Source organism: Paenibacillus mesotrionivorans (assembly GCF_046098205.1).
Classification (GTDB): Bacteria; Bacillota; Bacilli; order Paenibacillales; family NBRC-103111; genus Paenibacillus_AR; species Paenibacillus_AR mesotrionivorans.
In genome coordinates this window covers 1-57,671 of the sequence record NZ_JBJURJ010000007.1, presented here as the reverse complement: position 1 = coordinate 57,671, position 57,671 = coordinate 1, and the positions used below count along the sequence as shown (strand labels likewise).

Sequence of the window (57,671 nt, the reverse complement as noted above, 5' to 3'; positions counted from 1 at the left end):
TCCTCGATGGGGCGGATGGCACTCTGATCCAGCACCCTGCCGTCCTTGGCCCGGTAGACATAGATGGAATCGATGAGCCCATACCGGACGATGATGGTGGTTAAGAGATTGGACACATCATATTCCAGCTCCCGGTCAGAGGGCGCCTCGAAATACCGGCGGAGCCTGTCGTCGGTTTCCGTCAATTTTTGCGTATCCATCAAGATACCCTTCAGCGTGCTGTCCACCGTGTTCACGATAAAAGCTGCCGTCACACGGTTGGCCTGCATGGCATTGCGGCCATAAATACCGTTAATGATGGACATGAAGATAAAGATCAGCATGCTGACGGTCACAAACAGGATGGGGAGATAAGAAAGCAGCATGCGCTTGATGTAGCTGGACCCACGTGGTGCCTTCATCTCCCCACTCCTTTTTCGTTACTTTTTCATTTCCTTATACGCGGCTCTGCGCTCATCGATAACCGCCTGCCCGCCCAGCTTGAGGTATTCCTGGGACATGGTGTCGAAGGTTTTGCTGAACTCCTCCGGCTTCGCCAGAATGCTCTTGACGAGAATCTCCTGCAGCTTGTCGCTTAAGGTTTTGTTATATTTCAGCTCTGCGTCAATCGGCCGTTCGAAACGCGGGTTCGTAAAACCGTCCTTCAGCCCGTTTAACATGGTTTGTTTGGCCAGATCCTTATAGGCGGGGAAGGAGAGCGCCACCGCTTCAAGGTTTTTGTCCAGGGACCCGAAATCCTTACCGTTAATGACAATGGCGATATCGCTGTTATTATAAAAGGTCTTTTTGGCCTCGTCCGTGGTGATGGCCTTAGGCAAGCCGTTTTCCAGAGTGTAGTGCTGCCCTTCCATCCCATTGGTCAGGGTGAACAAGACATCCGGCTTCGACATCCAGTCCAGGTATTTAACGGCTTCCACCGCATGTTTGCTGTTCTTCGGCACCATCATAAACACCCCGGTCGGATCATAAATCGCCTTGGGATGTTTGCCGTCTGCATCCGTGAAGGGGTCCATGGCCACATACTCGGCGCCCGGAGCATTCTTTTTCATGGTGTCGAAAACATTGCCGGTTCCCATCAGGTTTACATGGGCAGCCAAGGCGGTAAAGGAGCCCACCAGTCCGTTGGCGATGTCCCGCTCGAAGCTTTTGCCGTCCTTATCCAAGGCGAAGTCCGGATTGATTAAGCCCTCCGCATTCATCTTGTTGACAAACTGGAGCCCTTCCTTATAACCGGGCTTCATAATTTCCGGCATATTGGTGGCAGATAAAGCGTAACGGTCCTCTTCGGACATTTTCTTCACGAAGGAGTTGATCAGCACGGACGGGGTGGTGATGACGGTGCCGTTTAATGCCGCGAAATCATAAGGAATAACCTTGCCGCCGGTTTGGCCCGGGTCCTTCTCCTTAAACGCTTTCATCGCATTGTAAAATTGCTCGGTGGTGGTGGGCACGGGCAGCCCCAGCTTATCCAGCCAATCCTTGCGGATATAGGAGGATTGGGTGAACTGGAGCGTTCTCTTCGCGGGGATGGTATACTGCTTGCCGCTGAAAATCCCGTATTTCAACACGTCATCACCAAGGAATTTCTTCAGGTTCGGTCCATGCTCATCGATGAGCTTGCCCAGATCGGTCAAACCGCCGCTTTTTACATAATTATTGATGGTGTTGAGATCGTACGTAAACACAATATCGGGAGCATCGTTGGTGGACATCAGCACATTCAGCTTATCCACCTCCTGATTCCGGGGAACCGGCACAAATTGCAGCTTGATGTTATTCGGATCTCCGAAATTCTTCTGGATCCACTGGGTCCAGAAATTATTGTCCACGGGACCGGCGCCGGCCGGAGCATTCCCCCGGTCGAACACCTCCACCTTCAGGGTGACGGGATCCTTGCTTGCCGTTGATCCGCTGCCGGGACTGGCTGTTGCGGGCGATGCGGAATCATCCTTGCCGGAGCAGGCAGACAGCAAACCGGCCAACAAGAGAACTGAGGTGGAAATCCCAAACCATTTTTTGTGCTTCAGTTGCATTGGTGAACTCCCCTTTACTTATAATTTCAACGCGTTGGTTATTTTACCTCCAGGAAACGGAGGGGCAACCCTGTTGAACAAGCTTCCACGACCGTTATCCCTTCACGGCGCCGATCATAATCCCGGACACAAAGTACCGCTGAAGCCACGGATATACCAAAAGAATCGGCACCGTAGCGAACATGATGCTGGCGGCCTTGATGCCTTCGGGCACTACCTCCACCTGCGAGGCCCCCTCCTGTGCCGTCAGATCCGTCACCATGCTGTTCATGACCACCTGGTACAGCTTCAATTGGATGGGATACAAATCGGCTTTGGTGATATAGAACAGCGCATCCATAAAGCCGTTCCACCGGGACACCGCATAGAACAGGCTTAAGGTGGCCAGCACCGGCAGGGAGAGCGGCAGCACGATGCGGAGCAGGGTGCCGATATGGGAGCTGCCGTCGATATAGGCGGATTCCTCCAAGCTGGCGGGAATGGACAGGAAGAAGGTCCTCAGAATAATCAGGTTGAAGGCGCTGATCATTCCGGGAAAAATCAGCGCATTCAGGCTGTCTAGCAGCCCCAGCTGCTTCACCAGCAGATATTCGGGAATCATCCCGCCGCTGAAGAACATGGTGAACACAATCAGCATCATAAAAAAGGTTCTGCCCTTCAGCCGGTCCTTGGTGAGCGGATAGGCAGCGGCAATGCTCATCACCATGCTGATCACGGTATAGGCTACGGTCAGTACAATGGTCAGCCCCATGGACCACAGCATTCTTGCATCAGTGAAGACGATCTGGTAGGGATGCAGGTCCAGCCCCCGCGGGAAAAAGGTCACCTTGTTGGACAGGATATACTGCTTTTCGCTTAAGGAGATGGCGATGATATGCAGGAACGGCAGGAGGCACAGCAGAATAGCCAGGCCGATGACCAGCATGATAACCCCATCGGAGAGCCGGAAGCGCGGTTGTTTCTTTAGCACAGTGGTTGACATGGATCTTCCTCCTTACCAGATGCCTTGTTCGCCAAAGCGCTTGGCGATTGTATTGGCCATAATGACGAACACCAGTCCCACCAGCGCCTGGAACAAACCCATAGCCGTAGCCAGAGAGAACTGCGCCGATTGCAGGCCCGCTTTGTACACGAAGGTGCTGATAACCTCGGCATAATCCATCACCAGGGTATTGCCCATGACGAAGGGGCGTTCGAAGCCGATGGTCATGATTTTGCCCAACTGCATAATCAGCATCACCACCACCGTGGAGCGGATGCCCGGCAGGGTAATATGCCAGATTTTCTTTAACCGGCCTGCGCCGTCCACATCCGCCGCCTCATACAGCTCCTTGTTGATGCCGGTTAACGCCGCCAGATAGATGATGGTTCCCCACCCGGCGCTCTGCCAGATGCCCGTCCCCAGATAAACCAGCAGCCAAGCCTGTTTATTGGTGAGGAACGGAACGGCGTCGAAGCCCATTGCGGTAATCATATTGTTGACCAAACCGCCGTTGTTGGAGAACATCTGATACACAAGACCGCCGATAATGATCCATGAAATAAAGTGAGGCAGGTATAGAATGGTCTGAGCGATTTTCTTGTACCAGGCCACACTTAGCTCATTCAGGAGAATAGCCAGCAGGATCGGTGCGGGGAAGGAAAACACCAGGTCCAGGAAATTCAGAATCAATGTGTTCCGGACCACAATATAGAACTGGCTCATGGCAAAAAGCTGCCGGAAATTCTCGAAGCCGATCCATTCACTTCCGGTTACCCCCTGGAAGATGTTGTAGTCCTGGAAGGCAATGGCTGCTCCGTACATGGGAATGTACTTGAATAGAACAAAGTAGATAATTGGCAGCGTAAGCAGCAGGTATAGCTGGTAATCCCGTACAAACGACCATCCGCGGCGGCGTTTGAGGGCGGTTCCGGTTAGGGCCGGGTTCCTTTGGGCAGTTCCTCTGTCCATCTGGTTTCCTTCTTTCTGCAACGTGATCTTAGCCGTGGCCGATGCACCTTCATACTAAAGGGGCCGGTACGGCCGCGACAATAGACTCCTTTCTGTCGATCAGCAGAATTCAGAAACTCTTGATATGACTGGTTTTTTGGGGAGCTGCCCCCGGAGCATTGACCATTTTCCGCTGATGCACCGATTTCTGCAGCAACAAAAAAAACCAACCGGCCGTGTTTTCGGCAGGTTGGTTATCGGGAGTTTATTCTGGTCAAATGCGAAAAAAAGCTTCCCTATTCAGGAAGCTTGGTTGGTGTTGGTTGATGCATCGGAAAATCAACCGCCTGTTATTGATTCTCCAGCTCTTCCTTGCTGACCAGAGTGACAAGCGCATTAACAGCTTGCTCGGCATCTGTTCCCTCCGCACTGATGTGAACCTCAGTGCCAGTGCTGATGGCAAGGCTCATAATGCCCATGATGCTTTTTGCATTCACCTTTTTATCATCCTTCTCCACGAAAATCTCGGAAGAAAATTTATTAGCTTCTTGCACGAACAAGGCGGCGGGCCTAGCATGAAGACCTGTTTTCAACTTAACGACGACGGGACGCCTCGACATGAACCAATACCCCCTAAAAAATGACTTATTCCATCTATTATATGAGTTGAAGCGCTTGCGCCTCATAAGAGGAAATCCGTGTTGGAAAACGCAAAAAACCTCTGTCACATTATGGAAATTAAAATGAGACAACAGAAAAGAACACGATTTTCTACCATTATAGCATCATTTCCGGAAGTAAACTAGAGAAAGAACCGATTTTCAGCGGTATGTTCCTGATTGCTTCCGTCATGGGCCGATTTGGGCTGCTTTTGGACCCGGCATTTACGATTGGCGAAGCTTCTCCGCCATTTCATCTATTTTGCGAAGGCGGTGGTTGACGCCGGATTTGCTCACATTGCCCTTCAAATAGTCGCCGATTTCATTCAGGTTCACGTCGGGATACTGCAGCCGGATTTCCGCCACCTCCCGCAGCTTTTCCGGCAGGCTCTCCAGCCCCACCTCCCGCTGCAGGAACTTGATGTTCTCAATCTGCCGCAGCGCCGCGCCGATGGTTTTGTTTAAATTGGCCGTTTCGCAATTGACGATGCGGTTAACCGAGTTGCGCATATCCTTCATGATCCGGATATCCTCAAACCGCAGGAGTGCCTGATGGGCGCCGATGAGGCTTAAGAATTCAATGATCTTCTGGCCTTCCTTGATGTAGAACACAAACCCCTTCTTGCGTTCGATGCAGCGTGCATTCAGGTGAAACCGGTTCGCCAGGTCAACCAGGGCCTGGCAATGCTCCTCGTACATGGACGAAATCTCCAGATGATACGACGACCCTTCTGGGTTATTGACGGAACCTCCCGCCAAAAAAGCCCCACGCAGGTAGGAACGCTTGCAGCAGTTGCCTTTGATGATGCTTTTGTCGATGCCTGTTGTAAATTGGAACCCTTCGGAGACGATCCTCAGATCGGACAGAATGCCCTGCACCCCGGCCGGGATGCGGACGATGTAGACGTTGTTTTTCTTCAGGCGCATTTTTTTGCGGACCAGAAGCTCAATGTGGATATGGTACGTCTTCTTCAGCAGGGAATAAATCCGCCGGGCAATAGCCGCATTCTCTGTGGAAATATCCAGAACCACCTTCTGGCTGGATACTTGGACTGCGCCGTTCATCCGGATCATGCTGGATAATTCCGCCTTCTCGCAGCAGGCCTCTGTCTCCATTAGCGTAAGCTCCTTCTTCGTCTGCGCCGCGAAGGACATGGCCTCTCACCTCTTCTTTGACATCCAGCTCTCCACCAGCTGATAAATATGGTGGCTCAACCGTTCGGCGTCATGCCGCAGGTAGGTCCGGAACAATACAAGCCTGTCGGCAATCACCTGATAGCCTCTGCGCTTGACCTCGTCCAGATCCAGCTCTACGGCGCTTGCGCCCTGTTCGGCGTATTTCGACTCCACTTGGGGAGGAATATCGCCATTATTCACTATAACATAATCAAACAGATGATGCCCAACATGATCATGAATCGCCTGCAGATGATCGCTGACGGAATAGCCGTCGGTTTCCCCCGGCTGGGTCATGACGTTGCAGATGAAGATCTTGATGGCATCGGATTCCACCAGGGCATCGGCCACCCCAGGAACAATCAGATTCGGCAAAATACTGGTGTACAAGCTGCCCGGTCCGACCAGAATCGCATCCGTCTCACGGATGGCCTCCAGCACCTCCGGCAAGGGCTCCACATTATCCGGCTCCAGGAATACCCGCTTGATGCGGCCGCCTGCAAGTGGAATCTTGGACTCCCCTTCCACAATGGTGCCGTCCTGCATCTCCGCCTTCAGGACAATCGCCTGATTAGCGGTTGGCAGCACCCGGCCGCGTACGGCAAGCACCCGGGACAACGCCTTGATGCCGGATACGAAATCCCCCGTAATGTCATGCATCGCCGCCAAAATTAGGTTACCCAAGCTGTGGCCTGCCAATCCATTCCCGGCCGTAAACCGGTACTCCAGCATGCGGGAGAGCATCGGCTCCACATCCGCAAGCGCATTCAAAACATTCCGGATATCGCCCGGCGGCGGCATCTGCAGCTCGGACCGGAGGATGCCGGAGCTTCCTCCGTCATCGGCAACAGTAACAATGGCGGTGATATCCAGAGGCTTTTCTTTAAGTCCACGCAGCATTACGGATAATCCCGTTCCTCCGCCGATCACCACGATCCGCGGCAGCCGCCCATTGCGCTGTTGCATATAGCCCACCCCAATCTGAATAACATGGTCCATGCCAAATGTCCATAACGCGATCCCTGCCGAAGGCTGGATGCGTTATCGGACTCTTCGAATTTGTCAAAGACAAATTGAAGGCAGAAAGGCCGGATATGTTATGTAAGCCTCGAATTTGTCAAAGACAAATTGAGGGTAAATCCTTTGAACCCCTACACCTTGCGGTCCCGGTCGGCATCCCGGTGGCGGACCCGGACATCCTCCGTTTCGCTCTCCCCAAGAACCTTGCCCAGATATTCGGCAATGGCCACCGAACGGTGTTTGCCGCCGGTACACCCGATGCCGATGACCACCTGGCTTTTGCCTTCCTTGCGGTATTGGGGAATCAGGAAGTGCAGCATATCCAGAAGCTTCACCAGGAATTCCTGGGTTTCGCTCCACTTCATCACGTATTCATAGACTTCCGAATCCATCCCGGTATTGGGGCGCAATGCCTCCACATAATGGGGATTCGGCAAAAACCGCACATCAAAAATCAGATCCGCATCAATGGGAACGCCATATTTAAAGCCGAAGGAAATCACATTTAAGGACAGCTTGCTTTCCTCGACATTGGTAAACCGGGCCGCTATCCGCTCCTTCAGCTGGGCCGGCTTCAAATTGGAGGTATCGATGACCTGGTTGGCCAGGCCCTTCAGCTCCTCCAACAGCTTGCGCTCCTGGCTGATTCCCTCCAACGGGGCATCGCCTGGGGCAAGGGGGTGTCTGCGCCGGGTTTCCTTATAACGCTGCACCAGCACCGTATCCGTCGCATCCAGAAACAGAATCTCGGAACGCAGGGTGTAATTGTCCTTCACGTCCTGCAGAGATTGGGACAGGGCCTTAAAGAACTCTCTGCCCCGGAGATCGATTACAAGGGCCACACGGCCGATTTTGCCGTTGGATTGCTGGATCAGCTCGGCAAATTTGGGTATCAGGACAGGAGGCAGGTTATCTACGCAAAAGAAACCCAGGTCCTCCATGCTTTGCACGGCAATGGTTTTGCCGGCGCCTGACATGCCGGTAATGATGACAAGCATCGCCTGCTCCATCCGGTCCTCCATGGCGGGCTTCCTCCTCTTTCCTAACATTGTATGCTACGCGGACCAATGTATAACTAGTCTATTCCAGCATCAAACCGGCTGCACCTACTACACCGGCATCATTGCCCAAAGTGGCAGGAACAATGTCCACGCCGGTCTGCGCATGCTCGGGTGTATACTTCCGGAAGGTTTCGCGGATAGGCTCAAACAGGATGTCCCCAGCCTTAGAGACGCCGCCGCCAACAATAAACCGTTGGGGATTCACAATAACGGCCATGCCGGCCATAGCGCGGCCCAGGTAATAGGCAGCCCGGTTAATTATCCGCAGCGCAACCTCATCGCCGGCCTTACCGGCATCGAATACATCCTTGGCAGTAATAGGGTTCACCAGCGCCAACGCCGTGCGGTCACCACGCTCAACAGCATCCTTGGCCATCCGCACAATACCAGTAGCCGACGACACGGTTTCCAAGCAGCCCTTTTGACCGCAGGTGCAGGCTACCGCCTCCAGATCGGAAACAATGGACACATGGCCCAGCTCTCCGGCCATCCCGCCGAAGCCCTCGTAAATTTTACCATTAATTATAATGCCGCCGCCGACGCCTGTCCCCAGGGTGTAGCACACACAATTGTCGATGCCCCGTCCTGCTCCGCCCCAAGCTTCGCCCAGAGCTGCCACATTGGCATCATTGTTGATCTTAACCGGTACACCCAGCTTCTCCTCTAGAATCTGCTTGGCCGGCACATTGCGCCAGTTCAGATTGTTGGAGAACTTGATAAACCCGTTGGGGATATCCAAAAAACCGGCCATACCTGCGCCTACCCCTGCTACCTGCTCCCACTCATACGCGGATTCGGCCACTGCCGTACGTACATACTCGGCGATGCGCTCCATACCCGCTTCTGCGCCTTCCTCCGCTTTGGTCGGTGCTTCATAGGTATGCACCAGCTTGCCTTCCGAGTCACATACGCCTACCTTAATGGTGGTTCCGCCCAAATCCACACCCACATAAATCTTCTCCGACATCGAGACCGTCACCTCAAACGAATAATAGTTTTGCATCTGTTCCCACTATAAGCCAAGGCCTCCGGCAGGTCAAGAAGCGATCCTGTGCCATTTCTACGGTATTTTAACATAGCAAAAAAGCCGCCCGAAGGCGGCTCCTGCAGATGGAACCAGCAGCGGAATGCCGGTTTATCCATGCCTCCGGCCTCCGTTCAGCTGCGGGAACGCTAAAATTCCTGCTCCGGATACGGCGGGAGCACCGCCTTACGATTATTGGCCCAATGGTCAAATCCGTTGTAGCCGTACTCGTGGCTGCGGGTGTACCGGCGGAACGGTTCATCCGGACGGGGATCCCAATCCGCCAAACCGCCGGGTGCTGTGCTGCGGGGCGGGGAAGCGGCGCCTTCACCGTTGCCGTTGCAGGCGGCAGCACAATATTCAAACACGCGCGCGTCACTTACAACGGCATCGTTATAGGCAGGCTGTTCCCCTTCATAAATGAGGGCAAAGCTGCCCCCGTCTTGCTCACGGCGGTATAAGCGGTAGCCCGTTGCCCCCAGCTGCCAGCCCCATGTCAAACGGAACCCCTGCTCCGTCCGCATCACCCGAAGCCCGTCCGCCCGCTCCGGCGGCTCCCCGGTGAAGTAGACGGGATAATCCCCGCTCCAGGGCCCCTTCCGGTCACGGTTGACTGCCCGGAGCCGTATATGGCATTTGGTGCCATTGGTTCCGTTAAGCCGCCACCGTAAGGGAAACGTCGTGCTGCCCGCAATAACTGCTGCCGCCTCCGTCCAGTCCGCACCGCCGTTATGGCTTACTGCGATTTCATAACCGTCCGCTCCGGCGGCAGGCTCCCAAAGCAGCTCGGCTGAGCCGGACACAACCCGGTAGCCTGCTACCTGCACCGCTGCCGGGACCGGCAGCCGGTCCGTCCATCCCCACCGGCCGCATCCTTCCGGCAGGCGGAATGTAATACACCTGCCGCTGATGCCCGACAGCTCCACAGCAGCGCCGTCCACATACAGCCGGTACGCTCCCCTGCACAACAGGTCCGGCAGCGTGAGCTTCACAGTGGCCCCGCCGCAACCGGCATACCCGCCTGTGAGCGCTGCGCCATTGCGGGCGAAGGAGAAGCCGGCAAAGGGCAGCTCCCCGTCCACGTCGCCATCTGAACCGGTGCGAAGAACCTCCAGCACAACGCCAGCGGCGCCGATCCGTGAGCCGGCGAACAGCGCCGCCTCCGCCTTCTCCTCGCTGTATAGACGAACAATACCGGCATGGCCGGTGAAGGATATCCCGCCCTCATCAAAAACAACGGCGGCTTCATCCCGGAATACATAGTCCCGCCGGTCATTCAGTGTCACCAAAGCGCCGTACGCTGTCGCTTCTACACCCACCAAATACCCGTAATCTCCCTTGCCGTGGGGGGAAACCAACGTCAGGAAGTGCCCATTACCGTCGTAATATTTCCCCTTGGATTCATCGTTGGTATTGCGGTAAGCACCCGGACCAAGCTCGGCGGGAATACCCGGCGAAACATCGTAGCCCGGCACCCCCGGCTTCAGCTGGCAAATAGTCGGGAACGGGTCGCGCTCCTGCACGAACCAGGAAAACCGGCCCCTGACCCGCATATCACCCACTTGATCGTAGATGATGATGTAATCGCTCCCGGACATCAGCACACTCCGGGAATGGTAAGCAGGCCTGGAGTACGGGCCTGCCAGCACACGGGCAAACTGGGCGAAGCCAAGATCCAACAGGGGATCGGTCAAGTCTCGGCGGCCTATACTGCGGAACTCATGCCCGTACAGAACGCCGAAATTGCAGCAGGCCTGCACATCCCCCAGGTTATCGTCGCCCACATCCTCCTTGCGGTTGAAGCTGAGACGCTTTCCGCCTGCATAGTAGGTAATGACACCGCAGCCCCCTTGCCCTGCACGCCCCCACCGGTAATTCGGCCCTTCGTCAATCTGCTGCAGGTGAACGGAGGCTTCCGCAGCCCTGCCCACCTCAGCCCGCAGGACAAAGCCATGCCCGGTATACTTGGCTGACTGCAAGGGTGGCCGCGTCCCTGTATTGCTGTCGAAGGGCGCCTCATAGGCCGCCCGCCAAATATCCGTATCCGGCTGCCGTTCGGCAAAGCTCCGGGCATCGGCCGGACTCACATGAAGCAGATGCTCGGCCAGCAGCGGGTCAATGGCGCGCAGGCCAAACCCCGCTATGCGCAGCTCCAACGGCGCGGCGTAGTCGTCCACGTGCCCGCCTGCATGGGCGCCTTGAGTCGGAACATGGCGGCGGCCCGCCACCGGGGCGGTCAGTGCATTCAGGAGCCAGGACAGCCATTTGTTGTAATGGGGATATGCAACCGGATGCTCCCCCCACACCTTCTGGAGTGCCATAACCGGACTCAGCATCGCTCTCAGGTTATACAGGGTGTAACAAGCCAGATTTTCCGTGTGTCTGCCTCCCCGGGCACCCCAAGCAGGCACATCGGGCCGGACATGGTACTTCATATTGCGCGCCATGGCCCGCTCAAAATCCTCTTTCCAGCGGCGTGCATGGGGATGATCCGGAAACAGCGCCGCCGCCAAGGCAGGCACACTCCTCACATCCACGAGAAAATTGGGATGGCCGGCCAGCATGTTCTCCACCGGCATAAAGCACTCCTCATTATGGGCATATGCCATAAAGGCAAAAGCGGCCTTCAGCCTGCGGAACAGATCCGGCTCCATGTCCGGGGCAGCCAGATCGAAGGTAGCCGCCCAGGTATAAAACTCCCGGGCCGCAACAGGACTGAGCTCTCCGGGCTGATGCAGGCAAAACGACAACCGGTCCACAATCGCCTCCATATCCTCGGGCACCGGCTTGTGTGTCCTGTAGCCAAACCAGGTATGCATTCGCTCCGGCAGCCGATTTCCGGAGAACAGCCGCGGATATTCCGTCTGCCGTTCGTCCCAGTCCAACGTCCAATCCTTCACTTTATCCAGGGAAAGAAACTCATGCCACAGCCACAGCTCATCCGCATAGGAGCCGCCGGTCAAGGCAAGGTCCCGGTCCGCCGGGTACAACGCCACAGCCGTACACCGGCTTCCCACTGCCAGCGGATACTCCCAGAAGAGCCGCCCGCTGCGCCGGGACCAGCGGAAACGGACCGCCATCGTTTCCGGCGTGCCCCATAAGGCATAACCGCTGTCGTCCCAGCTCCCGCTGTCCTTCACGAATACAGCAGCCGTCACCCCGCCCCCGGAGAAAGCCGCCGCCTTGGCCTGCTGCCAGCAGACAGCATTATCGTAGGGCTTCAGCCGGAACGGCAAACCACCGGTTTCGTCCAGATAACGGTCAATGGGCTCTTCCCCCCGCGGCTTGGTGTACCGCCGCACCGGTGCAAACCCGTGCCACTCCACCCGCAGCACTGCATCTTCACCGGCGGCAAACCCGGACATCTCCTCCCGCAGCCCGATATACTCCATTCCGGCCGCAACCGTTATGGTGGCAAAGTACTCTGCGCCTCCCTCGAACCGGCAGATGATTTCGCACTCGGCAAAAACAGGTCCCTCCGCCGTTACCTTGCCCTCTGCGGCAAGCAGTCTGCGGCCGCCCCCGTCTATGCGGGCAACTCCCACTGCCCCAGTGTCCGCCAGACGCAGTGAGAACAGCTCACCGCCCACCAGCCGCCCCTCCGTGAGCATTACCTGCAGCTTTCCGTTATCCGCCCTCACACCTCCGTGCTCCCGTACGACAGACACCTGGCTATACTTCGCTCCTGCAGCCGGAGCCGGACCATCGAACCATTCAAACCGTCTCCGTGCGCCGGCAGGCAGGTCGGCAACCAGACAAACCTGCACTCCCGATTCTGTCCTTCTCCATTGGAAGGGCACCGTTTCCCCTTCACCGTCCGCCAGCCAGAGAGACGACGGCGCCTCTTCCCCGGACCAGGGAAAGCGGAGCAGCGTAGACGGCCATGCGTATCCGGTTATTTGGAGCCGGTCCTCCATCACAATAGACTTGCCTTTCATCCTCCCCATCCCCTTCCCCGGCAAAGCCGGAAATGGCGGCGCACCGCGATGCGCCGCCATTTCCGCCATTGTTTATTTGCTGCCCTGCACAGATTTATACAGCTCATTGGCTTCCTTCTCCAGCTGCGCACCGCCCATGTCATTCCATTGTTTGACGAATTCATCGAAGTAGGATACCGGCTTGTCGCCTCTCACAATCTGAACATAAGCATCCAGCTTCAGCTTGGTGAGATCGCCCCAATATTTGCCGGAGGATGGCAGCACATCCGACTTGCCGAAGATATCCGAAACCGGTATGTTGTACTTCTTTAAGAGCTCCACACTGCTTTTGCCCAGCGCATTCTCAAAAATAACGGGGGCCGGACCTCCGGCAAAAAGGGTATCGAAATTGTTCCGAAGCCCTTCTGTGGCAAGCTTGGCCGTGTCGTCATAAGGCGGAATAAATTTAATGCCGCTCTGCGGATCAGAAAGGGTCGTGTAATCCCAATGTTTGCCCTTCACCCCAACGGCGGAGTCAAGGAATACCTGCTCATCGTTGCGGATGGCCTCCATGATCTCAAGTACCTTCTTCACCTTCTCCGGCTGCTGCTCCATGTGCTTGCCGAAGGCAAAGGTGCTGCCCGCCGTGCCCCATGCCCAGCCCCCTTGTTGGCCACGAGGCCCCTTGGGCAGCGGCGCCACCTGGAAATCCGCCTCGGGGTTGGCTTTTTTCATGGAGCTGAAGACCGATTGCGGGTTATTCAGGTCAAATGAGGACACCGCTGTACTGTGTGTATATGCAACCTTGCCCTCCACCAGCTTCTTATCCAGATCCTTGCCGGTCACGAACTCCGGATCGATATAGCCTTTTTTGTACCAGTCCGCCAGCAGCGTCAGCGCCTCCTTGGCCTCCGGCACAACCGCTCCGTTGACCACCTTGCCGTCCTTCAGCATCCATTGGGTCGGCATTACGCCGTAGGCGCCGAAGATGGACCAGAACTGGAAGTAATACGAGTTCCCGTTGGTGGTCATGCCGTACACGCCGTTTTGCTTCAGCTTGGCGAAGGCGGCCGTCATGTCGTCGATGGTTTCCGGAATTTTTTCCACTCCCGCCTTCTTCAGCAGATCCATGCGCCAGCCTTGCTTGGCATTAAATTGTCCGGTGAAATAGGTGGTGGGCAGCCCGTAGTTTTTACCGTTCAGATTAGTGTAAAACCAGCCCTGCTTGGCAAAGCTGTCCAGCACCGCTTTGGTCTTGGGGGCACTCTGCTCAATGGTTTTCACCGGCAGCTCGGCCAGCAGCCCCTGACTGGCATATTTAAACAGCTGGTTGGGATCATATATGAACATCACATCCGGCACATCCCCCGAGGTGAGCAAAATCTGCTGCTTTTGGACATAATCGGCCTGGGGAATGGAATAATAGTTGATTTTGACATTAAACTTCTCCTGCAAATACTGGATAACATGGGAATTGGCGTTTAAATCGGCCGTAGGCACCATCCACTTGATCTCCATCGGCTTGACCTGTGCTGCAGTGGCTCCCGGCGAAGCCGACGGCCCTGCGGCCTCCCCTCCACCATTGGAGCATCCAACAAGCGCCAGCGAGCAGGCAGCCGCCAGCGGCAGCCATCCTTTAACCCCCATTTTTGTAAACATCGCATTACCCCCTGTGTGGAAATGGTTTTATTCGAGCAAACCGGTTGCGGACCGCCAAGCTGCGGTCGTACGTTAGCCCTTAACTGAGCCGAGCATGATGCCTTTGACAAAATACCGCTGGATAAACGGGTACAAAAACAGAATCGGCAGCGTCACCGCCACAATGGTAGCCGCCTTCAGCGACTCCGGGGTATACTCCTCCCGGATCCGGTTGATGTCCTCACCGGGCGTCAGCGACACCGTGGCATCCACAACCGTCCGGCGCAGAAACAGCTGCAGCACCTGCCAGCGGTTATCCTGGGTATAGATCATGGCGTCAAACCAGTGGTTCCAGTGGGCCACCCCCACCCAAAGAGCCATCACCGCCATAACAGGCACGGACAGCGGCAGTACAATCCGAAGGAGCACCCGCATCTCCGATGCACCGTCCATACGCGCCGACTCGATAATCTCCCCGGGAATACTTTCGAAGAAATTCCGCATCACAATCATATTAAAGGCCGACACCGCCCCCGGCAGAACAAGCGCCCACAAGGTATTTAGCATGCCGAGATTTTTCACCAGCAAAAACATCGGTATGGTGCCTCCGCTGAACAGCATGCTGAACACAAACAGCTTCATAATAAACCCCCGGTGCGGGAAGGTGCGCCTGGACAACGGATAGGCCACCATTGCCGTCATGGTCAATGAAATGGCAATCCCCATTCCGGTGCGGATGATGGTATTGCTATAAGCCGCCAACAGATCAGGATGCGCCAATACCTTCTGGTAGGACATCAGCGTAGGATGCAGCGGGAACCAATAGAACTTCATAGCCAGCGCATCCGCCGGTGTGCTGAGCGACAAGGTGATGATATACAACAGCGGGTAAAGCGTGGTAAGCCCAAATAGCGTCAATACTGCGGCATTCAGCACATCGAAGGTCTTTTCGCCCCAGGTTGCTTTCATCGTATCCGCCTCCCTTCCTTTACCATAGTCCCCGCTCCTTGTCGTACAGCTTCACCAGGGTATTGGCGATCAGCACCAGCACCAGCCCCACTGTGGAATTAAACAATCCGGCGGCTGTGCCCAGCTCATAATCCATGGTCAGCAGCCGGCGCAGCACGTAGGTATCGAGAATCTCCCCCACCCCCGAGGTAGGCGGCGTCACCAGGTTATAGATCTGGTCGAAACCCACTGACAGGAAGTGGCCGATATTCAGCAGGTACATAATAATGACGGTAGGCGCAATGGACGGCAGGCTGATATGCCAGATCCGCCGCCAGCGGCTTGCCCCGTCGGCAATAGCCGCCTCATAGAGGCTTGGGTCGATGGAGGCCAGCGCCGCAAAGTAGACAATGGACCCCCAGCCTGCGGATTGCCAGATGTTCGTCAGGGCCACCATGCCGTAGAAGTAGTCCGGCTCCAGCAGCCACAATTGCTGTGAGATGCCGAACATGCCCAACAGCTTGTTGAAGCCGCCTTCATTGCCCAGAAACGGGAACAGGATGCCGGCCAGCACCACCCATGAGAAAAAATGGGGCAAATACGTCACCGTTTGGATGGTCCGCCGGAACCAGGTGACCCGCAGCTCGTTGAGCAGCAGCGCCAGTATAATCGGGGCGGGAAAAACCAGCACCATTTTCAAAAAAGCGATGACCACCGAGTTCCGCAGGGCGTTCATAAAGCCATTCCCCTGGAACAGGCGCTGGAAGTTCTCCCACCCGGCCCACGGGCTGCCGAGTATACCCTCCGTAATTTGAAAATTCTTGAATGCGATGACTACGCCGTACATCGGCACGTAGCTGAACAGCAGGAATAACGCCAGCCCGGGCAGCAGCATGATGATCAGCGCACGATGCTGCTTGTATATGCGCCATTGCCGCTGCCACCGGGCTGCGGCACCCGGATGTTGGGATTCTGGCACTGCGCGCGGGATTTCCAGCCTGTTCGCTCCTCCTTTTTGCATGACCTCGCTCCTTCCTTGTGCAGCCTCTCCCGGGTTTTGGGATACACCGGGAACAACCGGCTGCCGATGACCACAGCTTACGGTGCCCCGGATATCATCACAATCATCACTTTTTCGTGGAGGCCGGAATGAAAAACGCCGTAGCTTTGAGGGGCTGCGGCGTGCTGCTGCACAGTTTAAGAGCGGTTCTGCTGGCGGTATTCTCCCGGCGTCACACCCTCCGATTTTTTGAATACCCGAATGAGATGGGTGGCATTGCCATATCCGATCTCGGAGGCTATGTCGGCGATGTTCAGCTCGGTTTTGAGCAGCAGGCTTTTCGCTTTATCCACCCGGTAACGGGTGACATATTGAATGAAGGTTTCCCCCCAATGCTGCTTGATCAGCTCGCTTAAGTAGGAAGGGCTGATGCCCAACTGCTCGGCAGCCAGCTGCAGGGACAAGTCCTGCCGGTACCGCTCCTCAATCAGTTTTTTGGTACGGTCCATAATGGTCTCCATGCGCAGTCGCTTCAGTCCGTTTAGGAAGTTGATTCCCGGCTCTACAACGGTTTCGCCAAACCAGCTGCACATGGGAGGTGAAGCATTCAATTGGGCAAATTCGGCGTACAGGCTTCGGCCGGGGAAGGTCAGAGCCAGGTCCGGATCATACTCCTGAAGCAGCCTGATAATGGAAACAAGCAGCTGCATGGCATAGGTTTTGATCAGTGCAAAAGGAAGGCGGCTGCCGTTCAGCCCGTCGAAGAAGGTTTCCAGCTCCTGAGCAGCCTGCGGTCGGTCGCCCTCGCGGATGGCCGCCAGCAGCGCCGCTTCGCATTCGGCGGGGTACGGCACAAACATGGGAGCCTTCGGTGCCTGCCCTCCGCGGATAACCTCGTTCCCGGCCTTGGGCCAATGCTCCTGAAGAGCATGCAGCGCATCCTGATACGAAACCGACAGCTCGCGGAAATCGCCAACAATCCGGCCTACGGCAATGGTCACCGTTTGCTTCAGATACGAGGATACTGCATAACGGAGCTTCTCCGCAGCCCGGACCGTCTCCCGGTCGGCCTCCGTCTCCGGCATATTCAGGATGATGGCCACATGCTGCCGGGAGAGGACCGTTTCGGTGGCGAACTTATCCCGCAGCAGCTCCTGGCTGATATTCCCCACGGCGAAAAGGAACAGCCAGGCATCCTCTCCGCTGCGGAAGCGGGCGCTTTCGCCGGTGGCATCCATCTCCGCCACCAGCACACAGAAGACCGGATCCGGGAACAGCGCCGGCTCCGCCGTTTTGTGGCGCAGCCACGGATCCATCCCGGCATGGTTGCCAAGCAGGGCGGACAGCAGGAAGTGGTCCCGCAGCACCGGCAGCTGGCTCTTCCATTGGGAGCGAACCTCACCCATCTCCTTCAACAGCGCGGCGATTCTATTCTCAATGCGGGCGAACCCCCCGGCGTAGTCGGCGTCGAAGGGTTCTTGCTCCGTCTCCCCGCCTGCTTCCTCCTTACCGCGCAGGGTCAGGAAAATCCGGCGCAGACCGGCTTGGAACTGGCGGACGTTGAAATAAGCGACAAATACGGATAACAGGGATAAGACCACAGTGGCCACTACCATCCACAGCTTGAGCAGCTGGGCGTTGCGGGATGCGGCATCTACGGGGATCAGCATAGCGTAGAGAAAGCCGTAGGCCTCCGAACGTTCGGTGGTCACGTACATGGCGCCGGCCTCCGTATCCAGCTTGACCGGACGGCTGTCAGCCGCAGCTGCTTTCCCACCCAGCATAGCGCCGATGTTGTCCGGCTCTCCCAGCCGCAGCTGGCCCGCTTGCACAATCGTCTGCCCCGCCGGAGAAAATACAAGCAGCCCGCCTCTGCTGTCAAAGGGGAAGGAACGAATCATATCGGCAATAACACCGGCCTTGACGTTAACAATAAGCGCCGCCTCGGGCTCGTCATAGAAATAAGGCAGCGGCAGCATATACGTGAGGACCTGGGAGCCTGGAGCCGCTTCAGAGCCTGTATCACGGGGAGTAATCCACAGCTTGGATTTGCGCTCCGCCGCTGCATGCTGCAAGGCTGGCAGCCAGGAGGTATCGGAAAAGCTCTCCATGTCCAGCAGGGCATTGGAGGTCAGCACCAGCTGCTGCTTCCGGTGATAAAGATACACCGAATCCACCGCATGGATGGAGGTGGAGAAATTGGACAGGTCGCGTCTAATATCATTGGCTGCCTGCAGCGTGCCCAAGAGCGGGGTTTCCTGGATCTTAACAAGCTGGAGCATCCCCGCCTGGAGCGAGAGCTGCCCCGTTACCTCCTCCGTCTGCCGGAGCAGCTGGTCCACCTGCTCCTTCATCTGGGCGATGGCCACCTCGGAGGTCCGTTTTACCTCCGCCTCGATCAGCCGGAGGCTCATGGAATAGCTGAACGTTCCAAACCCCAGCACAGGCACAATGGAAAGAAGCAAAAGCAAGGCGAGGGACCTCTGCCTAACCAGCTTGCGGACAAGTTTCATAGATGTCTCCCCTTCTTTCACATCGGGTTTTTGCCGCTTCATTATATCAAAAAAACGCTTTCATCCAAATCGTCTTCTTTTCGGAACTGCTGATACGCCGCTTTGCAGCATGCCTGCGCCATCATACGGCATGGCTAAGAGCCCGGAATATTCCAGGCTCTTGGTTGGTTTACGGTCATATATGGAGGTTTTCATATTTCAGCTGCTTTTTATTTTGCAGCCTCATGGCCGTTCTCAGCCATCATCGCCGACAGCAGCATTAGAAGCAACCCCTGCCCGTACCCCTCCGCCCGGTGCTGGGCAATAACGTGATATTCACCGGGATGCTTTTGCACTCCCGTGCCGGCGGATACGCCGCGGAGCACTCCCTCCCAATCCACGTGGGACAATGCGGCGCGCGCGGCCCGGTCAGCCATCTCCGCATACGCCTCATACTCATGGCCGAAGTGCAGCGCCCGTTTAACCGCATACGCAATGCCCGCGGCGGCGGAGGTTTCCACATAGGTTTCCGGCACGTCCATTACGGTTGTCCATAAGCCGGAAATATCCTGGTAACGCAGTAAACCCGCCAGCTGCCGGGACAGGGCAGCGCTGATCCGCTCCCGTGCCGGCTCCGTCTCCGGAAGCAGCGCCAGCAGCTCCGCCGACACAATGGCTGCCCAGGCGTTGCCCCGTGCCCACAAACACCCGATGGGGCCATTCTTCTTTTCATCCCAGCCATGGACATACAAGCCATTTTCCTGCTGCAGCTGGCGCACATGCAGGAAATATTGGGTTAGCCCTTCCTCGACCGCCTCCCGGTCCCCCAGCAAAAGCCCCGCTTTGACCAGAAACAATCCGGCCATAAACAGCGTGTCCACCCACATCTGCCCGCCGAAGCTGGTTTCCACCAGCGTGTGTTCAAACGCGCCGTTCTCCAGCCGTTCCGCCCGGCGGAGCAGAAATTCCACCCTCGATTTAATAATAGCCGCGTAACGGGGTTCCCCGGAAGCTGTATACAGCTCAATCAGCGAAAAGCAGGGCGCTGTCGCATTGACCGTTTCAAACACCTGCCCCCGGGCCAATTGACCGTCCACCCATGTCTTCAAATATTGTAGGAGCGCATCGTCTCCCGTGGTTTTCCACAACGAAACCAGCCCGTACAGCGCCACTCCCTCGCTCCAGTTCCATTCCGCCATCGGCATCCGTTTTGTTGCCTGTGAGACTTGCCCGGCTATTGCAGATAAGCTGCGTGACATCCCGGTTCCTCCTTCAGTTTCATGTACGGCTCCACCGTAAGCAAAAGCGGGTTTCGTTTCAATAGTCATTTTTTTGGAGCGATGGATGGCAATGCCCCCGGACCGGAAAGTCGGGGGCACTATGTGCCGCGGCCCGGTGTTCCGCAAATATATCATCAAAAAGTGTAAAAAACCGGCTTTTCCATACGTTATGAAAAAAAATGACGTTGGAAAAGCCGGTTTTTATTAAAGAGTTCTAAAGGTTACAATGGATGTCCAATCACTAACACCTCCGGAATTCTTGGAACGAACCCTGACTTGGTGGTAGGTTTTGGTCAACAAGCCCGACTTCGTGTAGGATGTACCTGAAACAGAAATAACAGTTCCATCAACTTCAAGATCATAGCCGGTTGCTCCAGCTACTGCACCCCAGGAGATTTGCAAACTTGTGGTAGTAGCAACTGCAGTGGGTGAATTCGGTTTTGCCGGAGCCATAAATCTAGTTACAGGTGAAGACCAATCACTTGAGTTAGTGGAGGACACAGCCTGTACCTGATAAGTATGAGAGCTTCCAGGCGAACCCGAGATAAAGAATGAATTTGAATTGGTAAAAACGGTATACGACTGATAAGAAGAACTCGATAATTTCACATTGTATCCTGTTGCCCCTGACACATTGGGCCAGGTTAGAGAAATGGAATTGCTTGTTGATGTTCCAGTAGCTACAGGAACGACCAATTTTGTTGCTATGTTGGATAACGTCTCGCTCCATTCACTTACCCCGCTACTGTTTTTAGACCTAACACGCAGAACCAGACTCGTATTGGGCTGCAATCCCGTTTTAGTCAAGCTTGTTCCCGAGACTGAACTAATCGTTCCGTTGAGCTCCACATCATAGCCTGAAGCTCCCGGCGATGATGTCCAGTTCAAGGTAAATGAATTAATCTGCACGTTAACTCCAATGATGGCCGGTATTGCTGGAGCTGTAGTTTTATTCATTACAGATGTCCAAGTACTAGTCGTATTTGCATTATAGGCATATATTTGAACCGTATGAGCCGTGTTTGGCGACAATCCTATTATCGTATATGACAGAGCATTGGTCTCATAAATATAACCGTCGTCCAGTTTGATGCGGTATCCCGTCGCCCCGGACACCTGATTCCACGCAAGCGTTATTGAACTACTATTGACTGTTACGCTGCTTATTACCGGAACATTCAATAGAGTATATGCGGTTACCGAAGGACTCCAAGAACTGCTTCCGTTATTATTTTTGGACCGAACACGAATGGTCAATCCGGTGTTCTGGGAAAGACCTGACTTTTTGTAGGAGGGGGATGAGACTGTAGCCACCACTACTCCATTAACCTCCACATCGTAGCTGCTAGCTCCAGACACTGCCATCCAAGTAACAGATAAATCCGTTAGTGTTGCAGAAGCAGTGGGTGCAGTCGGTGTAGGGGGGGAAGTATACTTTTGTGCGGTTATGCTCCATTTACTGGAATTAGTCCCCGTAATAGCCTGCACACTATAGCTATGACTAGTATTTGGGTATAATCCGGGGTGAATATAAGAGCAACTGTCTCCGTTACTAACAACAACTCCATCAGCAGAAACCAAGTAAGCGGATGCTCCCAAAACAGGTGACCAGCTTAGGATAATACTGTTATCGAGAGAGCTTGCTGTAACTATTGGAGTAGTCAGCAATGTTGCCACAACGGTTGCTTCACTCCAGTCATAAACTTGCTCAGCTGTTTTCCAGCGAACACGAATGGTATAGACAGTATTCGGAGACAATCCAGACTTGGTGTAGATATTCTGTTGGGTCTTAATGACTTCTCCATTAATTTCAAGTTCGTACCCAATAGCTCCCGAGACTTCGTTCCATGATATGGAAATAGAAGTGTCAGCCGGGACGACAACCGGCTTGTCTGTGCTCATAATCAAGGTAGAGGTAGTACATTCTTCACTCCATTCACTGGAATTGTTTGTAGATAAGGCCTTAATCTGATATCGATGTTGAGTATTGGGAACTAGCCCCTCATGTATATAGACAGTTGCATTTTCAACATCCTTCTCCAAGCCATCTATCAATAACCTGTAGCCCTGTGCATCAGGAACGGCTAACCATTCCAGCGTGATAGAAGAACTGGTGGAAGAAGTGCTGTCAATAGTAACCGATGCCAGCCTGGTCAAAGCTTGAATCGGAGTTCCCCAATCTCCAGTTCCGATGTCGTTTCTGGCACGTATACGAATCGTATGGCTGGAATTAGGAGAAAGCTCTTCCTTCTTGTAGCTTTCCCCGGATACTGATTCCACCGTTCCGTCAAACTCGACATCATATCCGACTGCACCAACAACAGGCGGCCACTTAACCTCAATGAATGAGCTTCCAGAGATTGAACTAGCATTGGGGCGGCCAGGCGCTGTTGACGTGCTCATCATCTCGCTCCAGTCGCTCCAATTCGTAGGCAACACAGCTTGCACCTGATAGGAATGAGGGGAGTTGGGCTCCAGGCTGCTATCCGTAAACGATGTCACACCGCCAAGCTCAATTACCCGATCATCCGCTTTAATGTTATACCCAGTCGCCCCAGAAGTCGCAGTCCAACTCAAGGTAATAGATGAAGCGTTCGAGATATCCCTTTTGAGCACTGGAGTTACAAGCCTTGTTTGCACCTTCAACGGAATGCTCCAATCACTATAACCGCTCTTGCCAATAGAACGGACCCGAATTTCATAGAGGCTGTTTGGCAGAAGCCCTGTTTGAAGGAAGCTGTTTCCACTTGCCGCGCCAACAATGCCATTCACCTCAACCTCGTAACTGTCGGCTCCAACAATTGAGGCCCAGTTAAGCTGAATGGACGAACTGGTAGAACTGCTATCGATCAAACGGGGAACATCTGGCAATGTGAAGAAGGGTACTTTTGTCCAAGCACTGGCATTGTCAGCTGATACCGCCTGGACTTGGAATATATGCTCTACGCCTGCAGAAAGGCCTCTTGCGTAATATGAAGTCCCGGAAATCCTCTCCACCGCTCCATTATCCACTTGGATGAAATAGTGAGTTGCACCAGGGACTCCATCCCAAGATAATATTGCTTCAATTTCACGAACAGTTAAACGAGCTACAGGCATGGGTAAAGGAGTATGCGCCACTTTGGTAAATAGAGAGAGCTTCTGCGTTCCATCTCCCAAACTACCATACAAGTTTAACCCTGAACCATATAGGTCGTCATCATTTCGATAAGCAATAAGGTGATTTTCACTGCCTATCGCCAATGTTTTAAATCCTTCCATGGAATTAATAACTTGGGGAGTTGCTTTAGACATCAAAGTCGGATAAGGATTGTCTGATCCCTGTGTTTCAAGCCCATAAAGCCGACCCCAGTTCCATATTACACCCAACTGGTCAATTGCTTTACTGGAATTTTCTTTAGCAAATATCTTGCGTATAGGTGGAATCCCTTCAACAAGGACAGGTGTATCATGATAGTTTGACCCCTCTTTGATTCCAATACCCAATTGCCCATCCTGATTCTTTCCCCAGGCCCATACAGTACCATCATGCTTAAGTGCCAGATAGTGATCTGCTCCGACGGCAATATCGATAACATCCTGGAGCACAAGTTTAGAGTATGAGATCTGCCCCGAATTTTTAGTAAAGAATACATCACCCGAATCCGTCAAAATTGCTTTGTCGTAAACAGCTGATGAGTATTCAGTTTTTATCAATGGCCAATCATACTTAACATCTCCAGTTTGGTTAATGGCAACAATTCTGGAATAAACACCTCCATAACCAAACCCTTCCGTATTTTCTTGCCCTAATAATTGAGGAATAGTTTCAGAATTTCCCCATCCCCAGAGAGTTCCATCTTGTTTTATTGCCATACTGTATCCATTGCCGGCACGAATATGGATAACCTTATCAAAACCCTCCACTTGAACAGGGGTGGAACGATTCATCGTTGTCCTATCACCAAGCTCCCCATTTTCATTTCTTCCCCAGGCCCATACAGTCCCATCCTCCTTCAACAACAGACTATGCGAACCGGATCCGGCAACCTCGCCCGAAACAGCAGCAGGCTCAACCCGAAGCCACCCTGCTTCCGACCAATCTGACCAGTAATCATCAGAATCCTTAACCCGCACCCTATACTGCATGATCTGATTCTCAGGCAAATCCTCTGTATGAATGCGGTAGCTCCAGGCAGAGGAGGAAGACACTCGGTTTTGAATACCGGTGTCAAAAACAATTTGTTCTCCACGTTCATCTAGGACTTGAAGCTGGTAAGCTGTAAAAACGGTCTGGACTGCATCCTCAAGGTGCCAATATACCCTGCCGTCCGCTATTGTCACTTCATAAGGAGCATTTAAAGTACCCTTGGTTGCGGAAATAAAAGCGGTTAAGGGTTTTGTGTTATATAGCATTTTCGTAGATCCATAGTATGTTTCTGTTGTCCCGTTTCCGTGCTCCCCCCTATAGTTTCTGCCATAGGTCCAAATTGCCTGCTTATCACCCTCCTTTGCAATTACATAGCTGTAGCGGTTTCCTGAAAGAGAGGAGGCTTGCCCAATCTTCTCTTTCCTTGGCACATCAATATAGAGTTGATTTTCTGACAAAGCTCCGTCTCCAGCCCTGTATACATATTCAGTGTGCAAACCCCAAATCCAAACCTCCCCCTGGTCTGATAAAGCAAAGTTAGTTTTTTCCACGAATCTCTCCTCATCAGTAGCAATTGCAATAATTTTTACGTTTTCAGGAAATGTGACCTTGGACACTTGATATTGATTGTTGTTTATTTCCGGCTCCCAAACAGTGCCATCCTCCTTTAAGAATAAGGTTGAGGAGCTACCAGCTACTACAGAAATGTTATCGATTCCGGAAATCTGATTGAATCTATAATAAAGGTCCTCTGTCCAGGCAGTTCCGTCTCGTTTCAGTACAATTCCATTATAAACTCCAATAGCGTCAGTAATATTCAATTGCTCAAGCGTTCTTTCAAAACCCCACTTCCATACAGTTCCATCTGCTTTAACAGCGTATATGCTGCTACCGTTCGCATCAATGGCATTAACAGAATCCAGTCCCGGAATTTGTACGGGCAACGAGTTGATAACCGGAACAGGAACAATATATCCGTATCCCTTTTGATTGCCCCAAACCCAAACTGTCCCGTCCCGTTTTAACGCAACACTATAATTAATGTCTTCGCCATATTCGTCGTAGGCTCCTGCAGACACAGCAACCACTGAATCCAGTCCTTTCACCTTTCCAGCAGTGGTTTTCACGCTGGCCATTGTTCCATCACCGGCTTGACCATTTCGGTTATTTCCCCATGCCCAAACAGTACCATCCATATGCAACAGCAACGTAGAGCCGTTACGATGAGAAATCGGATTATTAGTCAGAACCTCTATAGGGGCAGACAATGCGGAAAGGTTGCCCGCTTCATCTCTCGCCCTCACTTGAATATGGTGATAGGTGTTCGTTCTAAGTGAATGCAATCCAACCACTGTTTTGGACTCATCCCTTGTCCAAGTATCATTGACATGTATTTCATAGGTAATTTCACTTAAATTATCTGCGGCAGCCTGAAATTCAAAATAGGCGCTTGTTTCATTCTTTCCGGTAAGTTCCAATTCTGTAGGTGTGGAAGGAGGCGTCCTATCAATTTTGACATTGATAGACACGAGTTGGCTGATATTCCCGGCTACATCCAGGGTCCTGGCATTTACGGAATGTACACCCTCTTCATGAATGAGGATAGGGTTCACATAGTCCTTCCAAGTATCCTGTTCCCCAATTCGATACTGACTTTTGAGAACACCGCTTAATACATCAGTACCTGCAGTCAGCGTAACGGCAACATCCTGGTTGGTCCATCCGCTTTGAGATGGTGCCAGTGCTGGAACTGATGGGGCAGTCTTGTCAATCCTCACCGTTGTCCAAGCTTCTGTACTGATATTGCCTGCATGGTCCAGCGACCTTGCAAAAATGTCATACTCGCCATCAGCTTCCAAAGATACTTTTACTGAATAATCCATCCAATTTCCGGCTGAACCAATTTTATATTGAGTCTTCTTAATCCCGCTTCGGTCATCCGTCCCCTGAATCACTTCCATAACCACGGTTTGGTTCGTCCACTCTTTAGTGGAAACTTCAATTCGAGGTGAAGTCGGAGCAACTTTATCAATCTTTACCGAAATGGCAGATTCCCTGCTCAAATTTCCGGCAATATCCACTGCGCGCGCCTGAATTTCAGTTAGGCCTTCCGCTGTTATCACCATAGGTCCGCTGTAGGTGGCCCAATTTTCAGTAGGACCCAGCTTGTATTGAAGCTCCTTTAGACCGCTTCCGAAGTCCAGACCACCAGTAAGCTCCACTGTCACATCCTGAAAGGTCCAATCGGTTGTAGTGGCCTCAATCGTAGGTACGTTAGGAGCTACTTTATCGATAAGAACAGTAACATTTACTTCTTCACTGACATTTCCCGCCCAGTCGAGAGTCCGCGCAAAGATAGTATTTGCCCCATCATCTGATACTGTAAATGGTTCCGTGTAATCGTGCCATTGGCCTTCAGCTCCGATTTTGTATTGGCTTTTGTGGGCACCGCTTCCCATATCCTCCCCATGGATAATGGTCAGTAGAACATCTTGATTGGTCCAATCAGTAGTGGTTGGGACAATCAAAGGTTTTCCAGGCGCAGTCATATCAATTTGAACAATCTGAGTACGACGTTCTTCAATATTCCCAGAATAGTCCATAGCAAAATAAGTTATTTCATGTCCTCCTGCACCTTCAACCGTGAAAGGTGCCTTATACTCCGTTTCGGGTCCCCCATCAAGTTGATAATAGATGCCTGAAACCCCGCTGGCTGCATCTGTTGCCGACAATGAAATGACCGCACCTCCCCCGGTCCAGTTGTTGTGTAAAGCGGGTTCAATCAAAAGGATAGAAACAGGAGGAACCTCATCATTCATTAGTTGATCAAACGGAATTTGTTGACCAGGGTGAAGCACCGTAGTTTGCCCATCGCCGCGGAAGTCATAGAGAATATTAACGTCCTTGTTATCTTCGATTAACGCATTAAACGAAAAGGAAAGCTTCGTTCCGTTTATAATCCTCACATCAATAATTGTGTTGGCAGTAATCGGCTTGTCTTTTTCATAGTCGATGAAATCTATATCCATCGTTCCAGTGTCATAGCCATTAATATTAATATCAAGATTAACTCCCTCAGGAACAAATAGTGTTTTTGTTTCTCCGATAATGTCATAACTTAATTCCGATATATTGTTTACCAGAGATCCATTTTCATCAAGGCCAGCATAATTTCCATTGGCATCGTGAACAGATACATTTACTGGGCAGTTAATAGTCAGGCTGGTTCCGCCTACTATTGGGATTTGATCAGGATCAGTAATAAATTGTTGGGTAGTTGCTCCCGTTAAAACTATTTCTTTGATAGCAGAATTAACCTTACCGTCTCCAACAATAGAAGTATGCATCCTTCCAACATAATATACATTAGTATCGCGTTCAAAACGGAAAGAAGCGCTCTTCAGCGGCACCACTCCATCTCCAACCCCATGATAAAAGGTGTCTTTATAAGGGATGGGGAAGTTAATTGGGGCATTTTCATAACCGTATCTATACTTATAGCTCCTACTCATACCTATAATATCGGCCCCTGGATCGGCTTTTTCCCATAAATCTGGATTGGAACTTTCAAAATTTCTTTTATAACCCGCAAATACAAACTTTTTGATTTCCGGCTTAACATAATGTCCGCTATCCTCAATAAAACTTCTGAATGTTCGGCCCCTTTCAATTAATTTAGAATTGAAACTTTCATTATTATCCATATATATAAGCAGTTCGGAATAATTCTGTACACTTTTATTATCTGTATAGAACGCTTGTTGCCCTAACTTATCTTGATAAATAGTGTTGTACAGTTCTCCTGGCATTAATTGATACACAGATGCCATATTATGAAGGAAAGGCTTGATAACCCCACTGTTTATGGCATCAGTAAAAAATCCATTTGAGTTAATAATACCAAGGTCATCACCCATCTCAATTCCTTTGAATCCATAGAAAGTTCCTAAAGATGGGGGAGCAATATTAATCAAAGAATCAATGTTCATTCCTTGTTCATATTGATGATCCAATAAGAATTTTCTTACAGGCAATGCCCCCATACTATAAGTAACTATCGATATAGGTTGGCCATGTGTTTTTTGTAACGCTCTCTCCACAGTTGAAGCTATAGCATTTTGTACCTCATTGCTTGTAACATCTAATCTCCAGTCATAGGCTACTTCTGCTACATTTATTCCTTCGCGTCGTAAATTATAAAGTAACGTTCCAACATCCTTGGCAGGTCCATCTTGAATAATACCGAAAGTGGATACATCATTGTAGGAATTGCCGTTATTATCCATTAATAATATGGAGGTTAGTTTACTGACAATGGTGGATAGATTCATCTCAGTAACAACTCGATTAAATTTTTTCATTTCACCATAACTGTCTAAAAGTTCATCAGGTATCCAAGCAGTTTGTCCACCACTTTTTAACCTCGTATTTAAAAATCCTGGTACAAAAACAACCGTTGGAGTAGCTATATAGATATCTGTAAAAGAGTGCGGAGTTATCATTTCTTCTGTCTTATTTCCATTTCCATCTACAGCAACAATACTAATTCGATGCCATCCCGAAGTATAAGCAAGCCATGAAAACGTACCATACCCACCAATTAACTTGTCGGTAACAGAACTATTCAATTTGCATTCAATATTGTTATTATTTAAATCAAACTGACTTTCTGGATCATTTGCTTGGTAGATACGAAGATACATCTCACTAATTCCGCCATCATCAAAAGCAGAAAAAGAAATGGGAATTTCATAATTGCTCATTAATCGGGCGCTCTGATCATAACTAAGCCCTACTCTGGGTGGTGTTATATCTGGATTTACATAGAATTTTTGGCCAGTGCTGTACCAAGAACTGTTCCCCGCTTCGTCATACGCTACTACCTTAAACCTGTAATAGCCTCCATTCTGAGTAGGAGTCCAGTCTATAGAACTTGTCATGTTAGTTGAAACGGGGGAATTGGGAGTTTCCCCAATATAATAATCCGATCCCCATTCTCCATTACTCAATTCAATGCTGTACCAAAAAGTCATTTTTTTGACACCGCGATTATCACTTGCTGAGGCACGAAGTGTAATCGGTTTATAAAGTTCAAAGTATGTTTGATCGGGCTTAAGTGATTGAATGTTAGGCTTTTCTGTATCGGGTCCTACGGGAGGCTCCAAAATTACATCCCACTTTATAGCCGAATCTTTCGGGCAGCCGTATATACCACCAGAAGTATCAAAGCAAGGCGATATTTTAACTGTATATGTCCCAACAGGCGTTGAAGCATTCGTAATGAAATCATGAAAAAGCAATGAACCAGCTGGCAGCAGACCCGTACCGGAAGAAACATACTTTTCTTGTATTTTTACATTTTCCGAATTAAATACACCTGTATAATAATCTACAATATCATCCTCCGAAGTTACAGAAAAGCGTGTGATTTGTCCCTGTTTCATAGTATAAGGATCTTGGGGTGTTTTATTTAAATAAGACAACTTAGTAAAGAAATTTCCATAAACAGCCCCACTTACTGTCCCTTCGAAATCAACAGTAACGTCCCTTGGAAATTGACCTTTTACTGCACCTAAAGGATTTACCAAGCCGTATCCAAACATATTTTGTTCGCCAATGGCAGTTGACGAATTGAGCAGAGCAGTTCTTACCATTTCAGCATTCCAATCAGGATGATAGGACCACAGAGCTGCTGCTGAAGCTGTAACCTGTGCCGCTGCATATGAAGTCCCTGATACTAATCGGTATGAAGAATTTAATGTTGTTGTGTAAATATTTGAACCGAATGAAACCAATTCAAGCTTATCGCCATAGTTAGAGAATGGTGCCAGAGTTAAATCATTGTTCACTGCACCAACTGCCATAACGGAAGAATAGGCAGCAGGATATTCAATAGTAGACTGTCCTTTATTTCCTGATGCAGAGACAAGCAAAATGCCGGCATCCCAAGCGGCTTGGGTGGCGCTTTGAAGTGCTTGTCCATTCTCCTTTCCCCCAAAGCTCATATTAAGGATATTGATATGATTTTCAATTGCCCAATCAATTGCCGCAATAATGTCACTATGTGACGCAGTACCGCTTGCATTAAATGCTTTCAACGCGTAAACTTCTGCGTTTGGTGCCAGTCCTTTTATACCAAAATCATTGAGTTGAGCCGCAATAATACCTGCAATTTCCGTGCCGTGCCCATTGGCATCATTATATGTATCATCCAGTAAAGAAACACCGCCACTAACGAGAAGATCAGGATGATGGATATCTATTCCGGAATCAATAATTCCAACCCTTATCCCCTGACCATTAGCTTTCATACTAAACAACTGCTCTCCGTTTAATCCCTCATAAGACAGCGTAGTGGCCTCATTCGAAGAGTTCTCCACCCCAGAAAGGGAAACCGAATAATCTGGTTCAACATTAATGATATCTGGATTCATCCTCAATTCTGCTAATTCCGGTTCAGATAAGAGCATGAGTTCCTGAGGAATATTTTTGAAGCTTCTTAACACTTTGCTAGTCTCACTTTTTCGAAAAAACTTCATTGCCTTTTTATTTTGTTTTCTATCAATAGAAGCATAAGTGACTATATACTTTAAAGTTGGCAATTTATTATATGTATCGGTTGTTACGGATGTGGAAGGAAATAGTATAGGGGTAGAACTATACGTACCAGAAATTACAGTAGGTTCAGTATATGTAGAATTGGCTACAGAAGAGACTTGATCTTTAAAATAAGGCACTTCATCTTGATTTAGATTTGCCATATCTAGATTATCTGCATAAGCACTACTTATTAAATTACTTAGAACCAGAGGAGATAATTCCATTATTATCAATAACATGCACATAAATAAAGATATCAGTTTTTTCAATTGTTTCTTTCCTCCTTAGAGATAGTCATAATGTTACTTGCATTTTTATCATTTAAAATTATACAATAATTGTATAAAATCTAATGTTTGGAGGGGGGGATTAATGAATAAAAAGCGGGACTTTATCGTATTCATTCTAATTTTATTCTTGAAAAGCTCGCACACATTGACTCTTCTCTCTGAGATAACTTTTAATAAAGCCAACTATCATACTCTATATAGGATAAAACAAGTCCGTAATACTTAACGATGATCAACTAAAGGTTTGGCACAATTGGGCGATTCCCATTTAGACCGAAAAAGGGGACAAGATCATTAATACTTATAGTAATGAAGTAGTCGTTACATTTATTGATAACAAGGTAACCTCCAATTACCTGAAAGGCGTGGACACTCTGGATGGTGATTTTGGCGATTGAATAATCCAATCAGTCATATGGAGGAAAAAATAGATGAAAAATAAGTCTATATATATTTTATTGACTATCTTGATTTTTACAGTTTTTATTCTAATTTTCCTCAAAATAACCGACCTGAATGATGAAGAAGGGGATTTATTGATAGATCTAAAAGAATACATTGCTATGATATCCATCGATTATCCATTTATTAGGGGGGGGATTCCTGAGCTAGCCGATAAAACAGGAGAGGTTCTTCCTCTCTTATCTGACGATCAATTTGAAAATGCTCCACTTATAGAAAAGTACTATTTTATGGAAAATATGACGAATTACTTGCCTGAGAGTAAAGCAGGAAAAGGCTTACTCACCTTTAATGAAAGACATATATTTAACATCGTCATTATTAAAACTCCTGCTGGATATTATCAATTCTCCAGAACAAATCGCATGCTAACCATCCCTTCAGGACAATCCTTTGATGAAAAAGACTCCAAAACGCTTTTTCAAATTAAAAATAATATCTTAAGAGTAACGATGAATGAATCAAAGTTTGAAACCTTCTGGGGTTCTCCCATAAACACTGAACAGAAAGGTAATGAAGTTATTCGTTCTTACAACAATGATACGAAAGTAATATTTATAAATGACAAAGCTGTCTCTATCCTATTGAAGGGCATTGATACCTTAACGGGTATCCCACTGGCAGAAGCTAAAAGATAACTTTCTCTCCATAATAATGAAAGCTAGAATATTTGTTGGCTGGACAATTAATTAATAAACACAGGCTGACTTTCATGAAAGAGTTTTACCGTACATATAAAGCGCTATCATTAGTTGGATATTAAAGACGCTTTTCGAACTAATTAGAATATTATCCATTTATAATTATAAACTCTTCTTTTGCTGTATAATGTCGAAATTTGGGATAATCTATCAATTAATTAGGCATTATTTAATTATGTCGTAATTTTGACATATTCAAACGGAAAGCAGATTGTTTGGTTTAAAATTACACGTCCCTAAGCTCGACTCTTAAATTGCTCTTGCGGAATTAAATCTTCACTAGCTCCAGTAACATAAAACGATTTCTGCAAATTGCAGAATCTTTATAAAACCGTGATTGGCAACACAATCAAACCTACCGCGACAACTCCATCCATCCCACACGCACCACAAAAAGGCAGCCCATCGCGGGAAATGCCTCCTTCTATTACCACTTTTCCCAAGGGACATCACTTAAAAACGTTCGATACCACCGTCCAACTCAGGGTTTGTGTTGAACAACTCCCCCTTTCATTGAGGCCTGATTAATTTCCGCGGGAGTCGCGTGTGGAGCTGCAGCAACAGAACAATGAAAAGTCATATCCGTTCCATCGACTGTAGGTATTTGGGAAGGATCTGTGAAAAACGGTGGAGATTGCCCATCGTTCCTGTCATCCGGAACGACTGCACCGGCGCTCTCCAAATAGAGGATAAAAATAATTGCCATCATGATTAGTCCATATAATCTATGTTACTTCATTGTATCCGGCTCCCTTTCTTCAACAAGCTGTTTATACCAACTTTTCCTCTGATTGTAAATTATTCATTATTCCCGGTATAGTCCCACATTCCTACAAAAAAAACCGTCCGGAGTCCGGACGGTTGTTGTTTGATTCCTTATTTGTTTCACGGAAATTACAAGCTTTGGCTCCAGTCATGCACCATGCTGCCTTCCAGGAACTTCTCGCAATCCAGAGCGGCCATACAGCCGCTGCCTGCGGCAGTGATCGCCTGGCGGTAGCGGTGGTCCTGTACATCGCCGCAGGCGAACACGCCGGGGATGTTGGTTTCGGTGGTGCCCGGCTTCACCTTGATGTAGCCGGTCTCGTCGGTTTCGATCTGGCCGCCCAGGAATCCGGTGTTGGGAGTATGACCGATGGCAACGAAGATGCCGTCGGTTTCAATAACCTCCTCCTGTCCGGTGGCATTGTTCTTGACCTTAAGTCCTGTAACGCCTTTGTCGCCTGCCAGCACTTCCAGCGGCGTATTGTTCAGGCCCCAGCTAACCTTGGGGTTCTCGCGGGCACGGTCTTGCATAATCTTGGACGCCCGCAGCTCGTCGCGGCGGTGGACCAGCTTCACTTCCGTAGCGAAGCGGGTCAGGAAGTTGGCCTCCTCCATGGCGGAGTCGCCACCGCCCACTACGATAATCTTCTTCCCGCGGAAGAAGAAGCCGTCACAGGTGGCACAGGTGCTGACGCCGCGGCCCACATTCTCGCGCTCGCCGGCGATGCCCAGATATTTGGCAGAGGCGCCGGTGGAGATAATCACCGATTCGGCCTCCAGCGTTTCTCCGCCTTCCATTACGATCTTGAAGGGACGGGAGCCGAACTCTACACCCTTCACCCAGCCGGTTTTGAAGGTGGCACCGAAGCGCTGCGCCTGCTTGCGCATATTGTCCATCAGCTCCGGACCCATAATTCCCTCCGGAAACCCAGGGAAATTTTCGATCTCTGTGGTGGTGGTTAGCTGTCCGCCCGGCTCCGGTCCTTCAATCACCAGCGGGTTCATATTGGCCCGGGCCAGGTAGATGGCCGCCGTAAGGCCCGAAGGGCCGGTTCCGATAATAATGCTTTTGTACATTGCAGGTTCATCCTCCCTAAGGGTTTTGCCGTAAGCAAAACCGGCATCGTAAGCTTATACTTCCCTTATTGTTCCTCTGTCGTTGCTCCGGCTCCTGTGCTCCCGTCCGGCCGGGTTCCCTCATAGATGGCCTTCATCTTCTGACGGAGGCCGCAGGCATCGTCAATATGCTTTACACAGGTACGCGCTGCGCTGATGGAGATCTGGTAACGCGCCGCAATCTCCTCATAGGTGACAGACCGGCGGTGCATCTTGGCCGTCAGATATTCCAGCGCTGCCGCCCAGCTTTCCGGCTTCGCCATACGGGGTTTGGCCGGAAACACTCGGGATAAGTATTCCACCCAGAGCGTTTCCAAGTCATGCTGCTGCACAAGATCATACCGTTTGTTCATGCTGGAGAAGGCCAGATCCAGAACCGCAGTCCATTCCGCTTCCCAACCGGGAAGGGCGGGGGCGTAGGGCTGGGCGGGCTGCTCGGTAAGCTCACCCTCCAGCATAACCGTATACGGTCCGGACACCTTCATGGTCCGCAGCACAAACATGGCGACGCGCTTCAAGTAGTCATTTTCCAACGGGTCCAAAAGAAACTCTGTCAGCGCTTCCTTCACCTCATGATCCGCAATCAGCCCGAAGGCCTGGATCACCTGGAGCTTGGTCTCCATATCCCCGTGGCGCAGCGCCCAGAAGAAGGAGGACCGGACCAGCGGGTCCTTGCGGATGGTTTCCGGCAGTAGCTCCCCCTCCTCCTTCTCCATGGAGCGGAACTGCTCCTCGAAGGGAAGGTGGTAGTGGTAGCTCAAGAAGGGACGCGCCAGGCCTTGACCCTCGGGGGCATCACGCCGTTCCATCATCGTCAGATAGAAGGGCGGAATCTTGGAGGCCGGGTCCAGCCGCGCCGCTTGCTGCCAGTGCCGCTCCGCCTCCGCATACCGTCCGGTATTCACGCAGGCCACCGCAATGTAATGGAACAGAGAAGGATCCTCCTCCACGCCGCACAAGCCGCCTTTGGTCAGACGGCGGAACAGCTGGTAAGCAGCCTCATGCTCGCCGAGAATCCCCATGGTGGTAGCCAGCTTGAACACATGCTCCTGGTGGTAGGGGCAGGTTTTGCGCAGCAAAGCCGCCAGCCGCTCCAGCCGCTCCCGGTCACCCAGGTTCTGATAGAAGATAGCCAGATTGCACAGCGCGTGGAGATTGCCCTCCTCCTGATCCAGGACCTGGCTGATGGTCTCCATAGCCTTGGTGAAATGCCCCATATAATAGTAAGCCAGCGCCAAATTGTTCTTGGCTGCCAGAAACTCGGGATATTTCTTGATGACCCGCTTCAAAAGCTTCACCGCTTCGCCAAATTGTCCCTGCTCCAGCAGACTGCGGGCCTTATCATGCTCAAACAGCCCCTCACGGCTTTTGATAAAAGCCGGCTCCGAGGGACGCTCCAGCTCGTAGCTCAGGTACTCCATCATTTCCTCGGATTCCTGAACGAACTGGCCCTCCTCATCATTCTCCAGATAGTGGATAATGGCCTTTTCCGCCGCCTCGAAATCCTCCATATTGGCAAAATTATTGGCCATATAGAAGTAACATTCCGTCATGGTCGGATCAACCTCATCCACAATACGCTGCAGAATCTGATTGGATTCGCTATATTTCCCAATCTCGGACAGGATGCCCGCCAGATTGCAGTGATTCACAGGATTCTCCGGCTCATAATCAACCGCCCGCCGGAAATACTTAATCGCCTTATCGTATCGGTAACGGTCCAAGGAACGGACCGCTCTTTCGAAAAAGAACGTGGCATCCATATGCAGTGGGATGATTTTCTGGTTTCCTGGAGCCGCCACACACTTTTTCTTGCCCATTATAAGGCACCTCCGGATCTCGCAGTTCAATACGGGACATTGCCCGTTAAAATCAAGTATAGCCAAGTGCCATTTGGAAGTAAAGGCGAGTCTGCACAGGAGGATTCAGGAAAATCCCTTCCAGATCCCTCCAGAATCCGGAAGCCCAAAAAAAGCGCCCCCGGCTGAAAACCGCCGCAGGACGCTTTGCTGATTTTACCCTTTAGACCCCGCCGTATTTGAAAAGAGAGCTGATGGAGCCCCCGCTGGTATTAATGCGGATGGCATTGGAGAGCAGCCCCGCTACAGAAAGCACGTGGAAGCGGGAGGAATGCTCCTCGGGAATGGCAATGGAGTCGGTAATGACGACCTCCATAATATTCGGGTGGTCCAGACGCTCCAGAGCCGGTGGTGAAAATACCGGATGGGTGGCGCAGATCAGCACGTCGTTGGCTCCCCGCTCCTTCAGGCTCTCCACCACATTGACAATGGTTGTGCCCGTATCGATCAAATCCTCAATAATAATAGGGGTGTGCCCCTCCACCTCGCCGATGACGTGGGTAATCACCGATTGGTTATGCTCCGGGCGTTTTTTGATCATAATGGCAAACGGGGCATTCAATATATTCGCCAGATTCTCCGCTGTCGTAGCCCGTCCCGCATCAGGGGATACCACAATGGGATTCACAATATTTTTCTTGCGGATGTAATCGCTAATCAGATCCAAAGCCGTCAGATGATCCACCGGAATGTTGAAGAAACCCTGGATGGCGGGCGCATGGAGATCGATGGTAATGACCCTGTCGGCTCCTGCCGTAGTCAGTACATCCGCTACCATTTTCGCCGAAATGGGCTCCCGCGGTGCTGCCTTGCGTTCCTGTCTCGAGTAACCATAGTACGGAATCACCAGGTTGATTGTCCTTGCCGAAGCACGTTTGGCGGCATCCATCATAACCAGAAGCTCGACAAAGTGTTCGTTGATGGGCCGGGAAAAGGTTTGGACCAGGAACACATCGCAGTTGCGGATCGTTTCCTCGTACAAGCAATAATGCTCCCCGCTTTTGAAGCGGGACAGCTTGACCCGTCCGAGCGGACGACCCAGCTCTCCGCAGATCTTCGCCGCCAATTGCGGATTCGAAGAACCGGAGAAAATTTTCACGTTTTCGGAAATCATGGTTACCCTCCTGAGCTTTTTTGCCGATACGGCATGAACCTTCCGGGTGAAACGGCACTTCTATTATACATCCTTGAGAACGCTTTTGTTAGTCTCAAAAATGAACGTTTCCCTATGGCTTCCCATCACACGACGGCTAGTTGATCGGTAAAGAATATGTAACTTTGTTCGGAAATTGAACAAACTAACACCAATTTTTATAACCGCTTTGTTTTATAATAAGGTAGAAATCATGAGCCGGCCTTCCCCGGAGGGCTGTTGCAGGGAGGAACTGTTATGGCGACGTATCAAAATCCGATTTTGCCGGGTTTTTATCCGGACCCGTCCGTATGCCGGGTGGGAGAAGACTATTATCTTGTGACCTCCAGCTTTGAATATTTCCCGGGTGTTCCCGTGTTCCACAGCCGGGATCTGGTCCACTGGCGGCAGCTGGGCCATGTGCTGGACCGCCCCTCACAGCTGAATATGGACGGCATTCTGCCCTCCAAGGCGATCTGGGCCCCCACCATCCGTTACCATCAGGGAACCTTCTATATGATTACCACCTTTGTCGATAACCAAGGGGAGCAGCACAACTTCTATGTGACGGCGCAGGACCCGGCCGGACCCTGGTCTGATCCCATATGGCTGGAGGACGCACCCGGCATCGACCCGTCTCTTCTCTTCGACGATGATGGCAGGGTCTACTACACCGGCAACCGGGTTCCCCCGGAGGGACAGGTCCATGCCAAGAATATGGACATCTGGATTTCCGAGCTGGATGTGGCGACAGGCAAGCTGACCGGGGAAAAAAGGAGCCTCTGGCAGGGCGCCCTGAAGGTGGCCCATGCCCAGGAAAGCCCCCATCTGTACAAAATCGGCGGCTATTATTACCTCATGATCGCCGAGGGCGGAACCGGCTTCACCCATGCCGTGACCATTGCCCGGAGTGAGCATGTATATGGCCCCTATGAAGGCTATAAGGGCAACCCCATTCTGACCCACCGGCATCTGGGCCGGGAAGCGGCCATCGTGAATGTGGGGCATGCAGATATTTTCGATACTCAAGACGGCGACTGGTGGATGGTGTGTCTGGCCTCCCGCCCTTACGGCGGCTACTACCGCAATCTGGGCCGGGAAACCTTCCTGGTGCCGGTCAAATGGGAGGATGGCTGGCCGGTGGTCAATCCTGGCAAGGGGATCGTGGAAGCGGTGATGCCCGCTCCGAAGCTGCCGGCCCACCCGTTCCCGGCGGTATCCGGTTTTGACCCCTTCGACGGGGAACAGCTGGGGGATACCTGGAACTTCCTGCGCACTCCACGGGGTGATTTCTGGAGCCTGTCCGAACGTCCTGGCTATTTGCGGCTCCGGCTGAAGCCGGAAACGCTGGCGGATTACGCCAATCCCGCATTTGTTTGCCGCCGGCAGCAGCACATGAGCTTCAGCGCCCGCACCGTGATGGAGTTCGCTCCCCAAGCTGAGGGTGAAGCAGCGGGAATGGCATTGCTGCAGAATGCCCATTACCAGTTCCGTATGGTATACGGGATGTTCGGCGGGGAGCGCTCTCTCAGACTGATGGAACGCAGAGGCGGAGAGGATAAGCCGCTGGCTTCTGCAGCATTGGAAACGGAGCGCCTCTTCCTGAAGGTTGAGGCCCGGGGTCAGGCCTATTCCTTCTATTACAGCCTGGACGGAGCAGAGTGGCTGACCCTGTTTGCCGATGCGGACGGCACCATTCTCAGCACCGATGTGGCAGGGGGCTTCGTAGGGGCCTATCTGGGCCTGTACGCCACCTCCCACGGCCAATCAAGCAGTAATGCCGCGGACTTCGACTGGTTCGAATATTTGCCGCTTAACTAAAGGAGGATTTCCTTTGAATATACCAACCTATACCAACCCTATTCTGCCAGGCTTCCATCCGGACCCGTCTATTGTGCGGGTAGGCGAGGATTATTATTTAGCCAACTCCACCTTCCAATTCTTCCCCGGCATGGTACTGTCCCATTCCCGGGATTTGGTGAACTGGCGTTATATCGGACACGGCCTTACACGGAGTGAGGACCTTCCCCTCCGTGGACTTCCGGACTCCTTCGGCATTTGGGCTCCGGATATTTCCTATGTGGACGGGATGTTCTACCTGATGGCTACCCTCCGGCTGGCTGGAGCGGGCCGGGCCAATATTGTGGTCCGGTCGGAGCGCCCCGAGGGACCGTATTCCGCTCCCTCTGTACTAAACCATGAGGGGATTGATCCCTCCCACTTTGTGGATGCCGATGGCCGGCGCTACATGGTGTATGGCCGGGGCGGCGCCTGGCTGCTTCCTTTATCCGACGACAGCTTGTCGCCGGCGGGCGAAGCAGTGAAGCTGTGGGACGGAACCGGCCGGGCTTCCCCGGAGGGTCCCCATCTGCTGCGGAAGGACGGCTGGTATTATCTGATTCTCGCCGAAGGCGGCACGGAATACGGCCACTGCATCACAGTCGCCCGTTCCCGGGGGCTGCTGGGGCCGTATGAGGCCTGTCCGACGAATCCGGTGCACACACAGACCGACCCTGCCGCTGTTATCCAACGTGCCGGCCACGGCAAGCTGGTGGAGACCCAACATGGGGAATGGTGGATGGTCCATTTGGGCGGAAGACCCCTGCGGGGAGGCTTCTGCACCCTGGGCCGGGAAACCTATCTGGAGCCAGTCCAATGGACAGAGGACGGCTGGTTTACGGTGAACGGCGGCCAAGGGCCCAGCCTGGTGCAGCAGGCTCCCGCTTTACCCGAGACAGTGTGGGACGCGCCTCCTGCCCGGGATGAGTTCGAAGCGGCAGACCTTCCCCTTCATTGGTGCTTCGCCTGGAATCCCGTGGAGGAAAACTGGTCTCTTACGGAACGCCCCGGCTTCCTGCGCCTGTATACCGGTGATGCTGATCTGGACTCCACCGATGCGGAGAACGTCCTGGTGCGGCGGGAAACCGCCCACCGGTATACGGCCGGATTGAAGCTGGAGTTCACTCCGGGTGTAGCGGGGGAACAAGCGGGGTTAACCTGCTATTATGACTCCCGCTGCTTCATCAAGCTGGCACTGACGGCTGTAGACAGCGGTCTCGCGGTGAAGCTGACAGAGAACCGGGCACGCAGCCTGCGGGAGCTGGCCTCCCATCCGGTTCCTGCGGGAACCGGGACCCTGTACTTGCAGGTCCGGGTGGACGGGGAAACACGGAGCTTCTATTACAGCCTGGACGGGACGGAATGGCTGGAGGCTGGCACCGTAGAGGATGCCCGCTTCCTCAGCGATGAAGGCACCCAAGAGAAAAAAGCCTTCACCGGCGCCATGGTAGGCCTATTCGCCGTCAACGGCGGCTCCGGCCGGCGTATCCCCGCAGACTTCGACTGGTTCGAGTACCGCGCCGGAGATTGATCCGAGTCCCAGCCTAGAGCGTGTTTGTATACTTCGGGGGCCCTCATGCGGGTTGCAGAAAGGGCCTAAGGAAACGAAGGAAACTATCCGTTGAAATTTCCGGCGGTGGTTTCGTCTACTTCCAAAAGACAAATCCCGTATTTTGTCTTTCATACAGTGGACACTGGCATCAAAGCCTCTCCCACGGAAAAATGCTCAGCCAAACACAATATATAGAACTTATGTTCGATACAATAACAATATATGGGCCTCTACCTCCGGGAGCCTCTATCTCCCCGAGTGTCCACTTTCCGACGGACATTCTATTCAGTTTTGTCCTTCTACAGCGAACATCCCGGCCCCCTAGTCAGTACAAAAAGAGCTTCCCCATGCGGAAAGCTCTTTTTGCGCCTGTACTTCTCTTTTTGGCCAATACTTCTCTTTTTTCATCTGTACTTCTCTTTTTTCGTCTGTACTTCTCTTTGTGCGCCTATACCACTCTTTTTACCAAAAAAAGTGATCCTCTATTTATTGTGCCTGCGGTCCAGCTCAGCCAAAACGTCGTCCAACGGCAGCTTCTGCTCCTGCAGCAGCACCAGCAGATGATAGATCAGGTCGCTTACCTCATACCTGAGCTCCTCCGGACTGCGGTTTTTGGCGGCGATAATCACCTCTCCGGCTTCCTCGCCCACCTTCTTCAGAATCTTGTCCACTCCCTTGTCGAACAGGTACGTGGTATATGCACCCTCTGGCCGCTCCAGCTCGCGCTCCGCAATGGTGGACTCCAGCTTAGCGAGAATGGCGAAGCGGTCCTGGGCATCCACTGCCCCATCCTTCCGCCAGCCCTTGGCCTCTTCGCGCTCCACACCCCGCAGGCTGCTTCCCACATACTCCTCTGTCCCGCGATCCGCTGCCGCAAGGGTTTCTCCGCCACCGGATTTCCCGTTGTCCGCATTCTGTCCAGAGTGGAAGGTCGCGTTATCGGCCCGGCTCCGGCTCTGGGAAGCTTCGCCAGCAGCGCCACCCAGCGGCAGCTCCCGGTAGAAGCAGCTGTTGCTGCCCGTATGGCAGGCCGGTCCCTGCGGAACCACCTTCAGCAGCAGCGTGTCGGCATCACAGTCGTACGCCAAACTCTTCACCTTTTGCACGTTGCCGGAGGTAGCTCCTTTATGCCACAGCTCCTTGCGCGACCGGCTCCAAAACCAGGTATCGCCAGACTCCACCGTCAGCTTGAGCGCCTCCCGGTTCATATAGGCCACCATCAGCACATCCTTGCTGGCCGCATCCTGTACTACCGCCGTCACCAAACCATCCGGCGACCAGCGGATCAGCTCCGCCAGCTCCTCAACCGTTGCCGCCCGCTTTTGCTCCGTTCCGCTGCTGCTCATCGCACCTCTACCCCTTTGTCCCGCAAATCCTGCTTCACTTCATGTATGGTCAGTTCCTTATAGTGAAAAATCGTCGCCGCCAAACCTGCATCCGCTTTGGCCGCCGTGAAGACCTCATAAAAATCCTCTTTTTTGCCGGCGCCTCCGGAGGCAATGACGGGAATGCCTACCGCTTCGGACACCGCCCGGGTCAGCTTCACGTCGAAGCCATCCTTGGTGCCGTCGGCATCCATGCTGGTCAGGAGAATCTCTCCCGCCCCCAGAGTCTCCACCCTCCTGGCCCACTCCAGCGCCTTAATGCCTGTCGGGGTGCGGCCACCGTGGATATAAACCTCCCATTCGCCCCACGTTGGGTTAAACCGGGCATCTATGGCCACCACAATACATTGAGAGCCGAACCGCCGGGCTCCATCCGAGATCAGCTGCGGATTTTTCACTGCCGCCGTGTTAATCCCGGTTTTGTCGGCACCCGCCCGCAGAAGCCGGGTCATATCCTCCACGCTGGAGATGCCGCCGCCTACGGTGAAGGGAATGGTAATCTCCCCCGCAGTCTGGCGGACCACCTCCACCATGGTGGAGCGACCTTCCACAGAAGCGGATATATCCAGAAACACCAGCTCATCGGCGCCTTCCCGATCATAGATAGCCGCCAGCTCCACCGGATCCCCGGCATCCCGCAGATTCACGAAATTTACTCCCTTAACCACCCGCCCGTCCTTCACATCCAGGCAGGGGATAATGCGTTTTGCCAGCATAGCCGTCGCTCCTTTCCTCATGCCGCCTCTTTCTCCGGAACTTCACTCGAAGGAACGCGATACCTGGCGGTTAATCCGCGCGCATCCCGCTCCTGCCAAGCCGTCCCACTGCGGCGTTCCTTACGCCAGCCCCAGACGCCGGTGCGCCTCCGCCAGCTCAATGCTGCCGGTGTACAGCGCCTTGCCGATAATCGCGCCGGCTACTCCCTTGTCCGCATGAGCGGCCAAAGCCTCCAGATCCTCGTACCGGCTCACGCCTCCGGACGCAATCACCGACTGCCCGGATACCTGAGCCAGCCGGACGATGGCCTCCACATTCGGCCCCTGCATCATGCCGTCCCGGGAGATGTCCGTGAAGATAAACGTCTTTGCTCCCAGCTCTGCCAGCTGCACTGCCAGATCCTCCGCCTTCACCTCGGAGGTCTCCAGCCAGCCCCTGGTGGCCACGTAGCCGTTCCGGGCATCGATACCGATGGCTACCTGCTCCCCGAACCGCCGTAACACCTCTTCCACGAACGGACGGTCCTCAATTGCTGCCGTTCCGATAATCACCCGAGAGACGCCCAGCGACAGAAGCCGCTCCACATTCTCCACCGTACGCAGCCCGCCTCCGGTTTGTACCGGAGCCTTCACGCTGCGGGCGATGTCACCGATCAGCTGATGGTTCACCGGCTCTCCCGCCTTGGCTCCGTCCAGGTCCACCAGATGGATCCACTTGCCCCCCTGCTCCGCCCAGGCCAATGCCGCCTTCAGCGGACTATCGTTATAGACTGTCTCCTGATTGTAATCCCCTTGAATCAGGCGGACACACTTGCCGCCGCGGATATCGATTGCCGGATATAAAGTAAACATGACCGCATTTCCTCGCTTTCTGTTATCCCCGGACGGTGAGCTTCAGGAAATTCTCCAGAAGCCGCATGCCCAGCTCTCCGCTTTTTTCCGGGTGGAACTGGGTTCCATACACATTGTCCCGGCCCACTACCGCCGTCACCGGACCGTAATAATCCGTATCCGCCAAGAGGTCCTGCTCACGCTCCGGCAATACCTTGTACGAGTGGACAAAATAGGCATGCCCCTCCGTAACCCCCTCCAACAGCGGTGACGGCTGCTTGAAGCTAAGCCGGTTCCAGCCCATATGGGGCACCTTGAAGTCCCCGACGATCCGTACGACCTTGCCGGGCAAAAGCCCCAGCCCCTCATGCTGTCCGTGCTCCTCGCTGGAGGAGAACAAGAGCTGCATGCCCAAGCAGATGCCCAGCAGAGGCTTGCCGCTTGCCGCATACCGTACCGCCACCTGCCCAAGGCCGGTTTCGTTTAAGAACTGCATGGCATCGCCGAAGGCGCCTACACCCGGAAGAATGGCCCCGTCTGCGGCCAGAATCTCCTCCTCCCGGGACGTCACCAGCGCCTCATACCCAAGACGCTCCACCGCTTTTTGCACACTGTGGAGGTTGCCCATACCATAATCGATAATAGCGATCACGGCTACAGAACCCCCTTCGTGGAGGGCACTCCCTGCACCCGGGGATCGATGGAGGTGGCTTCGTCCAACGCCCGGCCCAAGGCCTTAAACACCGCCTCAATCATATGGTGGGTGTTCTTCCCGTAGTGGACAATTACATGCAGCGTTATCCGCGCCTCCAGCGCCAGCTTCCACAAGAATTCATGCACCATTTCTGTGGAAAAGGTACCGACCATCTGGGACGGATACTCCGCCCGGTATTCGAAGTGGGGCCGGTTGCTGATGTCGATAACCACCTGGGCCAGCGCTTCATCCATGGGAATGAACACGCTGGAGTAACGCTTGATGCCCCGTTTGTCTCCCAACGCCTCACGCAGACATTGCCCCAAACAAATCCCGATATCCTCCACCGTGTGGTGGTCGTCAATATACACGTCACCGTCCGCCTGCACCTTCAGGTTAAACTGGCCGTGTTTGGTGAACAGATCCAGCATATGGTCGAGAAACGGCACCTTCGTCTCAATCACCGAGGTTCCGTTGCCGTCAATGCCGAAGCTGAGCTCAATATCCGTCTCATTGGTTTTGCGGGCCACGAAGGCTGTACGCCCGGCTGTCAGAATCCCGTCTTCGTTTCCTGCGGGATTTCCCGTGAATGCATCTGTCATCCTTGTCCGCCCTCCTTTTCCACCCGAATTTCCACTGCACGGGCGTGTGCCTGAAGCCCCTCAAACCGTGCCAATGCAGAAATCTGCGGTGCATCCCGCAGCAAGGCTTCCTTGCTGTAATAGATCACACTGGATTTCTTCACAAAATCGTCCACCGACAGCGCCGAGGAAAACCGGGCTGTTCCGTTGGTGGGCAGAACGTGGTTCGGTCCGGCAAAATAATCCCCTACCGACTCCGAGCTGTACGGACCCAGGAAAATAGCTCCCGCATTCTCGATTTTACCCAAGTAGCGGAATGGCTCCTCCACAATAACCTCCAGATGCTCCGGGGCCATCCGGTTTACCACCGCAATGCCCTCCTCCAGCGAATTCACTGTGAGGATGGCGCCGTAATCGGCCAGGGATTGGCCGGCAATTTCCCGCCGGGGCAGCAGCGCCAGCTGGCTTTCCAGCTCTGCCGCTACCGCCTGGGCCAATGCTGCCGACGGTGTGACCAGCACGGCTGAGGCCATCTCGTCATGCTCCGCCTGGGACAGCAGGTCCGCCGCCACATAAGCCGGATCGGCGGTATCGTCCGCCAGCACAATAATCTCGCTGGGACCGGCGATGCTGTCAATGTCCACCACGCCGTATACATATCGTTTAGCCAGGGCCACATAGATATTGCCTGGCCCCACAATCTTGTCCACGGCGGGAACCTGCTCCGTGCCGTAAGCTAAGGCTGCTACCGCCTGGGCGCCGCCCACCCGGTAAATCTCCTTCACGCCTGCTTCTGCGGCGGCAACGAGTATATACGGATTGACGCCCTCCACCCCTGCGGTGGCAGGCGGCGTCACAATGGCAATCTCCGGCACTCCGGCCACCAGGGCTGGAATGGCATTCATCAGCACGGAGGACGGATAAGCGGCCTTGCCGCCGGGCACATACAGCCCTACCCGCTTCAAGGGCCGGTACACCTGCCCCAGCATGGTGCCGTCCGGCTGCAGGTCCATCCAGGTTTCCCGCTTCTGCTTCTCGTGGAAAGCGCGGATGCGCACTGCCGCCGCCCGGATGGCCTCCACAAACTCCGGCTCCACCTGGTCGTATGCCCCTTCGATCTCGTCTTCCGTCAGCCGGAAGCTCTCCACCTTCGTCCGGTCGAACTCCTCCGAGTACCGGCGCAGGGCAGCATCCCCTTCCATCCGCACCGCTTCAATAATGGCCTTCGCCGCCTCATTCTGCTCCGGCGAGCCATACTCCACCTCCCGGCTGATGGCAAATTCCGCCGCCGGCATAACCCGCACCACTGCCATATGTGTTTCCTCCCCCTCTGTAATAACTTGGTCCGAGCCACAGGCCGGATAAGTTATGGAAGCCTCGAAATTGGCAAGCCAATTTGAGGGAATCTTTTCATCGCTGTCCTCTATTTCACCTGCACCGTCTCCCGGCCGGTAATAACCTCCTGCAGCCGGTCGCACAGATCCTGAATCCGTTCATTCTTCATCCGGTAGCTGACCCGGTTGGCAATCAGCCGGCTGGTAATGGAGAAAATCTGCTCCATCTCCACCAGCCCGTTCTCCACGATGGTCGCCCCGGTCTCCACCATATCCACAATCCGGTCGGCCAGCCCGATCAGGGGTGCCAGCTCGATGGAGCCGTTCAGCTTAATCACATTCACCTGCTGGCCCCGCTCCCGGAAATATTGGGAGGCCACATTGGGGTATTTGGTAGCTACCTTCAGATTAATGGCAGGCTTCCAGTCCGGCAGCCCGATCACCGACATCCGGCAGCGGGCTATACCCAGGTCCAGGAGCTCATACACATCGCGGTTATCCTCCATCAGCACATCCTTGCCCACAATGCCGATGTCCGCTGCGCCGTATTCCACATAGGTGGCCACATCCACCGGCTTCGCCATTATAAATTCCAACGCCGCATCCGGCACAGTAATAATCAGCTTGCGGGAGTCCTCCAGATCATCCGGCACCGCAAAACCCGCTTCCTGAAACAGCTTGATGGCCGGGCGGTTAATCCTGCCCTTGGGCATGGCAATTTTGAGCAGTTCCTTCGTGTTTTCCTTATGGGAAGCCTGCGTCGTAAGCATCGGCTGTTTTCCTCCTATACATGCATCTATCCGGAGCAACTATGCCCCCGTCCGGGCTTCGTCCCTCCCCGTCCTACACCAGGGCGATCACGTCCCGGTACACACTGCCGTTTACACGGATATAACCGTCCGCATCCTTCTCAAGCGAAGGAGCCTCCGCCACACACCGCGTCTCCACCTGCACCCGGGGAGCGGCCCGCAGCTCAGCGGCCTTCGCCAATCCCTCGCGGCGGCGCTCCTCGCTGTACAGCACCAGAAGCCTGCGGGTCTCCTCCGGCAGCTCACGGACTGCCTCCAGAATTCTTGTCGTCTTCAAGGCAAAGCCTGTAGCCGGCGCCTCCCGTCCGAACTGGCGGAGCAGATTGTCATACCGCCCCCCGCTGACCACGGGAAAGCCCAGATTGGCTGCATATCCTTCGAAGGTCATGCCGGTATAATACGAAAAATCCCCAATCATGGTCAGATCGATCAGCACATGATCACTGACGCCATACGCCTTCAGCACCTCGTATACCCGGCATAAATGGTCCAAGGATTCCCTAGCCAACGGATTCTCGGTAATGCCTGAAGCCTGCTCGCAGATTTCCTCCCCGCCCCGCAGCCTAAGGATCGCCTCCAGCTCCTTCTCAACCGCCGGCGCCAAGCCGAAGCCCTTCAGCTGCTGGCGGTAGCCCACATAGTCCCGGTTCAGGAGGCATTCCTTCAGCGCTTTTTGCTTTTCCTCCCCATCGCACAGGGTTTCATGGAATAGCCCATTCAGGAAGCCCGTATGCCCTAGGGCCATCTTAAAGCTGTCTACACCCGCCGCCTGCAGAGAGGCGATAGCCAACGCAATAACCTCTGCATCCGCCTCAGGAGAAGGATCGCCGACCAGCTCCGCACCCGTCTGGAAAAACTCCGATTCCCGGCCCGCCTCCTCCTCGAAGGCCCGGAATACATTGGCATGGTACGACAGCCGGACAGGAAGGGTCTCCTCCTTCATCAGGGATGCCACCACCCGGGCGATGGGCGCTGTAATATCCGGTCGCAGCACCAGGGTTCTGCCATTCTGGTCCAGCAGCTTAAACATCTTCTTGTCTTCCGTGGAGCTGGCGACACCCACTGTATCGTAGAACTCCAGTGTAGGTGTGATGATCTGGGTGTAGCCCCATTTTTCCATACACTCCAGCACTCTGGATTCAATCCTTCTTAATCTGGCAGCCGCCCCCGGCAGGTAGTCCTTCACGCCGGTCGGCTTTTCAAACCCTTTCGGTTTGGACACCATCCTTCACCTCACGCCGAAAGCCTGCCCTTCTTCCTGCAGCTTCCGATATCTTGTACAAGCACATAAGCCTATTCTATCACATGGCCAAAATCATTCCAGCCTGACCTATACCCAAAACGCTTTAGTGTGTTACCATGCTACCAAAGTAAAGAGTTTAGTCGTAACTATACCACCTCGTTCCGGCTGCGTCAATGCTTTCTGCCCATTTTCCCCTGCTTTACCCTCCCGCCAAAAAAACACAAAAAGCAGGCATTAGCGCCTGCTTCCTCAATAAAGCCAGCTATATCCCTCGGGGCTCTGCAGGATCTGTGTCCTTCCCACACGGCAAACAGTCTGAAGGCTGGCCGCTGCGGCTTCGCTTCTCCGCCTACTGCTCCAACTCCTCCACCGGCTCACCAGGCCGGATCACCTGCAGCGGATTGCCAGCCACAAAGCTGCCCGGGGCCACATTGCGGTGCACCACCGCTCCCGCGGCCACTACTGCACGGTCCCCGATAGTGACACCGGGCAGAATGGTACAGTTGGCCCCGATCATCACATGGTTGCCGATCCGCACATCGCCGAGACGGTACTCGTCGATCAGATACTCATGAGCCAGAATGGTGGTATTGTACCCGATAACACAATTATCCCCCACATAAATCCGCTCCGGAAAAAACACATCCACCATCACCATCAGGGCGAAGGAGGTTTCCTTCCCCACCTTCATCCCCAATATACGGCGGTAGATGGCATTTTTCAGAGGAAGATACGGGCAATACCGGGCCAGCTGGATAAAGATGAAATTCTTCACCGACTTCAAGGGATTGACCGTTTTGTACACCTGCCACAAGGCATTAGGGCCTTCTGTGGGATACCGCTCCAGCTTTCTCAATCCGCTCCCCCGCTTTTGACACTGCAAATCTCCAAGAGCTCCCGCATATCCCGGATCATATAGTCCGGTCCGATTCCCAACAGATAATCCTCGCCCTTGGCCGTCCAAGCCACTCCCGCCGAACGGGTGCCCGCATGTTTGGCCGCAAGAATATCATACTGGCTGTCACCCACCATCAGCGTTTCCTCCGGCTTCACACCCAGCAGGGCTGCCGCCTTGAGAATCCCTTCCCCATGGGGCTTGGGCTCCACCACATCCTCCACCGTCACGATCGCTTCCAGATACGGCGTCAGTCCAAAACGCTCCAATCCCATCAGCGAGGTTCTGCGGATTTTACTGGTGACCACGCCGAGCCGCAGTCCCGCTCCGTGTAATGCCTCCAGCACTTCTTTCACATAGGGAAAGTCCATAATCAGCTCATCATGGCGTTCGATGTTGAATTCCCGGTATTTCGCAATATACCGCTCCACATCCTGCAGCCCCGTATACTCCCGCATCTGGTCCACCAGCGTACGGCCGAAATTACGGATAATATCCTCACGGGTATAAACCCGGGGTGTTTCGCCCTCCAGTGTATGGAGGAAGCTGGCCACAATCAGCTCATTGGTGTTCAATATGGTTCCGTCCAGATCAAACAGAACAGCCTTAAACATGCTTGTCCTCCCGGGCTGTTTTGTCCTCGGCAGGTGCTGGCCGGCCAGAGCTGGCCGGTGCCTGAGCAGCGGGAGCCGCTTCAACGGCCTTGGAGGAAACAATGGGATCCGCGTAATACGGCAGCGCCGTACCATATTTCTTCCGCCGGAAAATGATGTAGCCGATCGCCGCAAGGATAAGCAATACCGCTACCACCTGAGACGTCCGGATGTTGCCGTAGTCCATGCTTCCGGGTTCAAAATACAGCTGCATCGGCGACCACAGGCCGTTCATCAAAGCACGCAGCCAAGCCGGGCCATCAAAGGCAAGGCTGTCGGTGCGCAATCCTTCGATAAAGAAACGCCCTACCGAATAACCGATGAAATAACCGGCGAAGAGCTCACCGGACTTCAGCCAAGGCCTGCGCCGCAGCCAGAACAGAATCAGCAATACCAGCAGATTCCACAAGGATTCATACAGGAAGGTGGGATGATAAAAAATCCCGTCGATGTTCATTTGGTTCACGATAAAATCCGGCAGAAACAGCTTGTCCCGCAGGAAGGATTCGGCAACCGGCCCGCCATGGGCCTCCTGGTTGATGAAGTTCCCCCAGCGACCGATCATCTGGCCTGCAATCAGGGACGGTGCACAAATATCCGCAATCCGGATAAAGGAATATCCCTTCCTCCGGCAATAAATACTGACGGCAATAATCGCCCCGATTAAAGCCCCGTAGATGGCGATGCCGCCCTCCCAGATAGCGAACACATCCATCAGGTTGTTCTTGTAATCATCCCACTTGAAGGCGACGTAATAAATCCGCGCACCAATGATCGCGGAAGGCACACCCAGCAGAATAACATCCATAAAAAAATCGGGGATAATCTTGAAGCGTTTCCCCTCGTAAATGGCCAGATACAGCCCGATCAGAGCCGCCGTACCCAAAATAATGCCGTACCAGTGTACGTCAATCGGCCCTAATGAAAAAGCAATCCGTTTCAGTGCCAAAGGCATGCTTGTGCTCCTTCCCTCCCCCGGCTTCCTGCCGGGAGGTTTCCATCAATTATTCCACATCGTCCAAATCTTCATTGATGGTTTCCGTCAGCTTGTTAGTAAACTGCAATGCCGCATTAAAGCCCATCCGCTTCAAACGGTAGTTCATGGCCGCTACCTCGATAATCACCGCCAGGTTCCGTCCGGGACGGACAGGGATGGTCACCAACGGCACATCCGTTTCGATAATCCGGGTGGTTTCCTCATCCAGACCCAGCCGGTCATACTGCTTGTCCTGCTGCCAGGTTTCCAGCTTAATGACCACATTGATCTTGGTGTTATTACGTACTGCGCCTGCACCAAAAAGTGTCATTACATTAATGATGCCCACGCCGCGGATCTCAAGCAGATGTTTAATCAGCTCCGGCGCATTGCCGATAAGCACATTTTCCGCCGTTTGGCGGATTTCCACCGCATCGTCGGCGATCAGCCGGTGGCCGCGTTTAACCAGCTCCAGGGCCGTTTCACTTTTGCCGATACCGCTGGATCCGGAAATCAGCATGCCGATGCCATACACGTCCACCAATACCCCATGGATGGTTGTGGAGGGCGCCAGCTTATGCTCGAGAAAATCGGTAATTTGTCCGGCCAGCATGGTGGTATTTACATTGCTGCGCATGACGGTAATACCGTTTGCATCGGAAGCTTCCACCAGCTCCAACGGCACATCCAACCCACGGGTGATGACAATACAAGGCGTCTCATCCAGGCAAAGCCGTTTCATTCTGTCCTTGCGCTCCGCTTCGGGCAGCCGTTCAAAAAAAGCCAGCTCCGTCTTGCCGAGGATTTGCACCCGGTCCTCCGGGTGATATTCAAAGTAACCTGCCATTTCAAGGCCGGGACGGCATAAATCGGCAACTTCAATGGTCCGCTTCAGCCCAGGCTCCCCACTTATGATTTCCATCTGGAACTTATTTGCCAATTCGCTGACTTTCACTTTTTTGGGCATGTTCCTCGTTCTCCTTTATATACCAATAGTACCATGGTATAAGAATTGTCCGCATAAATCAACACTGGGGACATGAATCCTCGTATGTTCCGGGCCATACCAAGACAAAAAAATAAAAAGCCGGCTGCATCAGCCGGCTTTTGTCTCTATGTGGGAAAACTTATTTGATCAAGATGGACTCAGTGGAATCCTTGTCGAAGAAGTGAACCTTGTTCATGTCGAATGCCAGCTTCACAGAAGTGCCGTCCTTGATGGCGGAACGTCCGTCAACACGGGCAACTACAGTTTCTGTACCCAGACCGGCCAAGTGAAGGAACATTTCGTGACCGAGGTTTTCGGTTACTTCCACGTTTGCATTCACGATCGTGTTCGGGGAGCCTTCCAGGAAGATCGGCTCATCATGGATGTCTTCGGAACGAAGGCCCATCACTACTTCCTTACCGATGTAACCCTTGTCGCGGAGGGACTTAGCTTTGCCACCCGGAACTTCAACGCGAATGCCGTTAGCCTTGAAGAATACAGCGCCGCCTTCGTCAGTCAGGGTACCATTGATGAAGTTCATGGAAGGAGTTCCGATGAAACCTGCAACGAACATGTTAACCGGGAAATTGTACATTTCGTCCGGAGTAGCAGCTTGTTGGATAACGCCTTGCTCCATAACTACGATCCGGTCGCCCATGGTCAAGGCTTCGGTTTGGTCATGCGTTACGTAGATGAAGGTGGTTTCCAGACGCTTGTGCAGCTTCAGGATTTCTGTACGCATCGCTACACGCAGCTTGGCGTCCAAGTTGGAGAGCGGTTCGTCCATCAGGAACACTTGCGGTTCACGCACGATGGCGCGGCCCAGAGCAACACGTTGACGTTGACCACCGGACAAAGCCTTAGGCTTACGGTCCAGCAGGTGCTCGATGTCGAGGATTTTGGCAGCTTGACGAACGCGTGCGTCAATGTCGGCTTTCTTGAACTTACGCAGCTTCAAGCCGAATGCCATGTTTTGGTATACGTTCATGTGCGGGTACAGAGCGTAGGATTGGAACACCATTGCGATGTCGCGGTCCTTAGGAGCTACGTCATTCACCAGACGGTCACCGATGTACAGTTCGCCGGAAGTGATTTCTTCCAGGCCGGCAATCATACGAAGGGTGGTGGACTTACCGCAGCCGGAGCCGCCAACCAGTACTACGAATTCTTTATCTTTAATATCCAGATGGAAGTCTTTAACGGTCGGTTCGGTGTTTCCCGGATAAGTTTTTACGATATGGTGTAAGCGCACGCCTGCCATATTTAATTCCTCCCACATGATCATTTCTTGTCGTTCTTGATAGTCTTATCTTACCCTATCCCGGGTCTTGTGACTATGCACAAACCTTACAAAAAAACTACTTCCTTTTCGTCACTTTGTACAATAAAAGCGCTGTCTTTACCAAGACCGCATCGTTGAAGGTCCTGACGTCCTTGCCGGTCTCCTGCTTAAACTTGTCCAGCCTGTACAGAAGGGTGTTGCGGTGAATATACAGCCGCTTGGCCGTTTCGCTGACATTGCAGTCCAGCGCGAAGAAATTCTCCAGGGTGGACAGCATCTCCTGATCCAGCACATGGTCGATGCCGCGGAGAATATGGTCGACAAACTGCAGTCTGTCCTGATCAGGAACGGCGTACAGCAGCCTCTCCATATGCATGGTCCAAGGCAAATGCAGATTGCTTCCTACATGGTACATTTTGCCCAGACGGATGGCCTCCCGCATCTCCTGGACCGAGGACAGCAATGACGCGGCAGGGGTTTTCGGATAATTGGTGGTGACATGGCACTCGCCAACCCACTCATTGGACAGCATCTCGTACAGGGCGCTACAGAGGGAAAACAAAGCCTCTTCCTGGGTTTCCTCCACGTCGAGCTCCCGGTCCTCATCCTGGCTTGCAGTCAAGAGCCCCTCCGAGCCAAGAATCAGCCACTCTTTTTCCATCAAGGGGATCAGCAGGATCTCCTCATCAAAAAAGGACTCCAAAAGACGCTTCAGCTCCACATAGGATACCTTGCGCATACCGGTATAATCCCCATTCAGCAGGAATGGGATCCGCGGGGTATAAAGGGACAGCTGCGTAGCCAGCGGCTCCGGCATATCGGCACGGAAGTCTCCGGATTCCAGCCGCTCCAACATCCATTCCCGCACCAGCAAGGCTTTGCGCTCGTCCTCATTGGCAGGCTGCACCGGCTCATCGTGCTTGACGGGGGTTTTTCCTCCCCATGCCTCCAGCAGCATCTCCACCAGCCTCAGCTCAGAGGGAGTAACAAGCGCCTCTTCCAGCTCCAGCACATCTACCTGCTCCGGATCGGGGGCCCCCAGAGCCACATAGACCTTCCCGTTTTTACCTGCCTTCCGTATCAGACCTTCCTGTGTCTGCCGCCGTCCCGCCAGCCGGTCCCAATCGTCTGCGGACATAACCTCCCTTTTCAAGGGGATTTGGAGAATCTCCTTCAGCTCTTCCACAATATGATCCCAGTCCATAACCACTGCTCCTATGCCGCCTAATTGAAATCTGCGGGGTATCTCTTTCTATTGTAACATATGAGGCTTGCCTTCACAGCATGTCCCAAAACACTGCCCCTTCCCCAAAAAAGAAATCCCCCGAGGCAGTGGCCCAGGGGGATCATGGGGATATTCTTATTTGAGCAGCCGGCGGGCCGTTACATAATGGTCGTTCCACCAGCCCTTTTCTATCGTAGAGTATTTTACGCCGCCGTCGCCGTAGGTATGGATCATGTTTCCGTCACCCACATAGATCCCGACATGCCCTATTTTCCCGTTGGAGTCCTTGGTTGTAAAAAACACCAAATCCCCCACCTGCAGATTTGCCCGGCTGACGTAGGATCCCTCCAAAGCCTGGTTGCGGGATACCCGGGGAAGCGTAATGCCATTCTGGGCAAAAACAGTTTTGACAAAGGAGGAGCAATCGAAGGTGGCTGTCTGGCCGTATTTGGCGCCGAATACATAAGGAGTTCCCAAATACTTGCGGGCATCAAGAATCAGCTTCACCTTCAGCTGGTCTTCCTTGGAGAGTACGCGTCTGGCTCCAATAAATTGGTCGGCGTAAGCACTCATCTTGCGGATAACCACCTCATCCTCCGACTTGGAGGACATGGCAAATTCATTGTTGCCCATATAAATGCCGTTAAAGGAGATATAGCCGTTGCTTCCGAAGAAGACAATATCCCCAGGCTGCACATTGCCGGACTCCTTTACGAAGGGCTTGTCCATTTTGTATTGGGCGTTCATGTATCGGGGAATCTCATAATCAAGCGTCTGGTAAATGTAATACACCAGGCCGGATGCATCAAAGCCCTTCGAGGGGGTCGCTTGGCCCTTGGCAAAATCCTGTCCTGCCATCTCACGAGCGATGGATACCGCATCCATGTCTGCCGCTGCTCCATGGGCCGTGCCTGCGCCACCGCCGGCATAAATCGCTGCTGCCGTCAATGTAACTGCCACAACCTGCTTTACTTTACGAGTAAACAAGAATTGATCCCTCCAAGGCTGCCTAGGCCGTGTCTGAAAACTCGTTGAGGGCATCCTTCAAATCTGCTCCCCTGGGAGTTTTCAGAACACGCCCTAAGATTGTGTGAATTGTGTAGAATCTCCCGATTTGGCAAAACCATGATCGGTTATACTAAGGTTACCATGGTAAAGACGCCTTCTCCCATACAAAAATACTGGTACAAGAGCCACCAAAAACATACCGGTGCCAATTGATGCCTGGTCTGGCAACGATTCCACACACAACAATCATAAGGATGGCTTATCAGCAGCCATTCTATTACAAAATAAAAAGAATTTACTTGAGGAAAAATAAGACTACAATAGATAGATAAAGCAGAGGTTTGCCAAAAGATTGATTGGAGGAGGATCAGACATGGCTATTGTGGAGGTTACCATTGTTCCGCTGGGCACAGGAAGCCCAAGCGTCAGCCATTACGTGGCGGAGGTACATAAGGTGCTGGAGCAGGCGGAGGAGGCGGTGAAGTTTCAGCTGACGCCGATGAGCACCATTATAGAAGGAGAGCTGGACCAGCTTTTGGCCGTTGTCCGGCGTATGCATGAGGTTCCGTTTCTGAAGGGGGCGGCCCGGGTGAGTACGACGATAAAGATTGACGACCGAAGGGACAAAGCCGCCACGATGGAGTCCAAACTTCAATCCGTCAGGGACAAGCTAGAGTAGAGGACTACGCTTCTTTATCCTCTTTTTATGTAGGGGGCAGCATGCTCCTTTAACCAGCACGCGACGCCATCCTCGCTGTTGGCTCCGATAATCCCGGTTGCAGCCGCTTTGAGCGTCTCCACTGCGTTGGACACAGCATAACACTCATCCGCTACCGCAAACATCGGAAGATCGTTCAAGCCGTCGCCGAAGCAAACGACCCGGGTACATTCCAGCTTTTCCTTCAGCTTCAGAATAGCGTTTGCTTTGGTGGCCGGCTTGGGCATAATTTCACACCAATATTCAGTCCGGTAGAGCTCCTGTTGGAGGATACATTGGTAATGGGGATGATCCCGGAGGGCTTCATATACGGGCAGCAGGGTATCCCGTTCCCCCATGCAAATAAAGTAAAACACGTCCCCCGCATAAAGCCCCTCTGGTGAAGACAAGGGCTGAAACCGCTTGTCCCCTGGACGCTGCCTGAAGTAATACCGCATGCCTTCATTTTCTTCGCCTGTTAACCAGCAGACCCTCTCCACACCCTCCTGTTGGCTGTATACCAAAGGAAAGAGCTGATGCCGGGCCAGAAGGCGGGCTACCTCCATTTTTTCCTCCTGCTGAAAATAAGCCGAGAACAATGGAACGCCTGTAGCCGGATCCATAATAAATGCACCGTTGTTTACAATAACGGGCAGACGGGTCCTAAGTCCAGCGGTAACGGCTTGTGCGGAGGCAAAGGAGCGGGCAGTTGCATATGTAAAATGGATGTGGTTGTCTATCAAGTCTTGAATCACCCCTGCGCTGAAGGGGCTGATTTCATGATTCCGGGTAAGCAGAGTACCGTCAAGATCGGATACATACAAAGTTGTCACTTTCCAGTCCTCCTCATACAAAAAAACCGCTGCCCCTTGGTAGGAAGCTGCGGTTGGTTAGTTATACATATGGTGGAGGGCGATGGATTTGAACCACCGAACCCGAAGGAAGAGATTTACAGTCTCCCGCGTTTGGCCACTTCGCTAGCCCTCCATGGGCGATAGACCACGTAGAAATAAAAAAATGGTGGCTCGGGACGGAATCGAACCGCCGACACGAGGATTTTCAGTCCTCTGCTCTACCGACTGAGCTACCGAGCCACATGGACAAAAAATATAAATGGCGGAGCCGACGAGATTCGAACTCGCGGTCTCCTGCGTGACAGGCAGGCATGTTAGGCCTCTACACCACGGCTCCGCGTAAAGTGAAATGGTGGGCGCTGAGGGGATCGAACCCCCGACCCTCTGCTTGTAAGGCAGATGCTCTCCCGGCTGAGCTAAGCGCCCGGGTAAATATGGTAGCGGCGAAGGGAATCGAACCCCCGACCTTTCGGGTATGAACCGAACGCTCTAGCCAGCTGAGCTACACCGCCATATTCAATCAAAAAAAGAGGTAATACGGAGAGAGAGGGATTCGAACCCTCGCACCGCTAACGCAGTCTAACCCCTTAGCAGAGGGTCCCCTTACAGCCACTTGGGTATCTCTCCATAGCTTACATATTCAGAGCTTGCGCCCTGAAAACCGGATGCGAAACGAGGTCACCGAAACCTCTCCTTGAATCATATATCTTACCGCCCTTGTGAAGTTCCCGGTTTCCCGGAGTCCCCGCAAAGTACCTGCGTACTCTACGAAGCCTTTGCTTCACTTTGTGGGGCATTTTGGTTAAGCCCTCGACCGATTAGTATTCGTCAGCTCCATGTGTTGCCACACTTCCACCCCGAACCTATCTACCTCGTC

The 57,671-nt window shown here is 52.8% G+C and carries 39 protein-coding genes and 6 tRNA genes (1 of these 45 running past the window's edge); 4 read left to right on the top strand and 41 right to left on the bottom strand.

Annotated features, from left to right (window positions below):
• The 16 genes from ACI1P1_RS11860 to ACI1P1_RS11785 form a co-directional block, all read right to left on the bottom strand.
• On the bottom strand, positions 1-401 hold the beginning of the coding sequence (locus ACI1P1_RS11860; RefSeq protein ID WP_416216602.1) for a helix-turn-helix domain-containing protein. It extends 1,834 nt beyond the left edge of the window; the window shows 401 of its 2,235 coding nt (coding positions 1-401); it begins with the start codon at positions 399-401; the stop codon falls past the left edge of the window.
• Positions 402-419: 18 nt separating this feature from the next.
• Complete coding sequence (locus ACI1P1_RS11855) at positions 420-2,033, bottom strand: extracellular solute-binding protein (protein ID WP_416216601.1); 1,614 nt, start codon at positions 2,031-2,033, stop codon at positions 420-422.
• A 94-nt stretch (positions 2,034-2,127) separates the two neighbouring features.
• Positions 2,128-3,015: a carbohydrate ABC transporter permease gene (locus tag ACI1P1_RS11850; protein ID WP_416216600.1), complete on the bottom strand. Its 888-nt coding sequence runs from the start codon at positions 3,013-3,015 to the stop codon at positions 2,128-2,130.
• 12 nt (positions 3,016-3,027) lie between these two features.
• Positions 3,028-3,984, bottom strand: a complete 957-nt coding sequence (locus tag ACI1P1_RS11845; RefSeq protein ID WP_416216599.1) for an ABC transporter permease — start codon at positions 3,982-3,984, stop codon at positions 3,028-3,030.
• Between the two features lie 329 nt (positions 3,985-4,313).
• Positions 4,314-4,583 carry an HPr family phosphocarrier protein gene (locus ACI1P1_RS11840; protein ID WP_113019519.1) on the bottom strand — a complete coding sequence of 90 codons (270 nt, stop codon included), beginning with the start codon at positions 4,581-4,583 and terminating at the stop codon, positions 4,314-4,316.
• 264 nt (positions 4,584-4,847) lie between these two features.
• A complete protein-coding gene (gene whiA / locus ACI1P1_RS11835; RefSeq protein ID WP_416216598.1) occupies positions 4,848-5,777 on the bottom strand; it encodes a DNA-binding protein WhiA in 930 nt (309 codons plus the stop codon).
• Between the two features lie 6 nt (positions 5,778-5,783).
• Complete coding sequence (locus ACI1P1_RS11830) at positions 5,784-6,764, bottom strand: gluconeogenesis factor YvcK family protein (protein WP_416216597.1); 981 nt, start codon at positions 6,762-6,764, stop codon at positions 5,784-5,786.
• A gap of 185 nt (positions 6,765-6,949) precedes the next feature.
• On the bottom strand, positions 6,950-7,840 hold the full coding sequence (gene rapZ, locus ACI1P1_RS11825) for an RNase adapter RapZ (protein ID WP_416216596.1): 891 nt from the start codon (positions 7,838-7,840) through the stop codon (positions 6,950-6,952).
• A 58-nt stretch (positions 7,841-7,898) separates the two neighbouring features.
• On the bottom strand, positions 7,899-8,846 hold the full coding sequence (locus ACI1P1_RS11820) for an ROK family glucokinase (protein WP_416216595.1): 948 nt from the start codon (positions 8,844-8,846) through the stop codon (positions 7,899-7,901).
• A 206-nt stretch (positions 8,847-9,052) separates the two neighbouring features.
• Positions 9,053-12,841 (bottom strand): fibronectin type III domain-containing protein, encoded by a 3,789-nt coding sequence (locus ACI1P1_RS11815; protein WP_416216594.1) that lies wholly within the window; start codon positions 12,839-12,841, stop codon positions 9,053-9,055.
• Between the two features lie 72 nt (positions 12,842-12,913).
• Positions 12,914-14,479: an extracellular solute-binding protein gene (locus tag ACI1P1_RS11810; RefSeq protein WP_416216593.1), complete on the bottom strand. Its 1,566-nt coding sequence runs from the start codon at positions 14,477-14,479 to the stop codon at positions 12,914-12,916.
• 72 nt (positions 14,480-14,551) lie between these two features.
• Positions 14,552-15,427 carry a carbohydrate ABC transporter permease gene (locus ACI1P1_RS11805; protein ID WP_416216592.1) on the bottom strand — a complete coding sequence of 292 codons (876 nt, stop codon included), beginning with the start codon at positions 15,425-15,427 and terminating at the stop codon, positions 14,552-14,554.
• Positions 15,428-15,446: 19 nt separating this feature from the next.
• Positions 15,447-16,427, bottom strand: coding sequence for an ABC transporter permease (locus ACI1P1_RS11800; RefSeq protein ID WP_416216591.1), 981 nt, complete (start codon positions 16,425-16,427; stop codon positions 15,447-15,449).
• Positions 16,428-16,603: 176 nt separating this feature from the next.
• Positions 16,604-18,919, bottom strand: a complete 2,316-nt coding sequence (locus ACI1P1_RS11795; RefSeq protein WP_416216590.1) for a helix-turn-helix domain-containing protein — start codon at positions 18,917-18,919, stop codon at positions 16,604-16,606.
• Positions 18,920-19,128: 209 nt separating this feature from the next.
• On the bottom strand, positions 19,129-20,157 hold the full coding sequence (locus tag ACI1P1_RS11790; protein WP_416216589.1) for a glycoside hydrolase family 88/105 protein: 1,029 nt from the start codon (positions 20,155-20,157) through the stop codon (positions 19,129-19,131).
• A gap of 225 nt (positions 20,158-20,382) precedes the next feature.
• Positions 20,383-31,176 (bottom strand): OmpL47-type beta-barrel domain-containing protein, encoded by a 10,794-nt coding sequence (locus tag ACI1P1_RS11785; RefSeq protein WP_416216588.1) that lies wholly within the window; start codon positions 31,174-31,176, stop codon positions 20,383-20,385.
• A gap of 452 nt (positions 31,177-31,628) precedes the next feature.
• Between ACI1P1_RS11785 and ACI1P1_RS11780 the strand changes: the two genes are divergently transcribed.
• Positions 31,629-32,297, top strand: coding sequence for a hypothetical protein (locus ACI1P1_RS11780; protein ID WP_416216587.1), 669 nt, complete (start codon positions 31,629-31,631; stop codon positions 32,295-32,297).
• A 957-nt stretch (positions 32,298-33,254) separates the two neighbouring features.
• Here the strand turns inward: ACI1P1_RS11780 and trxB are convergent.
• The 3 genes from trxB to ACI1P1_RS11765 form a co-directional block, all read right to left on the bottom strand.
• Entirely contained in the window at positions 33,255-34,202 is a 948-nt protein-coding gene (gene trxB, locus ACI1P1_RS11775) for a thioredoxin-disulfide reductase (RefSeq protein WP_416216586.1), read from the bottom strand.
• A 65-nt stretch (positions 34,203-34,267) separates the two neighbouring features.
• The gene (locus tag ACI1P1_RS11770) at positions 34,268-36,061 is read right to left on the bottom strand and encodes a tetratricopeptide repeat protein (protein WP_416216585.1); all 1,794 of its coding nucleotides are present in this window, start codon (positions 36,059-36,061) and stop codon (positions 34,268-34,270) included.
• Positions 36,062-36,263: 202 nt separating this feature from the next.
• On the bottom strand, positions 36,264-37,214 hold the full coding sequence (locus ACI1P1_RS11765; protein ID WP_416216584.1) for a ribose-phosphate diphosphokinase: 951 nt from the start codon (positions 37,212-37,214) through the stop codon (positions 36,264-36,266).
• A 276-nt stretch (positions 37,215-37,490) separates the two neighbouring features.
• On the opposite strand from ACI1P1_RS11765, the gene ACI1P1_RS11760 reads away from it, so the two are divergent.
• Together ACI1P1_RS11760 and ACI1P1_RS11755 are read left to right on the top strand one after the other, a co-directional pair.
• The gene (locus tag ACI1P1_RS11760) at positions 37,491-39,053 is read left to right on the top strand and encodes a glycoside hydrolase family 43 protein (protein ID WP_416216583.1); all 1,563 of its coding nucleotides are present in this window, start codon (positions 37,491-37,493) and stop codon (positions 39,051-39,053) included.
• Between the two features lie 13 nt (positions 39,054-39,066).
• On the top strand, positions 39,067-40,602 hold the full coding sequence (locus ACI1P1_RS11755) for a glycoside hydrolase family 43 protein (RefSeq protein WP_416216582.1): 1,536 nt from the start codon (positions 39,067-39,069) through the stop codon (positions 40,600-40,602).
• 503 nt (positions 40,603-41,105) lie between these two features.
• Here the strand turns inward: ACI1P1_RS11755 and hisI are convergent.
• The 15 genes from hisI to ACI1P1_RS11680 form a co-directional block, all read right to left on the bottom strand.
• Positions 41,106-41,969, bottom strand: a complete 864-nt coding sequence (gene hisI, locus ACI1P1_RS11750; protein WP_416216581.1) for a phosphoribosyl-AMP cyclohydrolase — start codon at positions 41,967-41,969, stop codon at positions 41,106-41,108.
• On the bottom strand, positions 41,966-42,724 hold the full coding sequence (hisF, locus tag ACI1P1_RS11745) for an imidazole glycerol phosphate synthase subunit HisF (protein ID WP_416216580.1): 759 nt from the start codon (positions 42,722-42,724) through the stop codon (positions 41,966-41,968). Before hisF ends, hisI begins: the two co-directional genes overlap by 4 nt.
• A gap of 120 nt (positions 42,725-42,844) precedes the next feature.
• Positions 42,845-43,576, bottom strand: a complete 732-nt coding sequence (gene hisA / locus ACI1P1_RS11740) for a 1-(5-phosphoribosyl)-5-[(5-phosphoribosylamino)methylideneamino]imidazole-4-carboxamide isomerase (RefSeq protein ID WP_416216579.1) — start codon at positions 43,574-43,576, stop codon at positions 42,845-42,847.
• Between the two features lie 22 nt (positions 43,577-43,598).
• Complete coding sequence (hisH, locus tag ACI1P1_RS11735) at positions 43,599-44,207, bottom strand: imidazole glycerol phosphate synthase subunit HisH (RefSeq protein ID WP_416216578.1); 609 nt, start codon at positions 44,205-44,207, stop codon at positions 43,599-43,601.
• Between the two features lie 2 nt (positions 44,208-44,209).
• Positions 44,210-44,851: an imidazoleglycerol-phosphate dehydratase HisB gene (gene hisB / locus ACI1P1_RS11730; protein WP_416216576.1), complete on the bottom strand. Its 642-nt coding sequence runs from the start codon at positions 44,849-44,851 to the stop codon at positions 44,210-44,212.
• Positions 44,848-46,134 carry a histidinol dehydrogenase gene (hisD, locus tag ACI1P1_RS11725; RefSeq protein ID WP_416216847.1) on the bottom strand — a complete coding sequence of 429 codons (1,287 nt, stop codon included), beginning with the start codon at positions 46,132-46,134 and terminating at the stop codon, positions 44,848-44,850. Before hisD ends, hisB begins: the two co-directional genes overlap by 4 nt.
• A 119-nt stretch (positions 46,135-46,253) precedes the next feature.
• A complete protein-coding gene (gene hisG / locus ACI1P1_RS11720) occupies positions 46,254-46,934 on the bottom strand; it encodes an ATP phosphoribosyltransferase (RefSeq protein WP_416216575.1) in 681 nt (226 codons plus the stop codon).
• A gap of 73 nt (positions 46,935-47,007) precedes the next feature.
• Complete coding sequence (locus ACI1P1_RS11715) at positions 47,008-48,195, bottom strand: ATP phosphoribosyltransferase regulatory subunit (RefSeq protein ID WP_416216846.1); 1,188 nt, start codon at positions 48,193-48,195, stop codon at positions 47,008-47,010.
• 370 nt (positions 48,196-48,565) lie between these two features.
• Positions 48,566-49,072: an acyltransferase gene (locus tag ACI1P1_RS11710; protein WP_416216574.1), complete on the bottom strand. Its 507-nt coding sequence runs from the start codon at positions 49,070-49,072 to the stop codon at positions 48,566-48,568.
• A complete protein-coding gene (gene ppaX, locus ACI1P1_RS11705; RefSeq protein ID WP_416216573.1) occupies positions 49,069-49,725 on the bottom strand; it encodes a pyrophosphatase PpaX in 657 nt (218 codons plus the stop codon). Before ppaX ends, ACI1P1_RS11710 begins: the two co-directional genes overlap by 4 nt.
• The gene (gene lgt / locus ACI1P1_RS11700; RefSeq protein WP_416216572.1) at positions 49,718-50,719 is read right to left on the bottom strand and encodes a prolipoprotein diacylglyceryl transferase; all 1,002 of its coding nucleotides are present in this window, start codon (positions 50,717-50,719) and stop codon (positions 49,718-49,720) included. The genes ppaX and lgt overlap by 8 nt, the downstream gene beginning before the upstream one ends.
• 49 nt (positions 50,720-50,768) lie before the next feature.
• Positions 50,769-51,707 (bottom strand): HPr(Ser) kinase/phosphatase, encoded by a 939-nt coding sequence (gene hprK, locus ACI1P1_RS11695; protein ID WP_416216571.1) that lies wholly within the window; start codon positions 51,705-51,707, stop codon positions 50,769-50,771.
• Between the two features lie 160 nt (positions 51,708-51,867).
• Positions 51,868-52,989 (bottom strand): ABC transporter ATP-binding protein, encoded by a 1,122-nt coding sequence (locus ACI1P1_RS11690; RefSeq protein ID WP_416216570.1) that lies wholly within the window; start codon positions 52,987-52,989, stop codon positions 51,868-51,870.
• Between the two features lie 97 nt (positions 52,990-53,086).
• Positions 53,087-54,214 carry a PucR family transcriptional regulator gene (locus ACI1P1_RS11685; RefSeq protein ID WP_416216569.1) on the bottom strand — a complete coding sequence of 376 codons (1,128 nt, stop codon included), beginning with the start codon at positions 54,212-54,214 and terminating at the stop codon, positions 53,087-53,089.
• Between the two features lie 156 nt (positions 54,215-54,370).
• Positions 54,371-55,222 carry a C40 family peptidase gene (locus ACI1P1_RS11680; protein WP_416216568.1) on the bottom strand — a complete coding sequence of 284 codons (852 nt, stop codon included), beginning with the start codon at positions 55,220-55,222 and terminating at the stop codon, positions 54,371-54,373.
• Positions 55,223-55,616: 394 nt separating this feature from the next.
• On the opposite strand from ACI1P1_RS11680, the gene ACI1P1_RS11675 reads away from it, so the two are divergent.
• Positions 55,617-55,922, top strand: coding sequence for an MTH1187 family thiamine-binding protein (locus ACI1P1_RS11675; RefSeq protein WP_416216567.1), 306 nt, complete (start codon positions 55,617-55,619; stop codon positions 55,920-55,922).
• A 14-nt stretch (positions 55,923-55,936) separates the two neighbouring features.
• On the opposite strand, the gene ACI1P1_RS11670 is transcribed toward ACI1P1_RS11675, so the two are convergent.
• The 7 genes from ACI1P1_RS11670 to ACI1P1_RS11640 all read right to left on the bottom strand — a co-directional run bounded on the left by ACI1P1_RS11670 (position 55,937) and on the right by ACI1P1_RS11640 (position 57,421).
• Entirely contained in the window at positions 55,937-56,773 is an 837-nt protein-coding gene (locus ACI1P1_RS11670; protein WP_416216566.1) for an HAD-IIB family hydrolase, read from the bottom strand.
• A 70-nt stretch (positions 56,774-56,843) separates the two neighbouring features.
• A tRNA-Tyr gene (locus ACI1P1_RS11665) sits at positions 56,844-56,927 on the bottom strand.
• 31 nt (positions 56,928-56,958) lie between these two features.
• Positions 56,959-57,034: transfer RNA gene (locus tag ACI1P1_RS11660), tRNA-Phe, on the bottom strand.
• A 20-nt stretch (positions 57,035-57,054) separates the two neighbouring features.
• Positions 57,055-57,131 (bottom strand) — tRNA-Asp (locus ACI1P1_RS11655).
• Between the two features lie 13 nt (positions 57,132-57,144).
• Positions 57,145-57,220, bottom strand: a tRNA-Val gene (locus ACI1P1_RS11650).
• 9 nt (positions 57,221-57,229) lie between these two features.
• Positions 57,230-57,306, bottom strand: a tRNA-Met gene (locus ACI1P1_RS11645).
• 26 nt (positions 57,307-57,332) lie between these two features.
• A tRNA-Ser gene (locus tag ACI1P1_RS11640) sits at positions 57,333-57,421 on the bottom strand.
• Between the last annotated feature and the right edge of the window lie 250 nt (positions 57,422-57,671).

What these genes read in the sequence shown, in the direction of transcription:
- ACI1P1_RS11845 (WP_416216599.1), bottom strand. Translation starts at nt 3,984, where the DNA reads ATGGACAGAGGAACTGCCCAAAGGAACCCGGCCCTAACCGGAACCGCC.
- ACI1P1_RS11820 (WP_416216595.1), bottom strand. Translation starts at nt 8,846, where the DNA reads ATGTCGGAGAAGATTTATGTGGGTGTGGATTTGGGCGGAACCACCATT.
- ACI1P1_RS11760 (WP_416216583.1), top strand. Translation starts at nt 37,491, where the DNA reads ATGGCGACGTATCAAAATCCGATTTTGCCGGGTTTTTATCCGGACCCG.
- ACI1P1_RS11685 (WP_416216569.1), bottom strand. Translation starts at nt 54,214, where the DNA reads ATGGACTGGGATCATATTGTGGAAGAGCTGAAGGAGATTCTCCAAATC.
- ACI1P1_RS11800 (WP_416216591.1), bottom strand. Translation starts at nt 16,427, where the DNA reads ATGCAAAAAGGAGGAGCGAACAGGCTGGAAATCCCGCGCGCAGTGCCA.
- ACI1P1_RS11795 (WP_416216590.1), bottom strand. Translation starts at nt 18,919, where the DNA reads ATGAAACTTGTCCGCAAGCTGGTTAGGCAGAGGTCCCTCGCCTTGCTT.
- ppaX (WP_416216573.1), bottom strand. Translation starts at nt 49,725, where the DNA reads ATGTTTAAGGCTGTTCTGTTTGATCTGGACGGAACCATATTGAACACC.
- ACI1P1_RS11850 (WP_416216600.1), bottom strand. Translation starts at nt 3,015, where the DNA reads ATGTCAACCACTGTGCTAAAGAAACAACCGCGCTTCCGGCTCTCCGAT.
- ACI1P1_RS11840 (WP_113019519.1), bottom strand. Translation starts at nt 4,583, where the DNA reads ATGTCGAGGCGTCCCGTCGTCGTTAAGTTGAAAACAGGTCTTCATGCT.
- ACI1P1_RS11810 (WP_416216593.1), bottom strand. Translation starts at nt 14,479, where the DNA reads ATGTTTACAAAAATGGGGGTTAAAGGATGGCTGCCGCTGGCGGCTGCC.
- hisB (WP_416216576.1), bottom strand. Translation starts at nt 44,851, where the DNA reads ATGACAGATGCATTCACGGGAAATCCCGCAGGAAACGAAGACGGGATT.
- trxB (WP_416216586.1), bottom strand. Translation starts at nt 34,202, where the DNA reads ATGTACAAAAGCATTATTATCGGAACCGGCCCTTCGGGCCTTACGGCG.
- ACI1P1_RS11765 (WP_416216584.1), bottom strand. Translation starts at nt 37,214, where the DNA reads ATGATTTCCGAAAACGTGAAAATTTTCTCCGGTTCTTCGAATCCGCAA.
- hisA (WP_416216579.1), bottom strand. Translation starts at nt 43,576, where the DNA reads ATGTTTACTTTATATCCGGCAATCGATATCCGCGGCGGCAAGTGTGTC.
- lgt (WP_416216572.1), bottom strand. Translation starts at nt 50,719, where the DNA reads ATGCCTTTGGCACTGAAACGGATTGCTTTTTCATTAGGGCCGATTGAC.
- ACI1P1_RS11770 (WP_416216585.1), bottom strand. Translation starts at nt 36,061, where the DNA reads ATGGGCAAGAAAAAGTGTGTGGCGGCTCCAGGAAACCAGAAAATCATC.
- ACI1P1_RS11675 (WP_416216567.1), top strand. Translation starts at nt 55,617, where the DNA reads ATGGCTATTGTGGAGGTTACCATTGTTCCGCTGGGCACAGGAAGCCCA.
- rapZ (WP_416216596.1), bottom strand. Translation starts at nt 7,840, where the DNA reads ATGGAGGACCGGATGGAGCAGGCGATGCTTGTCATCATTACCGGCATG.
- ACI1P1_RS11790 (WP_416216589.1), bottom strand. Translation starts at nt 20,157, where the DNA reads ATGTCACGCAGCTTATCTGCAATAGCCGGGCAAGTCTCACAGGCAACA.
- ACI1P1_RS11830 (WP_416216597.1), bottom strand. Translation starts at nt 6,764, where the DNA reads ATGCAACAGCGCAATGGGCGGCTGCCGCGGATCGTGGTGATCGGCGGA.
- whiA (WP_416216598.1), bottom strand. Translation starts at nt 5,777, where the DNA reads ATGTCCTTCGCGGCGCAGACGAAGAAGGAGCTTACGCTAATGGAGACA.
- ACI1P1_RS11780 (WP_416216587.1), top strand. Translation starts at nt 31,629, where the DNA reads ATGAAAAATAAGTCTATATATATTTTATTGACTATCTTGATTTTTACA.
- hisI (WP_416216581.1), bottom strand. Translation starts at nt 41,969, where the DNA reads ATGAGCAGCAGCGGAACGGAGCAAAAGCGGGCGGCAACGGTTGAGGAG.
- hisF (WP_416216580.1), bottom strand. Translation starts at nt 42,724, where the DNA reads ATGCTGGCAAAACGCATTATCCCCTGCCTGGATGTGAAGGACGGGCGG.
- hisG (WP_416216575.1), bottom strand. Translation starts at nt 46,934, where the DNA reads ATGCTTACGACGCAGGCTTCCCATAAGGAAAACACGAAGGAACTGCTC.
- ACI1P1_RS11815 (WP_416216594.1), bottom strand. Translation starts at nt 12,841, where the DNA reads ATGAAAGGCAAGTCTATTGTGATGGAGGACCGGCTCCAAATAACCGGA.
- ACI1P1_RS11690 (WP_416216570.1), bottom strand. Translation starts at nt 52,989, where the DNA reads ATGGCAGGCGTGCGCTTACACCATATCGTAAAAACTTATCCGGGAAAC.
- ACI1P1_RS11805 (WP_416216592.1), bottom strand. Translation starts at nt 15,427, where the DNA reads ATGAAAGCAACCTGGGGCGAAAAGACCTTCGATGTGCTGAATGCCGCA.
- hprK (WP_416216571.1), bottom strand. Translation starts at nt 51,707, where the DNA reads ATGCCCAAAAAAGTGAAAGTCAGCGAATTGGCAAATAAGTTCCAGATG.
- ACI1P1_RS11855 (WP_416216601.1), bottom strand. Translation starts at nt 2,033, where the DNA reads ATGCAACTGAAGCACAAAAAATGGTTTGGGATTTCCACCTCAGTTCTC.